This is a genomic window from Paenibacillus sp. PAMC21692, assembly GCF_014303795.1.
Taxonomy (GTDB): Bacteria; Bacillota; Bacilli; order Paenibacillales; family Paenibacillaceae; genus Pristimantibacillus; species Pristimantibacillus agaridevorans.
The window spans coordinates 5,348,904-5,406,574 of the sequence record NZ_CP060293.1; the positions used below are offsets into that span (position 1 = coordinate 5,348,904).

General features: G+C 52.2%; 56 protein-coding genes and 1 pseudogene (2 of these 57 cut by a window edge). 6 read left to right on the plus strand and 51 right to left on the minus strand.

Features of this window, described 5'->3' with window-relative positions:
* The 5 genes from H7F31_RS21560 to H7F31_RS21580 all read right to left on the minus strand — a co-directional run.
* Window positions 1–323: the beginning of a phosphotransferase gene (locus tag H7F31_RS21560; protein WP_187100483.1), read on the minus strand. Its footprint begins 667 nt before the window's first position; 323 of the gene's 990 nt are visible here — the first part of the coding sequence; its start codon is at window positions 321–323; its stop codon lies off the left edge, out of view.
* 25 nt (window positions 324–348) lie between these two features.
* A complete protein-coding gene (locus H7F31_RS21565) occupies window positions 349–1,020 on the minus strand; it encodes an MOSC domain-containing protein (RefSeq protein ID WP_187100484.1) in 672 nt (223 codons plus the stop codon).
* 328 nt (window positions 1,021–1,348) lie between these two features.
* Window positions 1,349–2,980: an amino acid permease gene (locus H7F31_RS21570; RefSeq protein ID WP_187100485.1), complete on the minus strand. Its 1,632-nt coding sequence runs from the start codon at window positions 2,978–2,980 to the stop codon at window positions 1,349–1,351.
* Between the two features lie 156 nt (window positions 2,981–3,136).
* Window positions 3,137–3,745 carry a DUF3298 and DUF4163 domain-containing protein gene (locus H7F31_RS21575; RefSeq protein WP_187100486.1) on the minus strand — a complete coding sequence of 203 codons (609 nt, stop codon included), beginning with the start codon at window positions 3,743–3,745 and terminating at the stop codon, window positions 3,137–3,139.
* 100 nt (window positions 3,746–3,845) lie between these two features.
* Window positions 3,846–4,574: a phosphonate ABC transporter ATP-binding protein gene (locus H7F31_RS21580; RefSeq protein ID WP_187100487.1), complete on the minus strand. Its 729-nt coding sequence runs from the start codon at window positions 4,572–4,574 to the stop codon at window positions 3,846–3,848.
* 151 nt (window positions 4,575–4,725) lie between these two features.
* Between H7F31_RS21580 and H7F31_RS21585 the strand changes: the two genes are divergently transcribed.
* Complete coding sequence (locus H7F31_RS21585; protein WP_108992887.1) at window positions 4,726–4,950, plus strand: hypothetical protein; 225 nt, start codon at window positions 4,726–4,728, stop codon at window positions 4,948–4,950.
* Between the two features lie 129 nt (window positions 4,951–5,079).
* Here the strand turns inward: H7F31_RS21585 and H7F31_RS21590 are convergent, their stop codons facing one another.
* Window positions 5,080–5,217: a hypothetical protein gene (locus H7F31_RS21590; RefSeq protein WP_187100488.1), complete on the minus strand. Its 138-nt coding sequence runs from the start codon at window positions 5,215–5,217 to the stop codon at window positions 5,080–5,082.
* A 129-nt stretch (window positions 5,218–5,346) separates the two neighbouring features.
* Between H7F31_RS21590 and H7F31_RS21595 the strand changes: the two genes are divergently transcribed.
* Window positions 5,347–6,081, plus strand: coding sequence for an HAD family hydrolase (locus H7F31_RS21595; protein WP_187100489.1), 735 nt, complete (start codon window positions 5,347–5,349; stop codon window positions 6,079–6,081).
* A gap of 18 nt (window positions 6,082–6,099) precedes the next feature.
* Here H7F31_RS21595 and H7F31_RS21600 read toward each other — a convergent pair whose 3' ends face one another.
* From H7F31_RS21600 to pdhA, 11 genes are all read right to left on the minus strand, one after another.
* A complete protein-coding gene (locus H7F31_RS21600) occupies window positions 6,100–8,421 on the minus strand; it encodes a type IA DNA topoisomerase (protein ID WP_187105466.1) in 2,322 nt (773 codons plus the stop codon).
* A gap of 39 nt (window positions 8,422–8,460) precedes the next feature.
* Window positions 8,461–9,498, minus strand: coding sequence for a glucosaminidase domain-containing protein (locus H7F31_RS21605; RefSeq protein ID WP_187100490.1), 1,038 nt, complete (start codon window positions 9,496–9,498; stop codon window positions 8,461–8,463).
* A gap of 54 nt (window positions 9,499–9,552) precedes the next feature.
* Window positions 9,553–9,870, minus strand: a complete 318-nt coding sequence (locus tag H7F31_RS21610) for a hypothetical protein (RefSeq protein WP_187100491.1) — start codon at window positions 9,868–9,870, stop codon at window positions 9,553–9,555.
* Window positions 9,871–9,985: 115 nt separating this feature from the next.
* Window positions 9,986–11,473: a glutamate synthase subunit beta gene (locus H7F31_RS21615; RefSeq protein WP_087569265.1), complete on the minus strand. Its 1,488-nt coding sequence runs from the start codon at window positions 11,471–11,473 to the stop codon at window positions 9,986–9,988.
* Window positions 11,474–11,711: 238 nt separating this feature from the next.
* Window positions 11,712–12,203, minus strand: a complete 492-nt coding sequence (locus tag H7F31_RS21620; protein WP_187100492.1) for a dihydrofolate reductase — start codon at window positions 12,201–12,203, stop codon at window positions 11,712–11,714.
* A 23-nt stretch (window positions 12,204–12,226) separates the two neighbouring features.
* Entirely contained in the window at window positions 12,227–13,180 is a 954-nt protein-coding gene (locus H7F31_RS21625) for a thymidylate synthase (RefSeq protein WP_187100493.1), read from the minus strand.
* Window positions 13,181–13,218: 38 nt separating this feature from the next.
* Window positions 13,219–13,731 (minus strand): acyl-CoA thioesterase, encoded by a 513-nt coding sequence (locus H7F31_RS21630; protein ID WP_187100494.1) that lies wholly within the window; start codon window positions 13,729–13,731, stop codon window positions 13,219–13,221.
* A 118-nt stretch (window positions 13,732–13,849) separates the two neighbouring features.
* A complete protein-coding gene (gene lpdA / locus H7F31_RS21635; protein ID WP_187100495.1) occupies window positions 13,850–15,265 on the minus strand; it encodes a dihydrolipoyl dehydrogenase in 1,416 nt (471 codons plus the stop codon).
* A 3-nt stretch (window positions 15,266–15,268) separates the two neighbouring features.
* Window positions 15,269–16,564, minus strand: a complete 1,296-nt coding sequence (locus tag H7F31_RS21640; protein WP_187100496.1) for a dihydrolipoamide acetyltransferase family protein — start codon at window positions 16,562–16,564, stop codon at window positions 15,269–15,271.
* 246 nt (window positions 16,565–16,810) lie between these two features.
* The gene (locus H7F31_RS21645; RefSeq protein WP_187100497.1) at window positions 16,811–17,788 is read right to left on the minus strand and encodes an alpha-ketoacid dehydrogenase subunit beta; all 978 of its coding nucleotides are present in this window, start codon (window positions 17,786–17,788) and stop codon (window positions 16,811–16,813) included.
* Between the two features lie 20 nt (window positions 17,789–17,808).
* Window positions 17,809–18,876, minus strand: a complete 1,068-nt coding sequence (gene pdhA / locus H7F31_RS21650; RefSeq protein WP_187100498.1) for a pyruvate dehydrogenase (acetyl-transferring) E1 component subunit alpha — start codon at window positions 18,874–18,876, stop codon at window positions 17,809–17,811.
* A 283-nt stretch (window positions 18,877–19,159) separates the two neighbouring features.
* Here pdhA and H7F31_RS21655 point away from each other — a divergent pair, with 283 nt between their 5' ends.
* On the plus strand, window positions 19,160–19,900 hold the full coding sequence (locus H7F31_RS21655) for an alpha/beta hydrolase (protein ID WP_187100499.1): 741 nt from the start codon (window positions 19,160–19,162) through the stop codon (window positions 19,898–19,900).
* A gap of 127 nt (window positions 19,901–20,027) precedes the next feature.
* Here the strand turns inward: H7F31_RS21655 and H7F31_RS21660 are convergent, their stop codons facing one another.
* The gene (locus tag H7F31_RS21660; RefSeq protein WP_187100500.1) at window positions 20,028–20,528 is read right to left on the minus strand and encodes a low molecular weight protein-tyrosine-phosphatase; all 501 of its coding nucleotides are present in this window, start codon (window positions 20,526–20,528) and stop codon (window positions 20,028–20,030) included.
* The gene (locus H7F31_RS21665; RefSeq protein WP_187105467.1) at window positions 20,525–21,199 is read right to left on the minus strand and encodes a trimeric intracellular cation channel family protein; all 675 of its coding nucleotides are present in this window, start codon (window positions 21,197–21,199) and stop codon (window positions 20,525–20,527) included. Before H7F31_RS21665 ends, H7F31_RS21660 begins: the two co-directional genes overlap by 4 nt.
* A 172-nt stretch (window positions 21,200–21,371) precedes the next feature.
* Here H7F31_RS21665 and H7F31_RS21670 point away from each other — a divergent pair, with 172 nt between their 5' ends.
* Window positions 21,372–22,016, plus strand: a complete 645-nt coding sequence (locus tag H7F31_RS21670) for a thiamine diphosphokinase (protein WP_187100501.1) — start codon at window positions 21,372–21,374, stop codon at window positions 22,014–22,016.
* Here H7F31_RS21670 and H7F31_RS21675 read toward each other — a convergent pair.
* The 16 genes from H7F31_RS21675 to metH all read right to left on the minus strand — a co-directional run bounded on the left by H7F31_RS21675 (window position 22,013) and on the right by metH (window position 42,692).
* Window positions 22,013–23,977 carry an endonuclease MutS2 gene (locus H7F31_RS21675; RefSeq protein ID WP_187100502.1) on the minus strand — a complete coding sequence of 655 codons (1,965 nt, stop codon included), beginning with the start codon at window positions 23,975–23,977 and terminating at the stop codon, window positions 22,013–22,015. The two genes, H7F31_RS21670 and H7F31_RS21675, sit on opposite strands and share 4 nt — an antisense overlap.
* 459 nt (window positions 23,978–24,436) lie before the next feature.
* Complete coding sequence (locus tag H7F31_RS21680; protein WP_315970510.1) at window positions 24,437–25,180, minus strand: MBL fold metallo-hydrolase; 744 nt, start codon at window positions 25,178–25,180, stop codon at window positions 24,437–24,439.
* A 38-nt stretch (window positions 25,181–25,218) separates the two neighbouring features.
* Window positions 25,219–25,890 carry a GNAT family N-acetyltransferase gene (locus H7F31_RS21685; RefSeq protein WP_187105468.1) on the minus strand — a complete coding sequence of 224 codons (672 nt, stop codon included), beginning with the start codon at window positions 25,888–25,890 and terminating at the stop codon, window positions 25,219–25,221.
* A gap of 40 nt (window positions 25,891–25,930) precedes the next feature.
* Window positions 25,931–26,593: a GNAT family N-acetyltransferase gene (locus H7F31_RS21690; RefSeq protein WP_187100504.1), complete on the minus strand. Its 663-nt coding sequence runs from the start codon at window positions 26,591–26,593 to the stop codon at window positions 25,931–25,933.
* Window positions 26,590–27,456, minus strand: coding sequence for a carbon-nitrogen hydrolase family protein (locus H7F31_RS21695; protein WP_187100505.1), 867 nt, complete (start codon window positions 27,454–27,456; stop codon window positions 26,590–26,592). The genes H7F31_RS21690 and H7F31_RS21695 overlap by 4 nt, the downstream gene beginning before the upstream one ends.
* A 36-nt stretch (window positions 27,457–27,492) precedes the next feature.
* Window positions 27,493–28,851: a HAMP domain-containing sensor histidine kinase gene (locus H7F31_RS21700; protein ID WP_187100506.1), complete on the minus strand. Its 1,359-nt coding sequence runs from the start codon at window positions 28,849–28,851 to the stop codon at window positions 27,493–27,495.
* Window positions 28,848–29,546, minus strand: coding sequence for a response regulator transcription factor (locus H7F31_RS21705; protein WP_087569280.1), 699 nt, complete (start codon window positions 29,544–29,546; stop codon window positions 28,848–28,850). Before H7F31_RS21705 ends, H7F31_RS21700 begins: the two co-directional genes overlap by 4 nt.
* A gap of 103 nt (window positions 29,547–29,649) precedes the next feature.
* Complete coding sequence (locus H7F31_RS21710; protein WP_187100507.1) at window positions 29,650–31,281, minus strand: serine/threonine-protein kinase; 1,632 nt, start codon at window positions 31,279–31,281, stop codon at window positions 29,650–29,652.
* 184 nt (window positions 31,282–31,465) lie between these two features.
* Entirely contained in the window at window positions 31,466–32,482 is a 1,017-nt protein-coding gene (locus tag H7F31_RS21715) for an SAM-dependent methyltransferase (protein ID WP_187100508.1), read from the minus strand.
* 31 nt (window positions 32,483–32,513) lie between these two features.
* Window positions 32,514–32,855: a cyclic-phosphate processing receiver domain-containing protein gene (locus H7F31_RS21720; protein WP_187100509.1), complete on the minus strand. Its 342-nt coding sequence runs from the start codon at window positions 32,853–32,855 to the stop codon at window positions 32,514–32,516.
* Window positions 32,856–32,883: 28 nt separating this feature from the next.
* Window positions 32,884–33,690: an Fpg/Nei family DNA glycosylase gene (locus H7F31_RS21725; RefSeq protein WP_187100510.1), complete on the minus strand. Its 807-nt coding sequence runs from the start codon at window positions 33,688–33,690 to the stop codon at window positions 32,884–32,886.
* Window positions 33,691–33,697: 7 nt separating this feature from the next.
* Window positions 33,698–34,540, minus strand: a complete 843-nt coding sequence (locus H7F31_RS21730; protein WP_187100511.1) for a TIGR01457 family HAD-type hydrolase — start codon at window positions 34,538–34,540, stop codon at window positions 33,698–33,700.
* Window positions 34,537–35,841, minus strand: coding sequence for a ribonuclease H-like domain-containing protein (locus H7F31_RS21735; protein WP_187100512.1), 1,305 nt, complete (start codon window positions 35,839–35,841; stop codon window positions 34,537–34,539). Before H7F31_RS21735 ends, H7F31_RS21730 begins: the two co-directional genes overlap by 4 nt.
* Entirely contained in the window at window positions 35,838–38,126 is a 2,289-nt protein-coding gene (locus H7F31_RS21740) for a DEAD/DEAH box helicase (RefSeq protein ID WP_087569287.1), read from the minus strand. The genes H7F31_RS21735 and H7F31_RS21740 overlap by 4 nt, the downstream gene beginning before the upstream one ends.
* A gap of 101 nt (window positions 38,127–38,227) precedes the next feature.
* The gene (gene rnz / locus H7F31_RS21745; protein WP_187100513.1) at window positions 38,228–39,193 is read right to left on the minus strand and encodes a ribonuclease Z; all 966 of its coding nucleotides are present in this window, start codon (window positions 39,191–39,193) and stop codon (window positions 38,228–38,230) included.
* Window positions 39,194–39,311: 118 nt separating this feature from the next.
* Window positions 39,312–42,692, minus strand: coding sequence for a methionine synthase (gene metH, locus H7F31_RS21750; RefSeq protein WP_397374731.1), 3,381 nt, complete (start codon window positions 42,690–42,692; stop codon window positions 39,312–39,314).
* A gap of 169 nt (window positions 42,693–42,861) precedes the next feature.
* Between metH and H7F31_RS34315 the strand changes: the two are divergent.
* Window positions 42,862–42,996, plus strand: a pseudogene (locus H7F31_RS34315) (acireductone dioxygenase); the annotation flags it as partial.
* 92 nt (window positions 42,997–43,088) lie between these two features.
* Here H7F31_RS34315 and H7F31_RS21755 read toward each other — a convergent pair.
* The 4 genes from H7F31_RS21755 to H7F31_RS21770 form a co-directional block, all read right to left on the minus strand.
* Window positions 43,089–43,880, minus strand: coding sequence for an HAD family hydrolase (locus H7F31_RS21755; protein WP_187100515.1), 792 nt, complete (start codon window positions 43,878–43,880; stop codon window positions 43,089–43,091).
* 20 nt (window positions 43,881–43,900) lie between these two features.
* Entirely contained in the window at window positions 43,901–44,440 is a 540-nt protein-coding gene (locus H7F31_RS21760) for a hypothetical protein (protein ID WP_261800096.1), read from the minus strand.
* An 11-nt stretch (window positions 44,441–44,451) separates the two neighbouring features.
* On the minus strand, window positions 44,452–44,658 hold the full coding sequence (locus H7F31_RS21765; RefSeq protein ID WP_187105470.1) for a DUF896 domain-containing protein: 207 nt from the start codon (window positions 44,656–44,658) through the stop codon (window positions 44,452–44,454).
* A 180-nt stretch (window positions 44,659–44,838) separates the two neighbouring features.
* A complete protein-coding gene (locus tag H7F31_RS21770; protein ID WP_187100516.1) occupies window positions 44,839–45,213 on the minus strand; it encodes a LysM peptidoglycan-binding domain-containing protein in 375 nt (124 codons plus the stop codon).
* Window positions 45,214–45,371: 158 nt separating this feature from the next.
* Here H7F31_RS21770 and lexA point away from each other — a divergent pair, with 158 nt between their 5' ends.
* Window positions 45,372–45,995, plus strand: a complete 624-nt coding sequence (lexA, locus tag H7F31_RS21775; protein WP_087569368.1) for a transcriptional repressor LexA — start codon at window positions 45,372–45,374, stop codon at window positions 45,993–45,995.
* Between the two features lie 150 nt (window positions 45,996–46,145).
* Here the strand turns inward: lexA and glnA are convergent, their stop codons facing one another.
* From glnA to mutL, 12 genes are all read right to left on the minus strand, one after another.
* Window positions 46,146–47,474: a type I glutamate--ammonia ligase gene (gene glnA / locus H7F31_RS21780; protein ID WP_187100517.1), complete on the minus strand. Its 1,329-nt coding sequence runs from the start codon at window positions 47,472–47,474 to the stop codon at window positions 46,146–46,148.
* A 30-nt stretch (window positions 47,475–47,504) separates the two neighbouring features.
* Complete coding sequence (locus H7F31_RS21785; protein ID WP_087569304.1) at window positions 47,505–47,915, minus strand: MerR family transcriptional regulator; 411 nt, start codon at window positions 47,913–47,915, stop codon at window positions 47,505–47,507.
* A 60-nt stretch (window positions 47,916–47,975) separates the two neighbouring features.
* Window positions 47,976–49,268, minus strand: a complete 1,293-nt coding sequence (locus tag H7F31_RS21790) for a methionine gamma-lyase family protein (RefSeq protein ID WP_187100518.1) — start codon at window positions 49,266–49,268, stop codon at window positions 47,976–47,978.
* A 41-nt stretch (window positions 49,269–49,309) separates the two neighbouring features.
* Window positions 49,310–50,281 (minus strand): AAA family ATPase, encoded by a 972-nt coding sequence (locus tag H7F31_RS21795; protein WP_187105471.1) that lies wholly within the window; start codon window positions 50,279–50,281, stop codon window positions 49,310–49,312.
* Window positions 50,282–50,390: 109 nt separating this feature from the next.
* Window positions 50,391–51,062, minus strand: coding sequence for a YdcF family protein (locus tag H7F31_RS21800; protein ID WP_187100519.1), 672 nt, complete (start codon window positions 51,060–51,062; stop codon window positions 50,391–50,393).
* Window positions 51,059–51,616: a ribonuclease FAU-1 family protein gene (locus tag H7F31_RS21805; protein WP_087569307.1), complete on the minus strand. Its 558-nt coding sequence runs from the start codon at window positions 51,614–51,616 to the stop codon at window positions 51,059–51,061. The genes H7F31_RS21800 and H7F31_RS21805 overlap by 4 nt, the downstream gene beginning before the upstream one ends.
* Before the next feature lie 198 nt (window positions 51,617–51,814).
* Window positions 51,815–52,456: a peptidylprolyl isomerase gene (locus tag H7F31_RS21810; protein ID WP_261800097.1), complete on the minus strand. Its 642-nt coding sequence runs from the start codon at window positions 52,454–52,456 to the stop codon at window positions 51,815–51,817.
* 36 nt (window positions 52,457–52,492) lie between these two features.
* Window positions 52,493–54,964: a transglycosylase domain-containing protein gene (locus H7F31_RS21815; RefSeq protein ID WP_187100520.1), complete on the minus strand. Its 2,472-nt coding sequence runs from the start codon at window positions 54,962–54,964 to the stop codon at window positions 52,493–52,495.
* Between the two features lie 168 nt (window positions 54,965–55,132).
* Complete coding sequence (gene hfq, locus H7F31_RS21820; RefSeq protein ID WP_087569310.1) at window positions 55,133–55,378, minus strand: RNA chaperone Hfq; 246 nt, start codon at window positions 55,376–55,378, stop codon at window positions 55,133–55,135.
* A gap of 16 nt (window positions 55,379–55,394) precedes the next feature.
* Entirely contained in the window at window positions 55,395–56,390 is a 996-nt protein-coding gene (miaA, locus tag H7F31_RS21825) for a tRNA (adenosine(37)-N6)-dimethylallyltransferase MiaA (RefSeq protein WP_187100521.1), read from the minus strand.
* Window positions 56,383–57,162 carry a class I SAM-dependent methyltransferase gene (locus tag H7F31_RS21830; RefSeq protein WP_187100522.1) on the minus strand — a complete coding sequence of 260 codons (780 nt, stop codon included), beginning with the start codon at window positions 57,160–57,162 and terminating at the stop codon, window positions 56,383–56,385. Before H7F31_RS21830 ends, miaA begins: the two co-directional genes overlap by 8 nt.
* Window positions 57,159–57,671, minus strand: the 3' end of a protein-coding gene (gene mutL, locus H7F31_RS21835) for a DNA mismatch repair endonuclease MutL (protein ID WP_187100523.1). The gene runs 1,893 nt beyond the window's last position; only the last 513 of its 2,406 coding nucleotides appear in the window; its start codon lies beyond the right edge, outside the window; its stop codon occupies window positions 57,159–57,161. Before mutL ends, H7F31_RS21830 begins: the two co-directional genes overlap by 4 nt.

Consider the following 57,671-nt stretch of genomic DNA (forward strand, 5'->3'; position numbering starts at 1 on the left):
CCTTCTATGTAGGTGAACAGGCAAGCAAGCTTGCCGTCCGGTAGTTCCGTTATTGTACTTCCATCCAGATTGTAGACAGGACTCGGGATCCGGAACGTTAAATGCTTGTTCGAAAGCGCCTTCAACATGTCATGCTCCAGACGAACGGTATCCGCGTCGCCATGGTTGTTATAGAGCCTTAGCACGTATTTGTCTTTGCCGCAGCTGATGATTCGTGTCGTATTGTTCATGCCGCTGACTGCGGCAGGTTCCGTGCGATACGGACCTTGCCAGCCATATCGCGACGCTGCGTCTGCCGCTTGTTGTTCAATGTCGGACACCATGCTTCTCCTCTCCGCTCCGTTAACGTTATGCTCCGCCGCGAAGCTTGTCCAGCCGCTTGCCCAGCTGCTCTTGCCAGCTGGCAGCCAGCTCTTTCACGCTCAGCAGCTTCAGGATAGCGGACTCGTTTTCCTTTTGATGATACATGATGACATTCGCCTCCATGACGGTAATTCCGGCAGGATGGCGCTCTACGATCTTAAGCTTCTCTCCGGCAGCCAAATATCCTTCCTTCAGCACTCGGAAATAAAAGCCGGAGTACCCCGTCTGTTGTACTCGTACAGGCAGCTCCTGGAGCTCATTGCGAAGTCCCAGCTTGTAACAAGGCTGCCTCGGCTGGCTAACCTGCAGCAGAACTTCGCCTGCCGCTACGATATCGCCAATGCAGAGCTCCTGTTCCGTCCAGGGTCCGATCGTCAGATTTTCTCCGAAGGCTCCTGACAGAAATGGCCGTCCGAATTCGGACTCCCAGTAAGGATATCGGGCCGCGCTATATACGCATATCGCTTTGTCCGGTCCTCCATGGTTGATCAAGTCGCCTTGACCATCCCCCTCCAGGCCATTTGCACCTGCAAACACCGCATCCGTTGTTGATGCCTTGAAAATGCCGCTGAGCACCTCCTTGGCGCCATGGGCAATAAGGACGGGTTTCCCGACCTGCAGCGATAAGATGGCAGGCGTGACCGCCGTATGTACCATGCAACTGCTCCTCCTCGTAACTGTTCTATCCTTCTTATTATACGCCCAGGAGGGAGATCATGGCAAAAACTCGTTTATTTCCCGACCAATCCTGCCACCTTTCATAACTTCTCCCTTTTCGACACATTCTCCTCCCATTATTGAACGGCGCTGTCGAAACAATCTTCATTCTGTAAAAACTTGCGCTTCCCCGGGAAATGATTATTATAAACAGACCTTCATTTCCCAACCTTCCCCTTCCATTTCCCTTTACTCTCTTCCCTGTCATAATTGTCTGAACATTCTCAAGATTCTTATGTCGACGTGATCATAATCCCGGCTAACCGTCTCAATGGCTTGACGGCTGCTTAACCGCGATTAGGCCGGCTCCCGCAGTCCCGGCAAGCATAACGATTGCAGCAACGATACCTCCGAACGAATGAACGATACCCGCTGTCATAATAGCGCTGAATACAAGCCAGACCAACGCCACTAGGCGGATGGCTTGCCCCCAATTCCCCAAATGCCATGGAGGCGGCGGATCGCCAGCCCCATGTCGTGATTTAAATGCCTCTTTCGTCATCCGGCGCTTGGTCGCCCCAGCCTTTCGATCCGCTTGCCATCTGAGGCCGATCGGGATTGCGGCTGCTAGATGCAATAAGACAATCGAAGCCGAGACAAGGGCAATAAAGCTCTCGTTCGCTTGCAATACAACTGTACTGACAAGCAGCAAGATGGCCGCCGTTGCGGTAAACCAAATCGCGTACAAGGGAGCGTTTCGTCGATAGGAGTACATCGACAGCCTGCTGCTGAACGGGATCGCTCCATCCCTCGCCAAGCTAAATGCGACTCTGGAGCTAGACGTCATTGTTTGCAGACCGCTCTGCCACAAAGAGAGGAGAATTAGCGCCGGGAGCAGGTAAGAGCCTCCCCAGGCAGCGGCGGCATATTCCGTAAAACTCGTAAGTCCCGCCGTTTGAAGAACACCGTAAGCTTCCCCAAGCACCCCGCTTCCAGGCAGGGTGATAAGCGTCATAAGCAGCAAAACGATCAACAAGCCTATATAGGTGTACGAGCTGGACAAAAAAATCCCCCACGGTACGCGTATACGCGGCTCCACGATCTCCTCTGCTCCATGCCCGGCCCCATCCATGCCCGTAAACAAGGCAGACAGCAACAACAAACCGATGACGAACGGCAGCAGCCCGACAGGATCCGTTAAGCCGCTATCCAGTCCTTGATACAAAACAACGGGAGAATAATCCCCCGGCCAGAACAACCATGTGAGCCCGGCAAGCGCCAACAACATTATGGTTAATTGAAGCCATGTGCCCCCTGCTTCTATTTTCTCCGAGATTCCGGATGTATATTGCCCTATTAACGCTTGAGTCAAAACAGCTGTTGCGGCAACGATAAACAACGAAATCGCCGAGCTTTCATACCCCAATCGCGAGGCCAGCAGACCATCAGCCAGATATGCAAAGCCTCCTATAAACAGTGCAAGCTTGACCATATTTCCCGCAAGCTGAAGCCAACCCGCCCTCATCCCCCACTTGCGTCCTCCGAGCTGATAAGCGGCATGGTAGACGCCTCCCGCAGTCGGAACTCCGGAAGCCAGCTCGGCGATTGCCGCGCTAACGCAGAGTGATAACAGCGCGACCAGCGGCAAGCCGAACCCAATGACAGACGGGCCGCCGGATGCGAGAGCCGGACCAAATAATAAGGCGGCGCCGCCGACCATGCCTATAGCATTAAACGACTTCGCGGCGGCGGACAGGCCTCCCCCCTTACGGGGCAGAACCTGCGGCAGACCGAACCGCTGGAGCTCGCTTTTATCCTGTGCGGCTTGCATGTCCTTGCCATATGGAATCAAACTTTGGTATGTGCCGGCACGCAAGCCTTGCTGAGCCTTCCGGGCGACCAGTACACTGAACAAGCACGGAATGCCGGCAAGCAGCACGCCTAATATTGCAACGACCATCGTATCGCCTCCTACGATAATGTATGATCGCGCTTCATGCAGCATGACCCTTATTGCCGGCAAATACCGCCAAGCGCGCCAAGAAGCGCCCCGCCAACAGGCAGGACGCTTCAATTATTACGATATTTTATTTATGGAATCTACTATAAATCGTTTCTAACCTTCCAGCATTGGAGCTAGCGGTCCATCCTCCGCAATGATAGCTTGCAACTCGTAAACCGGGATAGGGAAATAAATTAAGCCGTATACGTAAGCAGCCAATTCATACAATTGGAAGTAGATCACAAGCGAACGGTCGGCAACGTAGAACGATTGCTCCGGCGAGATTGCCGTGAAAGGCTCTAGCGTTTCGATTCCCCTTGCCTTGATTCCAGCCGCCACAATCTTGCTGATTACTCCAACATAATCGCTTCCGGGCTTAAAGAGCTGTTCAAGCTCATAAGTATGGCCCGTCGAAGATCGGAACGTCAGGGAGACCTGAAGCGTCATGCCATGAGCTCCTCCCGTGTAGGCATAGTTGATCAACGACAAGCTGAAAACGTCCTTTTCGTTCGTCTTGAGCTCAAAGTAGCCGATCATCTCCGCTTTTGGATCTTCCAAGCTTCCCTGCTCGTGAACAAGCTGGCGGACATGGGCCATAATCGTTTCGTTAATAAGCAAGTCGGCGCCTGGATGAGAGCTCCCCGATACTTGCGGTATTTTAATGCTGGCCTTCGGAAATGTAGATACTACCGTCCGCACTACGAGCGGATTGGGAGTAGGCATAGAAGAACACACCTTCCTGTCTTGAAAGATGCTCTATTCTATGCTCCGTTCTGCCTATTCCATTCGAGATCCATCCAAAAATGCAATTTTCCCGAATAAGCTAATCCAACTGTCGTTTCTCACGTTCGGTCAACCTGCGGCCGTACACATCCAGCACCAGCTGCCCTCCGTTAAGGCCGAGAATCCGGTCCGCGTACCTTTCCGCCCAGTCGCCTTGATGCAGGACGGCTATGACGATAATGCCTTCATCCTTGCATAGCGCTTTCAACTCGCCAAGCACGGCATCCGCCGCATGCGGATCAAGTCCGGATACCGGCTCGTCCGCCACGATTACTTTAGCACCGTGCACAAGCGCCCTGGCAATCGCCATCCGCTGACGTTCGCCGCCGCTGAGATGCTTCGCTTTCATATGGGCCTTGTCGATCAAACCGCGCTTCTCGATCATGTCCATGGCGCCCATGTAATCGTCATTGCGCATCATGCCTGTCCATCGTCTCCACGCTGGCGTCTGACTGACGGAACCGATAATGACGTTTTTAAGACCTGTTTTGTCCGGATTCAAATAAGGCTTCTCTTCCAGGTAAGCTACCTGGCGTTTGACCTTCATCTTGGCAGACCAGCCGCCCCCGAGCACGTCCTTGCCGTCGAACTGATAACTTCCGCTCGACCATGCTTCCTGCAAGGCAAGACATTTCAGCAGCATCGACTTGCCGCTGCCGCTGCTTCCTTTCACCGCGATAAAATCCCCTTCGTAAGCATCGAAGCTGATGTCGCTGAGTAATTTCGGTCCTCCGGGAATACGTTTCGTCAATCCTTTTATCCGTAGCATCTTCCGCTCCCTTTCTGTCGTTGCAAAAGCTTCTATAAATCTAGTTTACGTGAAATAAAAAACACTTTCCACCCGAACAAATGTTTGGTATAATAAAAATAGGAACAAACGTTCTAAAACTTCATAAACCCTATAAGGAGGCTAGATCACCATGAAGACCAACTGTGAGAATTTCCGCTATGTCGAGAAAGCACGTCCACACCGAGATTTGACTTTCAAGTTTTACAATGACGGGAAACTTGTTATCATCGATAACAACACGGAGGAGGTGATACGCCCCAAGGATTTAAGGGGAGATAGCCGTGACTTCTACGTTCGCAAGCGCATCGCATTCATTAAAAATGTCGTGGCTGCTTCGCAATTGAAATACGCTTAATTCCGACTTGATTTGTTATATAGGAATAAGGGGCTGTTCAAGTCAATGCGACTTTGACAGCCCCTTTGTTGTAGTGCTAAAGCAACATGGCGATCAAGCGATTCCCGTTATGGGAACGGCTTCCCTTGGCTAACTCTGCTGCTTGTTAATGCCATTTAAGCTTGGCGGGCGTTTAGCCCCCTTCTCTGCTTTGACCGTCACTTCCGGTTCGTTGATGCTGGATTCGTTGTAAAGGTTGTTCTTTTTGTTGCTTTTGTTATGCGGCATGTTCTCACCTCCACTACCATTATGCGAAGGTGAGGAACAATCTATGTAGCTCCTTTGGATTGACTCTGCAATGGCTTTACGGTAGATTGATCATACACAGCTATACCCTTGCCAAAGGAGACTGCACATATGAAACAACAGATCCTGTTCGATCTCGACGACACGCTTATCTATTGCAACAAATACTTTTTCTTCGTAGTGGACCAATTCGTTGACTCCATGACCACCTGGTTCCAAGGGTACGAGGTCGTAACGGCCGACTCCGTAAGGGAGATGCAGCACGAAATCGATGTTGCTCTTATTGGGAACAGCGGCTTCAAGAGCGAACATTTCCCACAATCCTTTATTGATACCTACGTGCATTACAGCGATCTGACCGGACGCAAGCGCTCAGCCGTGGAAGTCGATTTCCTGTGGAAGCTGGGTCTTGGCGTCTACGAACATCAGACAGAGCCTTATCCCCATATGGAGCAGACGCTTGACGCGCTGGCCGAGGCGGGACATGAGCTTCATCTCTATACAGGCGGAGAGCTGCTTATCCAACGCCGCAAGATCGAGCAGATGAATCTGGAGCGTTACTTCGGCTCGCGCATCTACATTCGCCAACTAAAAAACAACGATGCCTTGGAGCAAATACTGAAGAACAGCGATTTCGATCGGAAACACACCTGGATGATCGGCAACTCCATTCGTACGGACGTCGTACCGGCGTTAACAGCCGGCATACACGCCATTCATATGCGGACATTGGAGGAATGGCAGTACAACGTCATCGGCATTAACGTGCAGCCTAAGGGCGCGTTCCTGACGCTGGATCATCTGCAAGATGTTCCTCCGGCGATTCACCGCTTTATTGGCAAATAATAAATAAAGGTACACAAACTAATTCTCAACATCCAGCTCGCCGTTTGCGGCGTTTCGAACGACAATGCGGCCTTCGATGCTGCTGCCGTCATCCAGGACCAGCTTCAGCTTGGCTGTCTTGCCTTTCTCCGCAAGCGCCTTGACCTGCGCCTCCGTCAAGTTTCGGCCAAAGCTTTCCTTCCAGATGACGAACTTGCAGCCGCTGCGATAATTGGAGCAGCCATAGCCTTTGCGTCCCATAAAGAGGCGACCGCCGCAGCCCGGTCTCGGACACGCCGCTATAGTCCGGGGCTCTCCGTCCTGGACCTGCTCCGAAGATTTACTCGTTGTTTTTGACGCTGTTTTTACAGCTGTTCGACTCGCCGCTTTTACAGCTCCACTGGCGGCTACGCCGGTCTCGCTTCTCCTTGCGGCTCCAGCTTTCCCTCTTGTAGATGAGCGTGGTCCACGAGCCGCCCCTTTTCCTCTGCCGCGCTCCGCCGACTGCTCAGAGCCAAATGCCGCTACATCCGCACGCGACTGCAGTCTGACCTTCTCCACAATCATAGTGGCAAACTTCTTCACGTTGTCCATGAACTGCAGATTGGATGCCCCTCCGCGCGCAATTTCGGTCAGTCGTTTCTCCCACATCCCCGTCATTTCGGGCGAAGTAAGCAGCTCTACGCCAGCCGCACGGATGAGCTCGATGGCCGTCCTTCCCTTCTGCGTGACCAAAATCCTTTTGCCTTGCATCTCGATGTAACCAACATTTTTAAGCCGTTCGATCGTAGCCGCGCGCGTCGCAGGCGTTCCGAGCCCGGAATCCTTCATGGCATCTCGAACTTCCTCATCCTCGATCTGCTTGCCTGCGCTTTCCATCGCTTTTAGCAGCGTTCCTTCTGTATAAGCTTTGGGAGGCTGAGTGTCCTTCTCCTTCATCGCCGCATTCCGGCACAACACGGGACGATCGCGGTCAAGATGAAAGGGCTCGTTCACTTCGTCTTCTTGCTCGGCTTCCTCTTCTTTGCCCTTCTTCGTGTTTTTCTCATTGCCTTTGCTCTGGTCCGCATAAATCGCCTTCCAGCCCAAACTGAGCAATTCCTTTACGTTCGTTTTGAAGTTTTCTCCCTCTACCTCCGTCACAACGGTATGCGTTTTATATTTCGCTGCCGGATAGAAGTGGGACAAGAATCTTCGGACGATCAGATCGTACAACTTCTGCTCGTCGGGGGACAATCCTCCGGCTTTGCGATTGGTAGGCAAAATCGCATGATGATCCTCGACCTTGGCGGGATTGCATACGAACTTATTCCCCTTATGAACCAGGGAACGGTTCGCGCCTTCGGCCCATTCGTTATAGGTCGTCCCTTTCAACGACTGCAAGGTTTTATGCATCTCAGGGATGTTCTGTTCCGTCACGTAGTTAGAGTTGGTTCTCGGATAAGAAATGACCTTGTGTTTCTCGTACAAGGATTGGGCGGTGTCTAACGTCTTTTTGGCCGAGAAGCCGTACTTCCCGTTCGCTTCCCTCTGCAGCAAGGTCAGATCATACAGCTTGAACGGGTATTCCTTGACATCCTTGATCTCGTAGGTGGCAATCCTCCCCGATTTGCCCTTTACCTTGGCCGCAATCGCCTCCGCTTTTTCCTTCTCCGTCATCCGTTCGCCTTGCCACATCCCCCGATACGTCGTATCGTCCTGGATGAAGGTCGCCTCCACTTCAAAATATTTCAGGGACGTAAACGCCTCGATCGTTTTCTGCCGATCGTAAATTAGGGCCAGCACGGGAGTCTGCACGCGTCCTACGGAAAGCAGGACGTTATGCTTCGTCGTAAACGCGCGCGAGCCGTTCATGCCGATCAGCCAGTCCGCTTCGCTGCGCGCGGTGGCGGCCTTGGTCAGATTGTCATACTCGCTGCCTTCCTTCAGCTCCGCGAATCCTTTGCGAATCGTCTCCGGCGTCAAATCGGAGATCCAGAGCCGCTTAACGGGCTGCTTCAGCTTCAAGTGACGTTGAATAAGCGAGAAGATGTATTGCCCTTCCCGCCCTGCATCGCAGCCATTTACAAGCGAGCCGCATCGCTTGGCCAGCTCGCCGATTACTTTAAGCTGGTCGATCGTTTTGCGATTGGGCACAAGCTTGAACTGATCAGGAATAATGGGCAAATGCTGAATATTCCACTTCTTGTATTTCTCATCATAAGCGTCGGGCTCAGCGAGTCCGATTAAATGACCGATCGCCCATGTAATGATATACTGTTCGCCTTCGATATAAGTTCGATGATTTTTCGCCTTCGGTTCAATAGCGGAAGCGATGTTGCGTCCCATATCCGGCTTTTCTGCAATGACCAGCGTCTTTATCATGAGCTCCGCTCCCTCTCCTTGCTTCATTCTAGACTGCTAGAATCCATCCAATGACATTACAATGTCACGCATGATCAAGCTAACGCCTTTCGACCAGTTTGGATCCTCCGCGTATTCTCTGTTAATCCAGACAATAGGATCCACATCCGACGGCCTGTCCTTGCTGAGACGATTAATCGTCCGAGCGGCTATAGCCGATGATTGTTCGATATTCGTATTAAACTCTTCCCAGCTGTGGAAGACGTTAAATGGATTATTCGCAATTTGTTTGGCCTTCTTGTGAGTGACAGGCACGAACCCCTGCTCTTGCCCCGTAATCGCGAACAGCAATGCAGGATGAATGTCGAATTGCTCCGCGGTGTTTAGAATCGCATCCAAATAATGCTTTTCCGCCAATAACGAATTCCGTTCACTTAAATAAGCCATTAACCGTTCCCGATCGACTTCAGCATACCGCAATCCGGCAGGCAATTCGTTAAGAGCGGCCGGTGGAGCCTCGACAAGCTGCTGCTCGGGCACCGGTACAACGACGGAAGGACGCCCTCCTTGCAGGATGGGGGTTGCTGACTGCCACGTATATAAGGTAATAGATGCAACGATTAGCAGACATAGAAGGCCATACGTTAGCACTCGCCGACGCATGCGCTTGCTATGACTGTCTGGCATTGCAGCCGCTTTAATCGGAGACTCGCTCGACCAATCCCTTATTCCGATCTCCGCAGTACGTAATTCTGCAGTTGATTGCAGCTTGCGCTCCTGCTCCCTGACCCAATGATCAAGAGGCCGGCGTATCGCTTCATCATTGTGATCAAGCTCCATACATAGTTGGAAAATATCATCACTGCAGACAGATCGATTCTCCTCTAATACGATCGTACGGATCAGTTGGCTTGTTAATGCATGTTTAACAGCCCCGTCGAAATCGGGAAGCTGTCTGTAAATGATTCGCGATACCGCATCGGCAACGATCTCGGCGCGCTTGCGGCTTGGCATCCCGGCGTATTTGTTCAATACGTAATTTCGTATCTGGCGTACGTCCCGAGGTGTAAGCACATAAGCTTGATCGGCTGTCATCCGCAGTTCCCCTCCTACGAATCTCTTACATCGATTCTACCATAACTTCCCTGCTTACGGCGTAGTTAGATTGGCGATTTCGCTTCGAATCGCTTCGCTGGCAATAAAAGCAGCAATTTGCTCCTTCTCCCCCACTGTGAAGCCGTATTCGCAATCGCAATCTTCATCTTGCGGCAGCATATGTACGATTGTTCCGTCATGCGTGCAGATGACCCATATCGTAAAGGCGATCATATCGCTTGGGACCGGTGTCTCTTCCACAAGCCCAGGCTGCAAGTATATATCGACCCATTGTTCATCCCTGCGCTCGATACGGAATTCGAAGGAACTGAATTTGAGCTCGGCAACCGTATCCAATCCATATTTGATCATCGTTCATTCCTCGCTTTCTATACGATAATACCATAAAAGCAAGAAAAAGCGCCCGAGGGCGCTTTTACCTTCTCTTGACTCTTCCATGTCCTATGGAAGACGTTCCTCGGCTGCGTTAAGGCAGCATTGAGGAACCCATCAAATATTTATCAACTTCGCGAGCTACCTCGCGACCTTCGTTAATCGCCCATACGACAAGGCTTTGTCCGCGGCGCATATCGCCTGCAGCGAATACTTTATCAACGTTGGTGCTGTATTCGCCGTATTTCGCTTTGACGTTGGAACGGCGATCTTGCTCTAGACCGAGCTGGTCGATCAGCGTCGACTCCGGTCCTTCGAAGCCTACCGCGATGAAAACCAGATCTGCCGGCCATACTTTTTCCGTACCCGGGATGTCCTTGTAGATTCTGCGCCCCGTCTCATCGACCGTACGTTCGATTTGAACCGTGTGCAGTTCCTTTAGATTGCCATTTTCGTCGCCTACGAACTTCTTCGTAAGGACCGAGAAAGCACGGGGATCATCGCCGTACAACGCTTTGGCTTCTTCCTGTGCGTAATCCAGCGTATACACATTCGGGAATTGCGGCCAAGGATTTTTGATCGGATCGCGCGTAAGCGGCGCCTTGCCGACCGTGCCAAATTGCGTAATCGACTTGCATCCATGGCGCAATGCCGTTGCCACGCAGTCTGTTCCTGTATCGCCGCCTCCGATTACGATCACGTTTTTGTCCTTGGCGGAGAGGTATTTGCCATCCTCCAGATTGGAATCCAGATAGCTTTTGATAGTACCGTTCAAGTAATCCATCGCCATATGAACTCCGTTTAAGTCGCGGCCTTCGATCTCTACGTCGCGCGCCTTCGTAGCGCCTCCGCATAGTACGACCGCGTCGAACTGCGCAAGAAGCTCGCTTGCTGCAATATCCTTGCCGATCTCGGTATTCGTCACGAACTCGATGCCTTCTTCGATCATCAGATCAACACGTCTTTGTACAACATGTTTTTCCAGCTTCATAGTCGGGATGCCGTAAGTGAGCAAGCCGCCGATACGGTCAGCGCGCTCGTACACCGTTACTGTATGCCCGGCTTTGTTGAGCTGCGCCGCCGCAGCCATCCCGGCAGGGCCGGATCCCACGACGGCAACTCGTTTGCCTGTACGCATTTTAGGCGGTTGCGGAACAACCCAACCTTCTTCGAAACCACGATCGATGATCGCTTGCTCGATCGTCTTGATTGTAACGGCATCGCCGATCAGGCCTACCGTGCAAGAACCTTCGCATGGAGCAGGACAAACCCGGCCGGTAAATTCCGGGAAATTATTTGTTTTGTGCAGGCGTTCCAGCGCTTCGCGCCATAACCCTCTATAGATCAAGTTATTCCATTCTGGTATGAGATTGTTGACCGGACAGCCGGAGACGGATCCAGCCAGCTCTATGCCCGTATGGCAGTAAGGAGTGCCGCAGTCCATGCAGCGCGCGCCTTGCGTGCGAAGCTGCTCGTCTGACAGATGCTTGTGGAACTCGTTCCAATCTTTAATGCGCTCAATCGGGTCGCGATCGGCTGGCAGTTCGCGCTGATATTCCATAAATCCCGTTGGTGTAGACATGATCGCTATTCCTCCATCCGTATTCCCGTTTGCTGCATCTCCTGCTCTCTCTAAAAATATATCGGGAATCCATTCATTTTTCAACCGTTTCAACCCGTTGTAAATTTCGGTAACTATAATATAATATCCTAGCATTCCGGTGACGGGGTGGTTAATGGATTATCCGTACAATCATTTGCACTTATTGACGAATCGTTCGTCAAATCATGTCTACACCGCAGAAAGCAGTCAAATTCATCTATAGTCGCTCATGGGTTACGAAAGTGAAGGCGTAGGCATTGCGTTCATCCGGCTCCTTGCGATCGCCGACGATACGCCGCCAATCCTTTGGATCGAATTCGGGGAAAGTAGCGTCTCCACCTATGATCTCTGTCTCAACTTCCGTCAGCAATATTTTGTTTGCGTAAGGAAGGAACTGCGCGTAAATGTCGGAGCCTCCGATAATCATCAGCTCTTCGACCTCCGGGATCAATCGAAGCGCTTCTTCAACGGAATGAACAATCTCGCTGCCTGGAAGCTCGAGGTTTGTCTGACGGGTCAGCACAATATTGCGTCGATTGGGAAGCGGCTTGCCGCCTAGCGATTCGAAGGTCTTGCGCCCCATCAAAACGGTCTTCCCCAAAGTGTTCGCTTTGAAAAAGGCCATTTCTGCCGGAAGCCTCCATGGCATGGCATTGCCCTTGCCGATTGTACGATTGCGGTCCATCGCCGCGATTAATGTTATGGTCATGTTCTAACCTCTCTTCCGGTGCATCAGACTGCTACCGGCGCTTTGATCGCCGGATGCGGATCATAACCTTCCAGCAACAAGTCCGACAGCTCGAACTGGAATACAGAACGCTTGTCAGGATTTATGTGCAAGATCGGCAACGCTTTTGGCTCGCGGCTCAACTGAGCTTCGATTTGCTCCAAATGATTGCTATAGATATGTGCGTCTCCCAGCGTATGGACAAAGTCGCCCACATCCAAGCCGCATTCATGCGCCACTAGATGAGTCAGGAGCGCGTAGCTTGCTATGTTAAACGGGATGCCCAAAAAGATGTCGCCGCTGCGCTGATACAGCTGACAGGACAGCTTGCCTTCCGCCACGTAGAATTGGAACATCGTATGGCACGGCGGCAAAGCCATGGTCGGCACATCCTCCGGATTCCAGGCCGATACGATTAATCTGCGCGAATCCGGATTGCTCTTGATCGTGCGGATGACATCGCCAAGCTGATCGATCGTCTCCCCCCGCGCGGTCTTCCATGCCCGCCATTGTTTGCCGTAGACATCACCTAGCTCGCCATAACGCTCAGCAAACGACTCGTCTTCCAGAATTCTGGACTTAAAGGCAGCCATCTCCAGCTTGTACGCCTCCGCGAACGTTTCATCCCGTTGGGAGCGCAGGCCGAAGTCGGTCATATCTGGACCCGAATATTCGCTGCTTTCCACCCAACGCTTAAACGCCCATTCATTCCATATATTGTTGTTGTTTTGCAACAAATATCGGATGTTTGTATCGCCTCGCATGAACCAGAACAGCTCGCTCGCAATCATTTTAAAGGATACGCGTTTTGTTGTTAATAATGGAAAACCTTCCGACAGCGGGAATCTCATCTGATAGCCGAACGTCGAAATCGTGCCCGTACCCGTTCGGTCTTCCTTGCGGACGCCACTTTTGAGCACGTCTCGCAGCAACTGCAAATATTGGTTTTCGCTGCTCATAACCCTATCGCTCCTTGCTTTTTTATCCCAGTATTATATCACGCCTTTGACGTTCTGTCGCTCTTGCGAGCCTTCCGAAGCTCATGTCTCGCCGGAGCGCTAGCATGAAGCTGACGTTCCAATTCCGACTCCGGGAACACTTTGGATATCTCGGCAGGCTTGCCGTTCTCATCCAGTGCCACGAAGGTAAAAAAAGCAGTAACTGTCGTTTTACGTGAGCCAGTGTACAAATTTTCAGAGTTCACGGACACATAAATTTCCATGGAGCTGCGTCTGGTCCACGTCACAAATGCTTCCACTTCAATAACCTCGCCTACACGGATAGGAGCGAGAAAATCAAGGCTGTCTGTCGACGCAGTCACAACCCGCATGCGAGCGTGCCTCATGGCGGATATGGCTGCAACTTTGTCCATGTATTCCATAAGCTTGCCGCCGAACATTGTATCATGATGATTAGTATCCAGGGGGAAGATGAGCTGTGTCATCAACGTTCTGGAGTCTTTGGACGGTTTGGCTGGAGGCTGAACCTTTTCGTTGATTTCAGACATCATATTATCCATCTCCTTACGATCATTAACGTCGTTAACGAAAAGATTGACAATGAGCAAAAGAGGCCGCGCCGCATCTAATGCGGCGAGACCTCTTGTCGAAATATAGGATAATACTCAATTATTTGATGAAAGTGTGGATCGGATGTCCGAGTGCAACTTCGGCAGCGTCCAGCACGATCTCTCCCAGTGTAGGGTGAGCGTGAATCGTCAGAGCGATATCTTCAAGCGTAGCGCCCATCTCGATAGCGAGAGCAAGCTCGGCGATCATGTTGGATGCTTCCAGACCGATGATTTGCGCGCCAAGCACAAGACCGGAGTCAGCATCGGATACCAGCTTCACGAAACCTTCGTTGGCGTTAAGCGACATGGCGCGGCCGTTGATAGCGAACGGGAATTTGCCCACTTTTACATTGTGGCCTTGCTCCTTCGCTTCCTTCTCGCTCAGGCCGACGCTTGCGCATTCGGGATCGGAGAAGCAAACGGCAGGCACGCATTTATAGTCGACAACGCTTGGCTGACCAGCAATCGCTTCTGCGGCAATGCGTCCTTCGTACATCGCTTTGTGCGCAAGAGCAGGACCTGCAATAATGTCGCCGATGGCGAAGATATGCGGGATGCTCGTGCGGCATTGCTGGTCGACTTCGACCAGACCGCGGTCCGTCATTTTGACGCCGATCAGGTCCAGACCAAGCTCGCCGTCCGTATTAGGACGACGGCCGACCGTTACGAGCAAGTAATCAGCCGTTACTTTCTCTTCTTTGTCGCCTACAGTGTAAGTAACCGTAACGTCTTTGTCCGTTTGCTCCGCGCTTTTCGCTTGCGCGCCGGTAACGATATCGACATTCGTGCCTTTCAGCTTCTTCGCGACGATCGAGGACATGTCTTTGTCGAAGCCAGGCAAGATGGAATCAGAACCTTCGATTACCGTTACTTTTGTGCCGAACTTAGAGTACATTTGGCCAAGCTCGATGCCGATGTAGCCGCCGCCGATAACGACAAGGCTCTTCGGAACTTCAGGCAGGCTCAGCGCGCCTGTCGAAGATACGATGCGGCCGCCGTAAGGGAATGCTTTCAGCTCGATCGGACGGGAACCCGTAGCGATAATGCAGTTCTTGAAACGGTAGCGCGGCGCTTCTTGATCGTTGAAGACGCGTGCTTCGTTCTCGTTGATGAACATGACTTCGCCATGGAAATATTGGATTTTGTTCGCCTTCAGCAGGGAAGCAACGCCGCCCGTAAGCTTCTTGACGATGCCGTTTTTAAACTCTTGCACTTTGTCAAAATTAACCTTCGCTTCGCCCACTTCAATGCCGAATGCGGAAGCGTGGCTGATGGACTCGTATTGATGAGCTGCGCTGATCAGAGCTTTGGAAGGGATACAGCCAACGTTAAGACATACGCCGCCGACATGTTCCTTCTCTACGACCAATACGTTTTGGCCAAGTTGAGCCGCGCGGATGGCGGCTACGTAACCGCCGGGACCTGCGCCGATGACTAGAGTGTCAATATCCAGGGAAGCATCTCCAACTACCATATGTTAAACCTCCATAATGAACAGTTCAGGCTGCGCCAGAAGCTGTTTAATGTAGTTCATAAAGTTCTGAGCCGTTGCGCCGTCGATGAGACGATGGTCGAAGCTCAGGGACAGGGCCATAACCGGAGCGGCGACGATTTCACCATTGCGAACAACCGGCTTTTCCGAAATCCGACCGGTACCTAGAATCGCGACTTCAGGGAAGTTGATGACCGGCGTAAAGAACATGCCGCCAGCGGAACCGATATTCGAGATCGAGATCGTGCTGCCTCTCAGTTCATTCGCCGTCAGTTTGCCGTCGCGGCCGCGAGCTGCAAGGTCGCGGATGGAATCGGCAACCATAAACAGGTTTTTGCGATCTGCGTCTTCGATAACCGGAACGATCAAGCCGTTGTCCGTATCCGTTGCGATACCGATATTGTAATACTTGCGATAGACAATCTCTTGATTTGCTTCGTCCAGCGTCGAGTTCATGATCGGGAACTGGCGGCAAGCGGCCACGAGCGCCTTAACGATGAACGGCAAGTAAGTCAGCTTGGAACCTTTTTTCTCTGCGTATGGCTTATATTTTGCACGAAGGGCAACCAGCTCGGTAACGTCCACTTCGTCCATAATGGTCACATGCGGAGCCGTGTATACCGATTTGACCATCGCGTTTGCGATTGCTTTGCGGATACCCTTAAACGGTACGCGCTCTTCTGGACGGTATGCTGTTCCGGAAGCTGCCGGAGCCGCGGATTTCGTTTCGCTTGCAGCTGGAGCCTCTTGTGCCGCGCTGGCTGCAGGAGCTTCAGTCGAAGCTGCAGGAGCGCCGCCAAAGCCGTTTACGTCTTCGCGAGTTATGCGGCCGTTTTTGCCCGTGCCGGACACTTGCGCTAAATCTACGCCCTTTTCGCGAGCGAACTTGCGCACGCTTGGCGTTGCAAGCACTTGCGAGTTTGCTTGTTTCGCTTCGGATTGAGCCGGAGCGGATGGTGCTGCAGCTGCCTCAGGAGCAGGAGCCGCTTCTTCCTTTTTCTCTTCGGTTGGAGCTGGCTGCGCGCTCTCCGGAATGTCGCCTTCCGCGTCGATTACCGCGACAAGCTCTCCGACATGGCAAACCTGGCCGTCTTTTACCAATACTTCTAGCACCGTGCCATTAACAGGACAAGGGACTTCTACGATTGCCTTGTCATTTTGTACTTCCATAATAATATCATCGTCCGTTACTTTAGCGCCCGGCTTGATGAGCACTTTGACGATTTCGCCTTCATGCAGGCCTTCGCCCAGCTCGGGGAATCGATATTCGAATTTAGCCACCAATGACAACCTCCTTTAAGTGGTTGTTCAAAAAGTCCGATTCCCATTACGAAGTATGCCAAGTAGCATAGTCGACATCGAATATTGAATGCAGGCGAAACTTCCGATGCTCACATAGCTCTGCTATGCTCCGCTCCTCATTTTCTACCTGCCTTCAATCTTCTCGGTACTGATAACCGAACTTTTTGAACTCGATCTTTAAAAACTTCTTAATAACCGTATTCCTACCGGAATGAAACATTAAATTTAGAAATTAATGACTTTCTGAGCAGCGGCGACGATACGAGCCGGAGTAGGCAGCCAAGTGTCTTCGATCTGAGCGAACGGATATACCGTGTCAGGACCGGCTACGCGAAGCACCGGAGCCTCCAGATGCAGAATCGCTTTTTCGTTAATTTGGGCAATAACCTCAGCCGCTACGCCGGAAGTTTTCTGAGCTTCTTGCACGACGATCACACGGTTCGTCTTTTGGATAGAAGCGACAAGGGTGTCGATATCGAGCGGCACCAGGGAACGAAGGTCGATGACTTCGGCTTTGATGCCTTGTTTCTCAAGCTCGTCTGCTGCTTTAACCGCAGTATGCACCATCATGCCATATGCAATGATCGTCACGTCGCTGCCTTCGCGAACAACGTTCGCTTTACCGATCTCGATCGTGTACTCGCCTTCCGGAACGTCAGCTTTAAACGCGCGGTACAAATTCAGATGCTCCATAAAGAAAACCGGATCGTTATCGCGGATCGCGGAGATCATGAGACCTTTTGCATCGTATGGATTGGACGGAATAACAACCTTGATGCCCGGCGTTTGAACAGCCAGACCTTCCAGGGAATCCGTATGCAGCTCGGCTGCCTTAACGCCGCCGCCAAAAGGCGTGCGGAATACGATCGGCGAGTTATAGCGGCCGCCGGAGCGGTAACGCATGCGGGCAGCTTGAATGAACATTTGATCAAGTGCTTCGTAGATGAAACCAACGAATTGGATCTCGGCGATGGGACGGAAGCCTTGAAGCCCCATGCCAACAGCCATACCCGCAATCGCGGATTCCGCAAGCGGAGTATCGAACACGCGGTCTTCCCCGAATTCTTCCTGCAAACCTTCCGTTACGCGGAATACACCGCCGACCTTACCTGCGTCCTCGCCGAAGATCAGCACGTTCTCATCCCGTTTCAATTCTACGCGCATCGCATCGCGAATCGCTTCAAGCATATTCATTTGTGCCATGTTGGTTTACTCCTCCCCTATTATTGGAAATCCGCTTTTTGTTCTTCCAGGTACTTAGGCGTTGTTTCGAACATCGTATCGATCAGGCCGGCGACTGTCATTTTTTCCACGGCTTCGGCTTTTTTGATGTTTTCGTTTACGGTCGCTTTCGCTTCTTCTTTAACACGGTTCGTATCTTCCTCGGACCACAGTCCTTTTTTCTCGAGATACTTGCCGAATCGGATCAACGGATCCTTTAACGACCATTCTGCTTCTTCGTCCTTCGTCCGGTACTTCGTTGTATCGTCAGCCATGGAGTGCGGACGGAAACGATACGTCAAAAGTTCGATCAGCGTAGCGCCTTCGCCATTGCGGCCGCGCTCTGCCGCGTCACGCACGGCTTTGATGACGGCCAGAACGTCCATGCCGTCCACTTGCACGCCTTTGATGCCGGCGGCAACCGCTTTGTGAGCGACGGACAATGCAGCTGTTTGCTTCGAATACGGAGTCGTGATGGCGTAACCGTTATTCTGAACCACGTAGATCGCGGGCAGCTTGTATACGCCGGCGAAGTTAAGACCTTCGTAGAAATCGCCTTCGGAGGATCCGCCGTCACCTGTGTACGTAATGGCAACGCGCTTTTCGCCCTTTTTCTTAAATGCCATGGCAACGCCGGTCGCGTGCAGGACTTGCGCGCCGATGATGATTTGCGGCATCAGAACGTGTACGTCCTCCGGAATTTGGCCTCCGGCTTGATGGCCGCGCGAATATAGGAATGCCTGGTACATTGGAAGACCGTGCCACACGAGCTGTGGCATGTCGCGGTAGCCCGGGCAAATAAAATCGTCTTTGTTAAGGGCGTATTCGCTGCCGATCATGGATGCTTCCTGGCCGGAAACAGGCGCGTAGAAGCCTAAACGTCCTTGACGGCCGAGGTTAACGGCACGCTCGTCCCATGTGCGGGTAAATACCATGCGGTACATAATTTCTTTTAGTTGCTCATCAGTCAATTCCGGCAGAAGATCCGGATTTTCGACTTCTCCATCGAGCGACAATACGGACATTGGTGTAACCGGTTCCGTCTGAACTTCGTATGGCAGTTTGCTCATTTTGAACGCTCACCTCAATCAAAATATTTGAAAAACGGGTATCTCTGTTATAGAATTATTATAAACCTGTTTAACAAAAATGGTCAAAGCAAAAAACAAAAAAACCGTTGTTTTTTCGCTGATTCAGGCTGTTCTGTTAAGAAATTGTATATGCTACAGAATCCAATTCCCACTATAACAGCATAATACAACTGATTCTCTTCGGACGTATGTTGCACTTTACCTTACTATTGTTTGCCCACATCTGCCGTATTCCATTCCATATATAAAGGAGTTTTCTCGCATGACGGACGATCGTTATTTAAAGAGAACCATATTGAAGGAAACCGTACCCAGCCGTTATCTTGCGGAAGGAGAACGCCAATTGCGCATATTCCTTCCTCCGGGATATAACGAGCTTTTAAGTTATCCTGTCGTATATTGTCAGGATGGCGAAGATTTTTTTAATTTCGGCAGAGTTGCTACATCCGCAACAAAGCTCATCCTCGATGAAGGTCTGGAACCTTTCATCATCGTCGGCGTCGATGTCGACAAGAAACACCGCACCGAGGAATACGCCGCCGATGGCAGCCGTCATGGAGCATATCTTCGGTTCTTTGCAGAGGAGCTGCTGCCGTTTGTAGAGGAACGATATCCCGTTCGCAAAGAGCCGGAGGATCGACTGCTCGCAGGAGATTCATTAGGCGGTACGGTTTCGCTTCACTTGGCGCTTGAATACCCTCAGCTGTTTACGAGAGTCATATCCATGTCCGGCGCCTTCTTTGCCAGCTCGCATGCGGTCATCGATCGAAACTACGATCTGGAATGGCTTGACATCTATATGATCGTCGGGCTTCAGGAAACGGAATACGAAACGACGGACCGCGGAGTACACGATTTTCTCGCACTCAACCGTAATGCCAAAGCTCTGCTGGAGCACAAAGGCGCTCGCATCTTCTACGAAGAGAAGGACGGGAAACATCAATGGGGCTTCTGGCAGAAGGAGATCCCGGCTGCTCTCGCTTATTTCATCGAGGTGGAATAATACCTCGCCAGGCGAACAAAAAGACTGCATGCAGTACAAGCCGGACATGCAGTCTTTTTTGTTGTTTAGGGGATTAAGAATGAAGGCGTCTTCCTTCTTGAAATCTAAAGAATGGATTTTTGCTCCCTCACAGGTCCTTCTCCGCCCGGATCCGTCCCAGCAACGCCTTGCATCCCGCTTCCACCAGCTCATAAACTTCTTCGAAATTGCCAGTATAATAAGGGTCTGGCACATCCGCGATGCCGTGATCAGGCAGCAATTCCATGAAAGTAAAGACGGCTGGATCCCCTTTCGCTCCATTTCGGTCGGAAGCGGCTTGGAAGACAGCCTTGGCGTCTTTCAAGTTTTTGGCGTCCATGCAGACGATAAAGTCGAACCCATTAAAATCGCCGCTATTTACTTGTCTTGCAGTCATGCCTTCATACGTAATACCGTGATGATCCAGCAGCTTGCGCGTGCCTTCATGCGGCGGATGACCGAGATGCCAGTCGCCCGTTCCCGCAGAATCGACCTTGATAGCCTCCTCCAACCCCTCCTGCTTCACCAGATGACGCATAACGGCCTCCGCCATCGGCGAACGGCAAATATTGCCGAGACATACGAACAGTACATTGCTAGTTGCGCTCATGACTTATCCAACTCTTTCTTTTTCATTTTATTATTCCGTTCCGCCGCAACCGCAGACGCAGCGAATGCGCCCCTTAGCGATCGGCGAGGCAGCCGCCACTTGTAATAGACGGACATCATGCGGAACATAATGATGATACCGAACAACACAAGCAGTTCAATCGACGATTTGGCCCATCCAAGTCCAATGCATAGTCCGCCAAGCATCGCCCACACCGCGTAGATTTCGTCCTTGAGCACGAGCGGCTTGCGTCCCGCAAGCACGTCGCGGATAATTCCCCCGCCAATTCCCGTCAACATGGCTGCCACAAGCACTGCGCTTATAGGATGCCCCATTTGGGTGGCATATAAGGCGCCTTGAATGGCGAACGCCGATAAACCGATGGCATCAAAGAAGGCCTCGCTCCTTCTCCATCGTAAGATCCAACGCACGGGCAGAACAAAGGCAATGGTCATGGCGATAAGCGCCACCTTGAACAGATAGCCCTGACTCCACAGCATCGTGACTGGCATGCCGATAAGCAGGTTTCGAATAACACCCCCGCCGAATGCCGTAACGAGCCCAAGCACGTATACGCCCAAAATGTCGTATTCTTCCTCCATCGCGACTACCGCTCCGCTGACCGCGAACGCAATCGTGCCGATCAAGCTGAAGACGTTAAAAATATCCATACCCACCGCCCCGATCAATGTAGCGAATGATCGCCTTACGTCCTTTCCCATTTTAGCGCCGCCCCGCAACTTCCGCAACGACAATTTTCGTCCAGATTTGCATTGCCCTATATACGCTGCGGGCGCTATACTGTACACAACTTTAACCTGCATTGAAAGGATGTTGAATGACATGCTCGACAGCTATACAATCGTCATTACCTCGGGAGGATCTTTAGGAGACTGGGCAATCCCCTATGTGCGAGAGGGCAAGGTGCTCATCGGTGCGGACAGCGGAGCACTATTCCTGATCGAACAAGGTTATCGTCCTGATATCGCGATCGGCGACTTTGATTCTGTGACGGCTGAAGAGCTGGAACGGATTAAGGACAACAGCGGCAAGACGATTCAGTGCGATCCCATCGACAAAAACTTTACCGACACCGAGATGGCCTTCCGTCTTGCGCTGGACATGAAGCCAACAAATATTGTGCTGTTGGGCGCGCTCGGCACACGTTTCGATCACTCTCTGGCGAATGTTCACCTGCTTGCGCTCGCGGACGAGAATGGCGTCGCCGCCTCGATCGCGGATGCGACGAATCGGATCAGCTTGATCTCGCAAGATGCATATGTGGACCGACTGGAGCATCCGCAAGTGTCTCTGCTTCCATTGTCGCATGACGTGACCGGCATTACGCTGGAGGGGTTCCAGTATCCGCTTGGCGACGCCACGCTTACAATCGGACAATCATTGGGAATTAGCAACGTCCTCCTTCAAGAAAGAGGCATGATCCGCCTCAAGCAAGGGCGTCTTCTCGTTATCCAAAGCCGGGACTAGGATCGTTCGTCCGGTTTGATGATGATTTCGACGCCTTCCGCATGCTTGCGGTTCATCAGATGGCGGGCCTTGCGGTTCTCCTTCGACTCGAATACGATATCGAGGTCATACGATTCGCCAGGGTACAGCTTCTCCTTGGCGATATACGGCTTCACTCGCTTGTGATTGAATTTCAGCTTCTGCCCCTGTACTTGAACGATTAAATTGCCGCGTTCATCCGTCTCCTTAAATACGACTCCGGCGCGCTTTAGCGGGTAGATCCATACGACGTCGCCTTTGGCGTAAACTCGCGTTTTGCCCCCTGGAGAATCAGCAGGTAAATCAGCCTTGCCGGCCGTTTCGCGACTTTCCTGCTTGGCGCCATCATTGCCCGTAATCTGGCTGTTGATATCGCCGTTGTTCGCCGCAGGAATTTCCAAGTACGTTTCGCTCCCTCCTTTAAAACTCAGCAATTCCTCTGCCCTGGCCATAACGGTCTCGGGAATTCCAAATCTTCTCGCTATCGCGAAAGCATGACTGTCGCCCGCTTCCCCTATCTCCAAACGATAGAGCGGTCTGAGCGTATCGGGATCGAACGCCATTCTCCCGTTCTGACAGCCTTCCGTGCGAGATGCGAACGTCTTGATTTCGTTAAAATGGGTCGTTGCGGCCAGCTTGGCGCCTTGGCGCTTCAACTGCTCCAGAACGGCGATCGACAACGCGATCCCTTCGGAGGGGTCCGTTCCGGCTGCAAGTTCATCAAGCAAAAGCAGGGACTTGCCTGCAGCCAAGCGGAGCATATCTTTTAAGACGGATATATGGGACGAGAATGTGCTGAGCGACTGCTCCAGACTTTGCCCGTCGCCGACATCCGCTTCGACGTGCGCAAACATGCCCAGCACGCTTTCCGGCGCCGCTGGCACAAGCAATCCGCATTGGTTCATGATGACCAGCAGTCCCATCGTCTTTAACGTGACCGTCTTGCCGCCGGTATTGGGTCCCGTGATCATAAGCTGATTCCACTTCAGTCCCAGCTCGACGCTTAGAGGCACGCAGCTTTCTCCAAGGAGAGGATGCCTTGCTTCAACAAGCGACACGATCGGTTTGTCGGACAAACCGACGCGAACGCCGCCGCAGCTTCTTGCGTACTTGCCTCTCGCAATGATGAAGTCGAAGATCGCCATCGCCTGCACGTTCGTTTTCAACTCGGAGGAATATTTTTCAGCTTCGTCTGACAAACGCGACAACACGATCGTTCGTTCCCTCTCTTCGGCCGCTTTCCATTGATGCAGCTCCAGCTGCATCTCCGCCACTTCCACAGGTTCGATAAACAAAGTCTGACCGCTGGCCGATTCGTCCAGTACAGTACCGGGCACATTTTTGCGGAGCTCCCGCTTGACCGACAACACGAATCTTCCGCTTCTTTTGCTAATGACTGCTTCTTGCAGACTGCTCTTGTATTTCCCCATCGCTCCAGCCATACGTTTCCCGATTTGATCCTCCACGATATGTGTCTGACGCCGAATATAGCTTAAATCAGGACTTGCCTCATCTGTCAGCATCCCGAATCGAATACATGTGTTCAACTGCTCGCGCAGATCAGGGCAGTCGTTCATGGAGTCCGCATATCCGGCTATTGTTGGGGCTTGCTGTCGCTTAGCGTTCATATACCTTTTCATTTGGTACACTGACGTTAACCACACGCCAAGCTGCTCCAGCTCCTGCTCGTTATATATTCTGCCCTTGCCTAAAAGAGAAAGGAAAGGATCAATGCCTTCCATGGCTGACAACGGGATGCTGGCACCTCCTGCAAGCAGATTTGCAGCCTCCTCCGTCTCGCGGAGCCATGCGGCTACACGAGTGTAGTCTCCGCTTGGCCGCATGGCTTCCGCCAATTGGAGTCCCGCCGGGGAAAGAGTATAATGTGCCACTTGTTCTTTCACTTTATGAAATTCCAGTTTTCTTAACGTTTGTTCGTTCACTTATCAACAGCTCCTTTTTTGAGAAAAAAATAGACAGGAACAGAACGCGGGCGCGTTCCGTTCCTGTCCAGTTAAGGGCATGGCAGTCCAAATTTCTGCATTCTTACGTTCCGTTCTCCCTCGAGGCCGACGAAAAGGGTAACGGAAAATAGACGCAAAAAAACCGTGCTGCAAAGAGCACGGTGATCAGACTGTCAGCCCGAAGGTAAACAGACGGAAATCCACATGTTCTCAACTCTAGGATTCGAATTACAAAATAAACCCTGCGCAAGCCGTTCTGCGAACAGACCTATAGCGGGAGAACTTCATAATTCCAATATGATCCTTTTTTAAGAGTTAAGAACACCGGCAGTCATTAAAATTTCCCCTTCCGAATACCAAAAACTATCCCCATCATACAAAATGAAGTCGCCTTCGTCAAGCGTTAATGGTTCCGTTAAACTTCGCAGCCCTTTTCAGTCAGGAACGGGTTACCTCGATTTGCATGCCTGTATGCGCAAAATCCATTCCTGCCGGAAGTTCATCCCCTCTGGCGATATCGATGTCGTGAGACATATGTGTCAGAATGATCCTTCCAGGCTGCCAATTCCGCGACAGTCCGATCGCCTCCTCGACATCATAAACAGATCGCGTCTCCATCGGATATGGTTCTCGGAAGAAGCTTGTTCCCAGAATAATCAGATCCGCCCTTGCCATCGGCTTCTGCTGTTCCTCTGTCAGTTCAATCGCATCCGGACAATAAATCCAGCGATATCCCGTATGAGCGTGTTGGAACGAAAAAGCATAAGCATATCCGTTCTTTCCATGATTGACCTTCCAACTGCTAGCCTTCCATGCCCCAATCATCATCGGAGCGTCGAACGGCTTGAACTCGATTCGGCTGGCGATCCACGGGAATCTCTGAAGGATTTCCTCAATAACCTCGGTCGGGGCGTAAACCGCCCCTGTCTTCCCCGTCCAGCGGCAAACATCATACCACTCGGGTAGACCGCCAATATGATCGTAATGGGCATGCGTAATAAGCATACGGTCTATATCCCGCAGATGGGCCGCTTCCATTTGCCGGCCGAAGTCCGGGCCGCAATCGATCCAGGTTGTTCCTGCATCGGCATCCTGCCATTGCAAGGATGGCCGCAAGCGCAGATTTTCGCCTGTCCCTCTCGCTTCCACGCACACATCGCATTCGCAATAGATGCGAGGCACTCCCTGAGAATCTCCCGTCCCCCGAAAGATCAATGTACTCATAGAGCTAGCAGGCGTACTTCTTCCCGGGATCTCAGCTGCTGGATCATGTCCAGCCATGCTTGAGGCTTATTCGGCAGCGCGGAATAATAGGTCGTCAGGAACTCTACGACAAGCGAGGCAGGAATGGCATCAAGCTCCTCGCTGCTGGGTAGAAAACAGAGATCCAGCTCGGACACCGCTTCTCCCGTATGCTCCCAGGAAGGATGAACGTAAGTCAGGTCCAGACGCCGGTATCCGATATGCGACAACACCTCTCGACGCACAATGGGATTCATTGGGGATACGCCGCCGAATTCATGCGAGACCGCCCGATAGGGATCGTATACCTCCGCAAACATGCCGATAGGCTCCGTACCTGATTGCTCCGCAAGCCGCTTCAAATCCTTCTCCCTGTTCGTCAGCAGGAATCGGCCGATTCCGAGTGCAGGCTTGCCAATGATGGTGAAGTCCGTCATCGCTACGCGCATGTCCGGATAATAGCGATATTCGGTCGCGCCGACCACAGCTTCCTCCTTGAGCGCAACATAAACATGGATGCCGGGATCTTGCAGCGGCTCTGCCCAAAGGTCATAGGCCAACACTTCCTCAGGCGGGAATATCGTGCCAAGCAGCTCATGAAGGGAGCGGAAATGCGGATCTTGAATAGATTGGATACGATGATAAGTCAACATGGATATTCCTCCTGCGTGTCATATGTAATTAAGTAGGTTAACTTTTGAACGGATTACGCCATTCCATCAGAACGGCATAGTTGAGCGACTGCTCATCCTCTAGATAGCCGTTCGCGATGCCCACCGGCATGCGGCCGCAGCGCAGCAGGAACGAAATGACGGGATCGTTCCACTCGCCGGACAACACTTTGGCTACGTATTGTTCGGGAGTCGCCATGCCGGCTCGTTCTCCGTACCCCGGCATGCGGCCTCCTCCAAGCAGTCTGTCCAGTCCAAGATGGACGACCGTCTCGTATAAGGTTTGCATCATCCACTTGCCCAGACCCGATTGACGGTAAGCAGGAACGACTCCGATATCTACCACGTACAGCGTTTGGCCTCGCGGGTTATGATTCCGGATATAACCGTCATCGGTAACCGCCGACCAGCTGTGATCATGGCCGTAATCCGCCATATCGACGATGAGTCCGGTCATTGAGCCGACAATTACGCCATCGATCTCGGCGCATATTGCGCCCTCGGGAAATGTCTCTACATGGCAAGCAAGCTGCTCCTCGTTCCATAGCAGCTCTTCCGGGAAAGGCGGCGGGAAACAAGCCTTCTGAACAGCGATCAGACCAGCGAAGTCGTCTCTGCCGTAATTACGCATGACAGCTTTGACCAGCCGGCCCTCCGACCGAACATACAGCTCCTTCCTCATCGCGGGCTCCAGTCCGTATACAGATCGACTCTACGGTCTCTCCAGGTCATGACCGATCCATCCTTCCTAACCTGCTCCAGCAAGGTCAGATCCAGGTCGCCAACGACGAGCATATCATCGTTCACGACTCCTTCCGCGATAATGCCGCCTGGCGGGAACGGAATATCGTTCGGCGCAATAATGGCGGCCTGTCCGAAGTTGGCGCGCATAAAGTCCACGGTACGGAGCGAGCCGACCGTTCCTGTCGTCACGACGTAGACCTGATTCTCGATCGTTCTGGCATGACAGCAGTATCTTACCCGGTAGAACCCATGCCTGTCGTCCGTGCAGGAAGGACAGAAGATGACATCCGCGCCCTTGGCTCTAGCCATTCGAACAATTTCAGGAAACTCGATATCGTAGCAGGTTAACATCGCGATCGTGCCGAATTCCGTCTGGAACACCTCGACGCCTTCCCCCTTCGACATATCCCACTCCGTCACTTCAGTTGGCGTAAGGTGGATTTTGTCCTGGGTATCGATCTTCCCGTCCGGATGGAACAGGAAGGCTCGATTACGGCGTTTGCCGTCCTGGGTAGCGACTACATGCGTTCCGCCTATGATATACATGCCGTATTCGGCAGCAAGCGACCGGAACAACTCCACATAAGCATCCGTAAAGGTTGGCAGGAGCTCGATCGGAAGTGCCTGGCCCCGCTCGTCTCCGATCGACAGCAATTGAGTTGTCATAAACTCCGGGAATAACAAGAACTGAACGCCGTACTCCGACGCATTGCGTACGTAATGAGTTACTTGAGCTCGGAATTGTTCGAAGCCGGTAATATCCGTTAGCCGATATTGCACGGCAGCCGTACGAAATTTCATGATGCACCTCCGGTATTAGTTCGTGTTCAACCTATATTAGGATTTCCGCTGTTTGAATTGCAGGGTAATCGTCGTGCCGAGATTCGGCAGGCTAAATACGTCGATCTTGCCTTCGTGCATATCGACGATCCGTTTCGCGATGGACAATCCTAATCCTACGCCTCCCGTCGTGCGGCTCCTTGCGCTGTCCACACGGTAGAATCGCTCAAAGAGATGCGGGATTTCGTTTTCCGGAATGCCCATGCCTTTATCTTTCACTTCAATTTTGACGATGTTTTTGGATTGGGAAACAGAGATGTCGATCGGCTCCTTGGAGTATTTGATCGCATTGTCCAATAGGGTAACGAGCAGCTGACGAATTTTATCTTTGTCGCCAGACATTCGAATGACCCGGGAGAACGTCTTGACCCGGATCTGCCGCTGGAACGTCGTTTGCAGCATCGTGGACAGCTCGTCTACGACCTGCACCACGTCGAACATCTCCAGCGTGAGCCAATCCTCCTGCTCCGCTTCTGCCAGCATCAGCATCGACTTGGTCAAATTCTGCAGCCTCGTCGCTTCCTTCGCGATCGCATCGATCGCTTCGTCCCGCACGCTTTCGTCATCGCGGCCCCAACGCTTGAGCAGACCAGCGTAGCTGCTGATGACCGTTAGCGGCGTCTTGAGCTCATGCGAAGCGTCGGCGACGAATTGCTTCTGCCGCTCGAAGGTCCTATCCAGCCGTTCGATCATCTGATTAAATGCCCGCACAAGCTGTTGCAGCTCCGCGGAGTCTTCGCGGCCCGTGACATCGATCTGTCGCAGCTTGCCGCTGCGATCGATTTCCCGCATCGTATTGACCATCTGCTGGATGGGGGCGGTTAACCTCGAAGTGAACCAATAGGTTCCGAATATCGCAAACAGGATCGCTCCGGCGCTCGTGACGCTTAACGCTCCAACAAGCACTTGCAGATAATTGTCGAGCTCATCCAAAATCCGGTTGATCTCCAACATCCCGATAACCTGACCATCAGAATATAGCGGGACGCGCATGTAGATAATACGTTCCCCGCTCTTGGTCAGCATGCCGGTATGATGATAAGGTTCGAACGTAGCGGGCAGCTCCAGCAAACTGGCGTTAGTACCCGTAATATTCAGCACCCTGTTATTCGGACCGATGATCCTGATCATCTCGTTCGCGTTATGATATTCCTTGAGCAGATCCGGAGAGGAGAGTCCGCGCCCGCTCTGAATGCGAGGGTTCTCCAGCATCAGATTCATCTTGGTCGTAATGACCTCTTCTTCGCTCTCCGTCGTAATTTTGATTACGTAAAAATAGACGAAAATATTAAAAAAGATGAGGATAAGAATTAACCAGAAAATCGTAAAGAGCGTAAACCGTTTGCGAAGCGTCATGCATCCGGCTCCTTAATCATATAGCCGACTCCTCGCACGGTATGAATCAGCTTATGCCGATACCCCTTGTCCAGCTTTTGCCGCAGATAACGGATATACACGTCGACCAGATTCGTTTCCCCGATAAAGTCGTAGCCCCATACTTCCGACAAAATATCCTCACGAGACTTCTCCTCGTTGCGATTCTCAACCAGGTAAACAAGCAATTCGAATTCTCGAGGCGTCAGCTCGATGAGAATATCCTTGCGGTACACCTTGCGTGAGCGCAGCTCGATGGACAGATCGCCCAGCTTGATAATATCGGAGCCTTCCGCTTCTTTAGGGTACTGCTGGAAGATACGGAGAATGTTGCGGACACGCGCCAGCAGCTCCTCCATAGCGAACGGCTTCGTTATATAATCATTGGCGCCGTGCTCGAAGCCGCTTACCTTGTCAGGCACCGTATCCCGAGCTGTCAATAATATAATGGGAACAGGGTTGCCCGCCTGACGAATCAAGCGCAACACCTCGATGCCGCTCATCTCCGGCAGCATGACATCCAGCAATATCAGCTGCCACTCGCCCGTGGAAGCCATCTCATAGCCCGACCGTCCATCCGGAGCAACGCCTACGGTGTATCCCTCATGCTCCAATTCCAATTGCAAGATTCGAGCGATTCCTGCTTCATCTTCTACGACCAAGACGCGTTCATTCATAACGTGAAGCACCTTCCCTCTAGCAAAAATAATATATTCATCATAATTGAAGGCGCCAGAGGATTGCAAGCCGCATCATTTTCGCCGGGATCCTGGGATCGTCTCACTCCATCAACTTATCGAGTAATGGCTGCAAAGCGTTTGACAGCATTTGATCGAGCTGATTGTGATCGGTGAGCCACTTCCCGCTCCAAATCAAGCTCCATAATTTTTCTTGCGACAGCAGCGGTACGATTGCAGAAGGGGCGTCAGTCAGCATCGAAAGCCAATATCTAGCATATCCAAAGTTTGTATGTTTGTTTGCAACATAATGGAAGCCGCGACCTTGCTGAAGCGATTCCCCGCGGAGCCGCTTCAGCCTCTCCAGCCGTGCCGGCTGCCACTTGTATACATCGGGATCGGCAATAACGATTATGTGATCGGCTTTGCGAATGAGCGGGACGGATTCCGGAGCGTCCCAATCGCCGGATAAATCCACTAATTCAAATTCGCCTCTGTTCAGGCGAAGCTCTAACTCGAAACGCGACCATTTGTCATCCGCTTCATTGTTTGCATATAACTCATGATCGGTTAGCAGCCACCTTACAGGCGCAGCCGCGCTCTTGGACTTGACCCGTCCTCTGTTATTAAGCTCCTTCGCTCCTCCCCCCTTCTTCCAGTAAAGCTCTGATTCCCCCTTCATCGCAGCAGGCAGCAACTCGCACCACACCGGAGGCAATCCGGCATATTCGGCAGCCGTCACCGTCCTTCCACGTCTAGCAAGCAGAACGGCCAGCGTAATGGTTAACAGGGTTGCTCCGGCACCTCCCGATAAACTTAATAAAACAACTCGCACAGGACTATCGTTTGTTGCTTCATTCTCGATTCGTTCCATTCGTGTTTGCTCTCTCTGAACTTTGTCCTCTCCAAGCAAAGTTCTCATCGACGTTTCAACCTCGCGCATCGATTGGAAACGCGACTCCGGATTCCAATGCAGCAATCGTTCTAACAATGCTGCAAAGGAGCCGCGAACAGCTGCCGGCAGCCTGAGTTTCCCTCTCCCGTTGTCCCCATAACGAACGCCTCTTTCATCCGAAGTAGGCGTGCCAGTCAGCAAACTCAGCATCACTGCTCCAAGGCTGTAAATATCGCTCCGAGCGTCGCTCTGCAATCCTCGCAGCATTTCTGGAGCGGCGTAACCTGATGTTCCGAGCAACATCGTATCGCCTTGCTTTCCTTCCTTGTATATTCTCGATATCCCGAAGTCAATGAGCTTGACCGTCCCCGAACTGTCGATCATGATATTGGAAGGCTTCAAATCCCGATGAATGATCGGTCTCGGCTGCTCATGCAGATATAATAACGCAGAACAGAGCTGCAAACCGATCCGGAGCACATTGAGGTTCGTCATCGGTTTGCGCGTTTCTACCAGCCACTCGGCCAAGGTACTGCCTTCGATGTATTCCATGACGAGCGCTTCTATACGATGCGGCATGTCCAGAGGGTAATAGTCCGTTATACGCGGAAGGTTCGGATGATCCAATCTCATCAACGTAGCTGCTTCGGACGAATCGGACGAGTCCCCGCCCTTGGATCTCGTTACCTTAAGGGCGACTCTCCGTCCTGCCAGCTTCGTGTCTCGGGCTGCATAAACAGTCCCCATCCCACCTTGTCCCGCAACTTTCTCAATGAGGTATCTTCCAGCAAATACATCGCCAATCTGAGGCATGCCACGAGTTTCCGTCTCCTCTGCCATTGCGTCCCCATCCCTTCCGGTCATATATACTCCTAATTTGGCAAAAAAAAAGCATCCCGGCAGCATCTGAAAAAATCAGATGCTGCCGGGATGCTTTCCCGATAATGCCATATTGGCTACATTATATCATACTGACGCATGTTCTCAAGCCATAAGAAGGACTTTTTGAACCCGCATTTAAAGGCTACTTCTTCTTCAGGAACAAGGTGATTTCCTCGCGGTTATGAAACAATTGTTTGGCTCCAAGTACTGCAAAGCCTGTCTCCAATCGTTCCTTCACCTCTCTGATCGTCTGCAGCGGTTTCTTGTGCATCAGCTTGATCGTAATGATGGCCTTTGCGTCCCGCTTCAGGGCATCATTGAGGTCCAACACGAGACGGGACATCAACATCGGACTCCAGCTCATATCACAGACGAGCAGGTCGAAGGAAGCCGCCGCGAGCTTGATTTCGGATGCATTTTGCTTGAGGTGAAGCAACGCCGGATGCCCTTTAAGCGACGCATGCATATCCGCCGGATCCACGGCAGTGACCCGAAGTCCGCGCTCCAGCAGCAGCGAGGTCCAGCCGCCCGGTGCGGCTCCGATATCAAGCGCATGGCCGAATTCCTCATACCGTATGCCGAATGCCCGCTCCGCCTCCAACAGTTTGAACTTCGCGCGCGAGATCTGTCCTTCTTCGCGTTGGAAGCGTACGGCTCCGCCAGGCCAATCCGACAGCATCTCCCGAGGCGTGCCGAAGCCAATGTATAAAACGTTGTCGGCGCCATAAACGGAGATAATTACATCCGGCTGTTGAACGGCAGGCTCGCTGCCTATCTCCGCAAGTACTGCATCCAAGACGGATTTCGAATCCGCAGGCGTGTAATGAAAGATCGAGCCGGAATTCCGCCTGATATGCACGGCAGTACGACGATTGCCGAATATCGACCTGTCGTTGCGGATCAGATCGGCTAACCCGTCCAGATCGCTTGCATCTCCCTTGACGACCAGTTCCCTGTCAATCGGCTGCAAATGACGCAAAAAAATCGGCGGATTTGCCCCGACCAGCCCGAGCACTTCTTCCTTGCCCATAGGACAAACCATACGGAATACTTCTCCAGGCGCAAGCTGCGTGAAGCTGGCTCCAGGCAGAAGGCGCCGCAGTTCTTCCATCGCGTACGACGCATATTGTTGATTGGCGGTTCCGATCCATTCGCTCACTATGTATTAGCCTCTTTCATTCATAATCTAATTAACCCCGGTGATTTCTTGCGATCTCGTCCAGCAGCGCATGAGGCATTGGCCCTCCGAATAGTTGCGTACGATCCGGCAATGAAGCAGAGAGCGTATGATACATGCTGTTTCTTCCCGATACGCTGGATGTATGCAAGTAGATCCGGCTCGGAAAGCGCCCCGTGCTGACGATATGCCGCACGACTTCGTCCCCGGTAGGCTGCCCCCACCCGAGATCAAAGTCGAGCGACAGAACGTCTATCTCTTCGTACTGGATCAATTGCTTGCATTCTTCCGCATTACGCGCCAATACGAATCCATCCGGGCATCGGCGGTAATCGTCCAAGTAGACATGGATCATGAGGCTCCCCTCCTCGCGGTATCGATAATTACTTCTGGCAATCCGGACAGCTGTAACACTTGCGGCCGGCCACGGAAGATTTTTTGATCGTCCCTCCGCATCGCTTGCAGGCTTGGCCTTCCAGCTCGTGTACGGCCAGCCTCTCGCGATACAGACCCGAGATGCCGTCCCCGGCGAATAGAGGCAATTCCCTCACGCCTCCATGCGAGATGGAATCGCGGACGATATGATTTAATGCGGAGTACAGAGATTCCCATTCTTCATGGCTTAATTCCGCCGTCTTTCTGTCAGGTCGCAGCCCGGCCTCGAACAAAATTTCATCCGAATAGACGGGACCGATGCCGGCAAGCAGACTTTGATCAACAAGAGCGGTTTTGATCGAGCTTCTTTTTTTAGCGTAACGCTCCATGAACTTCGCCAGTGACAGTCGCTTGTCAAGGGGATCGATCCCCCTGCTCTTCATGATGGATTCCAGTTCCTTGACCGACGTCAGTTCGATGTCTGCCGCCGTTACCCCGTGCAAAGCCAAAAAACGGTCATCGAATCGAATATAGATGGACGCTCCCCTTTCCAGCGTTTCATTCGATGAACCCACGTAGATAGAAGCTTCGTCAGAGAGACGGAAAATCAAACGTTTGCCGTTATCCAGATGGAATACGATCAGCTCAGCCCTTCTCTCCACGAACCAGACGCTTTTGCCAAAGACATCATGTTGCAGTTCCGTTGCAATCTCGTTAATGAGATCCTCGTGAAATTCCAATGCCGTGATTGCGGCTCCGGAGAATCTCTCCGCCAATAATGCTCTGTATAGTTCTAATTCCGGAAGCTCTTGCATCTTGCCTTTAAACCTCCCAGCTATTGTCCGATAATGAAAGCTTCTGCAATGACGGCAGGTCGGCAGTAAGCTCATCCAGCGTATCATAGATGATGTCTGGCGTGCAGCCCGCCTGATTTTTGTAGTCGTCGTAATTCTCCCTCGTCGTGAGGCCCGTAAGGACAAGCGCGGTACCGCAGCCAGAAGCAATGCCTGCGGCGATATCCGTAGCCAGATTATCCCCTACGACCCATGTCTCGCGGTGAGTCAGTCCAATGTTGTCTAGCGCATAATTCATAAGAATGGAGGAAGGTTTGCCGATAATGATCGGTTCCTGGCCGCTGGCCGCTTGGATCATGGCTCCTATGGAGCCTGCTCCCGGCAATAATCCGTGAGTAGATGGTACGAGACGGTCGGGATTCGTAAGGATAAAGGGAACCCCGCTCCGAATATGCTGAACCGCTTGAGCGATACGGTCATAAGTGAACTCTCTGTCTATCCCTTGTACAACGAAATCCGGATGTTCGTCCGATAACCGAAGTCCCGCTTCCGTCAAAGCTTCGCGCAGCCCCTTCTGTCCTATGACAAATACGGAGGAGTGAGGTGCAAGCTTGGCGATATAAACGGCTGCAGCCTGTGCGGAAGTGCATACATCCTCGGGACGCGCGGGAATTCCCATTGAGCTAAGCCGGCTTGCTACTTCAACTGGTGTAGCCGAAGAATTGTTCGTGACGAAACGATAAGCAACGCCCTCTCGCTGCAAGTGGCGAATCAACCGGTCCGCGCCGTCTACAGGACGCGAGCCCTGATACATCGTGCCATCAAGATCGATCAACAATCCTTTCATGGCCCCATGCTGATATTGTTTCATTTGGATAATGCTCCCAATTCTAGTTTATGAATTTTAGACTGTATTCTTTGAATTCGTTTGCGAACGTCCTGCAGCGCTATCGTCTCCTTATCGCTCAAGCGGCGGCCGCCCGATACGCTCTGCATTCGCGCAAGCGCCTCGGCGCAATAATGGAGCGACTGATGCAGTTCCTTGCTCCTATGCTCAAAATACATGGATAATTCAATACAGGCATCATGCCCGGATGCAGACAAAGAGTTGCCGGATGCATGAACAACCTTCTGCCACAATACCACAGCACGTTGCCAATTACCAGCCTTCTTATCTCTCGCCGCAAGCTTGTTTAGCGCGGATGGAGAAGGTTCCTCATGCAGCAACGCCCGCCCAAATAATTCCTCTGCCAGCTCCGACTTTCCCATATGCTCCAGCCATAATCCCGTTCTCACCAGTTCCTCTGTTTCTTCCGGATACGGAATGCGCCGGAATATATCCTCCCGCAGCAGATGTCCAAAACGGATCGACAAGCAAGCAAGCGCCAGAAGGTCAAGCTCGTTATGAAGAAACACGCCTTCCAAAGGAGCGGGGTCTCCATCCGCCAGAAACTGAAAATATAGCTGGGGAGCAAGAGAGCCGGGAACATCCTCCGTTCGAAAAATGCCCAATCTCTCTTCTTCGATATGGCTGAGCTTGCAGGATGCCAGAGTGTTGCGCCAGATGGATCGCGAAGGATGCAAAAAATCCAGGTGAAGCGGCTGCTTGAGTTCTCTCCCCATTGCGTTCATGATCATCCGATTCTGCACAAGCGGCCAATCGAATGTCTTGCCATTATATGTGACCAAATAACGATAATTGCTTAAGCGCTGCTCCAAATCGTACAGCATGGCATATTCCTCGGCAGGATGGCGAATCAGCGACTGCTCTATGATAAACTTGTTCCCTTGAACAAAGGCAAAGCCGGTCATAAAAGGCACATTGCCCGTCCCAACGCCCAATCCGGTCGTCTCCAGATCCAGATACAAAATGGATTCGGGCTCTACTGGCTGCTGGGCGGCATGGAACTCGGATAATCCTGTTGCCGCTTCAATTAATTCTCCTAATTGATGAGTGCCGTGTTGATAGTCAAGACTAAATTCCGTTCGACGCACCAAATAATCCCCCTTCACGCTTCTTCGGAGCGTAACGCCGAAGGATGCCCATCCCGGATGCAGCTCCTCCTGCGGCTCGCATTCTGATTCTGACGACGGCACAACCGTTTCGGTCGCCGTGCTAGCTTCGCTTGCAGCGCTGGCTCGAAGCCTGTTCATACGTTCCCGCATGCTCATGCGCCTGCACCTGCTTCCTTCAGCAGCGCCAGCGCCTGCTCTTTACCGAGCAGCCCGACCTCTTCGATTGGCCCGACGCAAGCCGGACATCCGCTCATGCAGCTGCAAGAAGTAATGAGCGTCCTTGCCCGCTTAATCAGCTCGTCGTGTACGTCGTACAACCTTTCGCTAAGCCCGATGCCTCCGGGATAACGATCATAGAAGTAGATCGTCGGTTTTTGCGAATGAATGGCTTTTACTTGAGGCACGACCCGAATGTCGAAGGGATCGCACATGAGATAGAGCGGAGCGATATGAACGAGCACGTTCGCAATGCCCAGCAGCGCGAACTGCATTTCGTTTTTGGAACGCGTGGCCGCTGCCTCGTCGCTGAAGGAAAACCAGTAGCTGCTCGTATGCAGCTCCTCTTCGGGCAGATGAATCGGCCCTGAGCCGATGTTCTCATGAGTGCCCAGACGTATTTTTTTGAAAATGGTCGCCTTCGCATTTACGGTTACTTCGCCATATTGCCTGAGGAGCTCCCCCGACGTGGTCTCCTTGTCTACATGCAGCACCTTCAGTTCAACCGCCAGGTTGGCATCCGTATAATACTCGACATCGACCTCGCGCACATAAGCCTTCTTCTCCGGGTAGTCCAGTTTCTCCACCTGGAATTGCACGCCTTCATGGATATAGATAGCCTCTTCGTGGATCAAGGTCGGAGCGCTAAACCGATCAACCTCGCCAAGGACCCTATGGTCGCTGGTCGTCATATCGATGATAACGAAGTTCTCCTGCGCAGCGGACCTCAACGAGATGTTATGCGCAGGGAAAGACTGTTCCATCCAGAACCAACGGTCATTGGCGTAATGGAGCACTCTCTCTTCGACTAAAAACTCCATCATATCCTCCAGCTTCTCGCCTCCGAACGTATCCCCTCGCTTGAACGGCAGCTCGTAGGCCGCACACTTTACATGATCGATCAAGATCAGCAGATTATCGGGATGGATCAGCGCCCGCTCGGGAGGACGATTGAAAAAGAAGTCCGGGTTCTGAATCATGTATTGATCCAGCGGATTGCTGCTCGCCACCATAAACGTTACGGAGCTCTCCTGTCGTCTGCCTGCTCTGCCTGATTGCTGCCACGTGCTTGCGATCGTGCCGGGGTACCCGTTAAGCACGCAAGCCTGCAACTGACCGATATCGATGCCAAGCTCCAGCGCGTTCGTACTGACAACGCCTCGTATCTCGCCGCTGCGAAGCCCGCGTTCGATCTCTCGCCGCAACTTTGGCAGATAGCCGCCTCTGTATCCCCGTATGCTCTTGTCGCCAAGCTTGTCCTTGACCAACTCCTGCAAATAAGTCAGCAGCAGTTCCACGCGTACGCGGCTGCGGGCGAATACAATGGTCTGCACGCCTTGCTTCAGAAGCAAGGCCGCGAGTCTGCGAGTCTCCAGCACGCTGCTTCTCCGTATGCCGAGCTGTCGGTTCACAACAGGCGGATTATAGAAAATGATATGTTTTTCGCCCATCGGCGCGCCGTTGTTGTCGATCAGCGTCACCCGCTCGCCAATCAGCCTCTCCGCGTGTTCGCGCGGGTTGTCGATAGTAGCCGAGGCGCAAATAAATTGAGGTTCGGAGCCGTAAAAGCGACAGATTCGTTTAAGTCTTCGGATCACGTTTGCCACATGGCTTCCGAATACGCCGCGATAGGCATGGACCTCGTCAATCACGATGTATTTGATATTCTCGAACAGCTTGACCCACTTCGTATGATGCGGAAGTATGGCCGAATGCAGCATATCGGGATTCGTCACGACGATATGTCCCGCGTTGCGAATCGCCGTGCGAACGGTGGGCGGCGTATCGCCATCGTAGGTATGCGTCTTGATATCGACGCCCATGAGGTCGGCGACCGCCTGCAGCTCCGCCACCTGATCCTGCGCAAGCGCCTTGGTCGGAAAGAGATACAACGCTCTCCCTTCGTCGTTCTCCAGCAGGCTTTGCATGACGGGCAAGTTATAGCATAACGTCTTGCCCGAAGCCGTCGGAGTCACGGCGACGACATGATCGCCCCGCCTCGCCGCCCGGAATGCATCGGCCTGATGCGCATACAGCTCCGTCACTCCGCGAAGCCGCAGCCCCTCTTTCCAGATGGGATGCAAGTCCTCCGGCAAGGGGACGGAGACGGCCGGCCTGGACGGGATGGTACGCCAATGCGTTACATTCGCCATAAGCTCCTCGTCCGTCTTTATGTATCCGAGCCAATCCTCCAGACTGGCCGCCCTGCCCGTCCAGGTGTTCATCATTGCCACTCTCCGTTCCCCGCGCTTCCCCGCGCCTAGTCATTCGTTGTTGTCATTTTAACATACTATCATGAATTAGAATATACGTTCGATCTTTTGCGTCATCCCGAACAGCCGCGGGCTTCGCCGCCGACCTTCCGCAATATCTCATAACAGCCCAGATCAATTGCTGCCGCGCTGTTGGGGAACACCGCCCGGGCTTCCCCCTCCAAATTCACCAGCTCTTCGTTGCTGTATCTCCCGCTGAAATGAGTCATCAGCAGCCGCTTCGCTCCTGCTTCTCGAGCAGCAAGAGCGGCTTCGCTTGTGGTGCTGTGCCCGAATTCATGAGCTTTCGCTTCCATTCCGGCTGCAAACGTCGCTTCATGGATGAGCAGATCCGCTCCCCTTGCAAGCAACAAGGCGTTAGCGCAAGGACTGGTGTCGCCAAGCACCGTCACAACCCGGCCAGGCACGATCCCATCCGTAACGGAAGCCGGGGTCACTATGCGTCCATCCGGCAGAGTCACGGTTTCGCCGCGTTTTAATCGGCCATATAACGGACCCGCCTCGATACCGAGTTGTTGCAGCTTATCCGTCAGCAGCCGGCCCGGCGCATCGCTTTCGGAAATTCGATAGCCGAAGCAAGATACTCGATGCAAAAGCGGTTTCGCCTCCACCTTGAAGCCAGAGCCATTATAGACGACTTCATCGCTGGCGTTTTCAGCCAATTCATGGATAACCAACTCGTAATCAAGCGTTGTTCCAGTCAATTGAAAGATTGTCTCGATGTACTTCTTCAGACCAATCGGACCATATAGGTCCAACCGGCTGACGCCTCCGTCAAAGGAACGTGTGCTGAGCAGCCCTGGCAAGCCATAGAGATGATCGCCATGCAGATGCGTAATAAATATTTTTTCCAGCTTGCTCAGCTTCAGGGGCAGCTTCATTAGTTGATGCTGAGTTGCCTCGCCCGCATCGAACAACCACCAAGCGCAATGTGGCTCAGGCAGTTGCAGCGCTGCGCCTGTCACATTCCGATGTTTATTCGGTCTGCCTGCGCCGGTACCCGTAAACCATACCTTCATCGTTTTCCTCCAACGATATTTGACGTATCTGCCAATAACAGCTTTGACCAAAGGAGCCCTCCTCATTACGGCTCATAAGGGCCGAAACGGGGAAGGCTCGCTTTCTATCGTTTCTTGATTACACTTTCTCCACGTTAAAATATTGCGCCTCCGGATGAGCGAACACCATTGCGGAAACGGAAGCTTCCGGCTCCATCATGAATCCTTCTGTCAGCTCAACGCCGATATCCTCGGGCTTCATGAGCTCGAAGAGAGGTCCTTGATCCTCCAGATTCGGACATGCCGGATAACCGAACGATACCCGGATTCCTTGATATCGGGCGCCATGCCGCTGCTTCATCGTCATCTCGGCAGGATCCGGATAACCGCAAATATCGCGCATCATATGATGAACTCGTTCCGCCAACCCCTCCGCTACTTCCAATGCAACGGACTGCAGCACGTGGGAACGCAGATAGTCTCCTTCGTCCTTCCACCGATTGGCCAAATCCCTAATGCCTTCTCCGGCGGTTACAACCAGGAACCCGACGTAGTCCATTACGCCGCTCTCCGCCGACTTAAGGAAGTCGGAAAGGCAGAGGAATGGCTCAACCTGCTGACGCGGGAAGGTAAAACGTTTGATTTCCTTCGTATGATCGGCAGGGTCGTAAATGATAACGTCGTTGCCCGAAGATTGGGCCGGGAAGAAGCGGTACATCCCCTGCGCCTTCAAGAAGCCTTCCTTGCTACCCTCATGAATGATTTCGTCAACGGTTGCCTTCAAATGGATCGCCTTCTCGTTCCCCTCGGCCAGCAGCTTTTCTACCGTTCCCTTAAGTCCCAAGTGATGGCCAAGCAGCATCTGCATGTTGACGTAAGGCACGATCTGCGGGATCGGGACATCGCGCAGGACGTGACGATCCGTATCCGGCGGCGCGAATACCGGGGCATCCGGCGATATCTTCGAACGGACGGCGCGCGATAACTGGGGCAGCTGCTTCTCCGTTTCCTCCGATGCGGCTCCAGACGCCTTGTAAGCTGCAAGCTCCTCTTCCAGCCGCTGCCGGTGCTCGGGATCCATTAGCTTGTTGGCTATATCAAGGCCGTCCATCGCATCCTTTGCATAAAGCACGAGACCATCATACTCCGGACCAATCCTCGTCTTCGTGAACTTGCGGGTCAGTGCTGCACCGCCAACCAGGATCGGCGCATCGATGCCTGCGTTCCGCATGTCCTGTGCGGTGATGACCATCTGCTGCGCGGATTTCACGAGCAGACCGGACAGGCCGATCGCGTCCGCTTTCTCTTTGCGGTAAGCTTCGATAAGCTGTTCAGGCGGCACCTTAATCCCCAGATTAATGATTTTATAGCCGTTATTGGACAAAATAATTTCAACCAGGTTTTTGCCAATGTCGTGGACATCGCCTTTTACCGTAGCCAGAATAATTTTACCTTTGACGGCCGTTTCGTTTTTCTCCATAAAGTTTTCCAAATGCGTGACGGACGCCTTCATGACTTCGGCGCTTTGAAGCACCTCGGCAACGATCAACTCGTTGCCGTTGAAGAGCCGGCCAACCTCTTCCATCCCCTTCATCAGCGGGCCGTTAATAATATCAAGAGGCGCGTATTTTTTTAGCGCTTCGTCCAGGTCGGGTATCAATCCTTCTTTAGTACCTTCCACAATATACGAGCCGAGCCGCTCTTCCAAAGAAAGGTTGGAGATTTTTTCTTTTTTCTCGACTTTTTTATTACGGAATGCCGCCACGAACGCTGCCAGCGTATCATCGTTCGTATTGTAGATCAGAGCCTCTGCCAGTTGACGTTCTTCCTCCGGAATGGAAGCATATCGCTCCAGCTTCTCCGTATTTACGATGGCATAATCGAGACCTGCCTTGGTCGCATGATACAAATAAACGGAGTTCAGCACTTCGCGCCCCGCGTCCGGCAAGCCGAAGGAGATGTTGCTGAGTCCGAGTATCGTCTTGGCCCGAGGGTATTTCTCCTTGATCATCCTTATCCCTTCAAGCGTCTCCACGGCGGAACCAATGTATTGCGGATCCCCGGAGCCGATCGGGAACATGTTAGGGTCGAATATGATGTCCTGCGGGTTCACGCCATACTTCTCCACCAACAGATGATAAGAACGGTCTGCGACCTCCATTTTCGCCTCGCGAGACACCGCTTGGCCGCGCTCGTCGATCAGAATCATGACAACTGCCGCGCCGTAGCGATGAATCAGGGGTACGATTTTCTCGAACTTCGACTCCCCGTCTTCCAGGTTAATGGAATTGATGATCGCTTTGCCTTGCGAATATTTGAGACCCAGCTCGATAATATGATCATAAGTAGAGTCCAGCATCAGCGGCGCTTTAATCTTCTTGACGACCTGAGGCAGAAATTGGTGCACGGCGAATGCTTCGTCGATATCGGTATCCTGCAGGTTGATATCGATGACATGCGCGCCGCCCTTAACTTGCGAACGGGCTATCTCCGATGCTTCGTCGAACTTCTCTTCCTTAATGAGACGTTTAAATTTACGGGATCCCGAAATATTTGTCCGTTCGCCAATCATATAGGGACGGTTGTCCGACTCGATATAGACGGTGTCAATTCCGGATACCGCGTCGGCATGGGCACCTTCACTAGAACGCGGCGAATAGTTCGCCAACGTCTCGGTAAGCGCCTTGATATGGGCAGGCGTCGTTCCGCAGCAGCCGCCGGCGATATTAAGCCAGCCTTGATCGGCGAATGCGGCGATTTTTTTGGCCAATGATTCCGGCGATTCATGATAATGCCCGTTCTCGTCCGGCAAGCCGGCGTTAGGATAACAACTGACCGCCGCGCTCGAGATTTCGCTTAATGTTCGAATATGATCGCGCATAAACTCAGGACCCGTCGCGCAGTTAAGACCGATGGAGATGGGATTCAAATGCTCCAGCGAGATGTAAAACGATTCGATGGATTGACCTGCAAGCGTCGTTCCCATCGGCTCGATCGTTCCGGAGATCATAATCGGAAGCGTTATGCCCGTCGTCTCAAATGCATTGCGAACGCCGATGCTACCTGCCTTAACGTTGAGTGTATCCTGAGATGTCTCCAGAAGGATTGCGTCCACGCCGCCTTCAATGAGAGCCACCGTTTGCTCGTAATAACTTTCAATCAACTCGTCGAATGTAACGCCGCCGGTCACCGACAACGTCTTGGTTGTCGGCCCAAGAGCACCTGCAACATAACGCGGTTTGTCCGGCGTGCTGTATTTATCCACAGCATCCCGCGCCAGCTTCGCCGCGGCCAGATTGATCTCCCTGGCTTTCTCGGGGATGTCGTAATCCTCGAGAACGACACTCGTAGCGCCGAATGTATTCGTCTCCAGAATATCTGCTCCGGCCTCCAGATATTGCTCATGAATCGATTGAATAACATCGGGACGCGTCAGAACGAGCATCTCATTACAGCCGTCCAGCTCCGCGCCGCCGAAATCGTCCTCCGTCAAGTTGGCTTGCTGAATCATCGTTCCCATAGCGCCGTCCAGAATCAAAATCCGTTCCTCAAGCGCTTGTTGTAAAGTCTTTCTCAACAATTCCTTACACCCTTCCTACACGTCATATGCATCCTTCATGCACCCGTTTAGTTTAACAAATAGTTTAACAGAATAGCCATTAGCTGAAAAGGTTCGTTCATCGACATTTTCGGTAACGGAGCACAAACCTCGCTTCTTCACCCTAATGGACAACCGCCAGATTGTAGCCGTTCGCCGCTTCATCGAGACAGAAGGCTGGCAAGCGTATCCTTTCACAGATAAACAATTCCAATCGGGCAAGTGAGGATTACGCTAGATAAACGGCAAGCCCCTCCGGCCTTCAAATGCTGCAGAGGGGCTTTTTTGGTTATAAATATGAGTCCATAACAGCAGCTGTTATTGCTCCAATAAGGTAATTAGCTCTTCCAGATGGGTAATCTCGTAAGACGGTACGATCTCATCCGTGCGAGTCGCGCCATGACGATTAATCCATACCGATGTCATTCCGATCGTATTGGCGCCAAGTATATCCGTCGTCAACTTGTCGCCGACCATGATGCCATGCTCCGGTTCGATGCCGAGACGTTCCAACGCATGCTTAAAGATAGGCGCAGCCGGTTTCCCTTGTCCGAATTCACCCGAAATAATAATATGATCAAAGTAAGGAATAAGTTCGGGCACTCCGTCAAGCTTCTCCTTTTGGAGATCGGGTGAGCCGTTGGTAAGCAGAAGCAGCTTGTATTTTCCTTTGAGCGCATCCAATACGCGGAATGTCTCATCGTAAACAAGCGGCCGCGAGCGTCGTTCTGCCGGGAACAGCTCCGCAAGCGTTGCTCCAAGCTCTTCGTTATCGACGCCCAGCGCCTTTAGACCTTGTGTCCATGCAGCCTTCCTGTATCCCGGAGCCAGTTGTTGCAGCTTGCGGAACTCAACTTGCTCGCCTGCCGAGAAATTCGCCCAAAGGCCTTCAAAAGGATTAATGCCGATCATCTTCGTAAACGGGTAGGTTTCGTATGATTCGTACAAGGCTCTTGCTTCCTTGCGTACCGCCTCCTCCAACTCGTCCGGATTTAAGCCCGTAGCCGCCGCGCCTGCTTCGCAGGTAGCACGGAAAGCCTCTCTGACGCTGCGGTCATCCCACAATAATGTATCGTCCAGGTCAAATAATACCGCTTGCTTTGCTGCCATGTCCTCTATCTCTCCCCTTTTTATTTCTCCTCGAATGTAATGCCGTGTACTTGAGCAAACGACTTCATTTTGTCGGTCATCGCCGCCGTATTGAATCGATTAAGCAGACGCGAGAACGTCCAGCCGCCGCCCTTTTTAGGCAAAATCGTCACATAACCGTCTTGTACGCGAATGGAACCGATATCCGCCGCATTAAGACGCTTGTCGCCCGTCATCCGGCGAGACTGCACATAATCCTTGCCGATCTTAAGATAGGGCTTGCGGAAAAAAAATAGGGCAGCGAGCAAAAAATACATACCGATCGTTACCCAGCTCATCGTCGTCATAACGAATTTGGGATCTGCCGACATAATCGCGATGTACGCGCCGATAAACAAAATCAATAAAATCGGCAGCAAAAAATTGCGGCCGGTAAATCGATCCGCCTTCTCTGCATTCATCACTAACTGACCTTCACCGTGCTTCTTGCGTTGCTTATTAATAGTAGACATGTTTTTGCGCACTTTGCGCTCCCAGGACCGTGACAGATGGATTCCTCCTTCATATAATAGCAAGCTCATGAAAGGAGCTCTTAATGTTTGATGTCGCCGTTGCCTTCGTTTTCTTCATCTTCGACAAACTTGATTGTATCAAGCTGTTGCTTGAAGTTAGCTTTGAAGTTGTTCAGATATTTCTGGCGAAGCACATCTCGTTCCTTCAGCTCTTCATCCGTTAAGCCGACGGTTTTGTTTTTGCGGGAAAGCTCGTTGATTCTGGCAATCAGACTATCAAAATCCAATTTCATTACCCCTCTCTCATGTTGCGAACACATTACTCCTACTTTGACATTTTCAATAAGGCATTGTCAAGGCGAAGCCCACAAACACAACTAGTTTCTATAATACACAAAAAGAGATCTCCCTAAAGAATGGGAAATCTCTAAGCACTCATTATAAGATATATCGCCATTACAACTCCATCAAATATCGGGAATAATTAACTTCTGACCTGGATGTATCGTCACGTTGTCCAAATTATTGCGATTCTTGATCGAGAAAACAAGATAACCTATATCACTGCCGTTCTTAAACGAACTGGCAATGGACCACAACGTGTCTCCGCTGCCTACCGTGACGACTTGCTCCGATTCGCCTGGCCCCTCAACGACCGTGCTGGAAGCATTTGTACCGATTATAAGAAAGCTGCTGAAAACAAGCGTAAACACGATCAAACTAATAATCAGCTTTGCCATATGCCTGACCAGCCAATGAGGCTGAACAAGCTCCTTGGTTTCGCCGATATTACCACGGTATATGGAACGGTATGAGCTTGTACTTGGATTCATCATCATCATTGTCAGCACCCCAAACGTTTGTTCTGTTTTTAATTTAACACGAACAAACGTTTCCGTCAACGAAAAAATGCGAACGTTTGAGCTTAAGAACTTATGTTTGTACGAACGGCGGTTCTATGCTATAATTTGACACAATAAGATGAATGGAGATGATGAACGTGTCGAAGATTTCCAAACGGCAAAATTCGATCCTTGACTTTATAAAGCAAGAAGTTAAAGAAAAAGGTTATCCCCCTTCCGTACGCGAAATTGCTGAGGCGGTCGGCCTGCTGTCCAGCTCGACGGTACATGGACATCTGGACCGCTTGGAAAAAAAGGGATTTATCAGACGCGACCCTACGAAACCTCGGGCGATCGAGATTTTGAGCCAGGACGATAATGACAACGTCATCCAGATGCCTGTCACACAAGTTCCTATCGTAGGTAAGGTTACTGCCGGCGTACCGATCACTGCTACGGAGAACATAGAAGACTACTTCCCTCTTCCTGCCCACTATGTTGGCGACAATAACAATGTGTTCATTCTTAACGTTATTGGCGAGAGTATGATTGAAGCCGGCATACATAATGGCGACTACGTCATCGTACGCCAACAGCAGACGGCCAATAACGGAGAGATCGTCGTCGCCATGACAGAAGACGACGAAGCGACCGTCAAAACGTTCTACAAAGAGAAAAATCATATCCGTCTCCAGCCGGAAAACGAGACGATGGAACCGATTCTTTTGCAGAACGTCACTATTCTCGGCAAGGTCATCGGACTATTCAGAGATATCCATTAAGCAGCAACGCGGCAACGCCGGTATGGACAATTCCATATCGGCTTTTTTATTGTATTGGAAATGATGCAACTCTAAAACTATTGAACAAAAGGTTTGGATAATGGTCAAAAACAAACCCGCTAACCATAACGGTCAGCGGGTTTCCTTGTCTTAGTACAACGTCAGATATTGATCGCGTTCCCATTGATGCACTTGGGTGCGATACATATCCCATTCGATTTCCTTTAACTCGTAGAAGTGAGCGAGAGCGTGATCGCCGAGCGCTTCGGTGATGACTCCGCTTCTAAGCATTTCTTCGAGCGCTTCCTTAAGATTCGATGGAAGGCTTGGAATTCCGGAATCAATGCGCTCTTCTTCTGTCATGATATAGATATTGCGGTCCGTCGGAGCCGGCAACGGCAATTGGTTTTGAATACCGTCGAGACCAGCCTTAAGCATAACGGCAAGTGCCAAATACGGGTTAGCGGCAGGATCCGGATTACGAACCTCTACGCGAGTAGACAGTCCGCGGGAAGCCGGAATTCGGATCATCGGCGAGCGGTTGCTGGCCGACCATGCAACGTAGCAAGGAGCTTCATAACCAGGCACCAGACGTTTGTACGAGTTGACAGTTGGATTCGTAATGGCAGCCATCGCGCGAGCGTGCTTTAGTATCCCCGCCATGTAATAACGTGCCGTTTCGCTGAGACCAAGTTTGTCCTTCTCATTATAGAACATGTTCGTATTGCCCTGGAACAGGGACATGTGACAGTGCATGCCGGAGCCGTTAACGCCGAACAACGGCTTCGGCATAAAGGATGCATGCAATCCATGTACCCTTGCAATTGTCTTGACGACAAGCTTGAACGTTTGAATCTGATCCGCTGCCTTGATGGCATCCGCGTATTTGAAGTCGATTTCATGTTGTCCCGGAGCGACTTCGTGATGGGAAGCCTCGATCTCGAAGCCCATCTCCTCCAACGTAAGTACGATCTCGCGGCGGCAGTTCTCGCCGAGATCCATAGGGGCCAAGTCGAAATAACCGCCGTGGTCGTTAAGCTCCGTCGTCGGTTCGCCGCGCTCATCCGTCTTGAACAGGAAGAACTCCGGCTCCGGACCAACATTCATAGCCGTATAACCAAGCACTTCTGCTTCCTTGAGCGCGCGTTTGAGGATGCCGCGCGGGTCGCCTGCGAACGGCGTGCCGTCCGGCATATAGACATCGCAGATCAGACGCGCTACGCGATCCTGCGTTACCCAAGGGAATACGACCCATGTATCGAGATCAGGATATAAGTACATGTCGGATTCTTCTATCCGGACGTAACCTTCAATGGAAGAACCGTCAAACATCATTTTGTTATCAAGCGCCTTGTCCAGCTGACTGACCGGAATTTCGACGTTTTTAATCGTGCCTAGCAGGTCGGTAAATTGCAAACGAATAAAACGAACGTTTTGCTCCTGGGCAATACGTTTGATGTCCTCTTTTGTAAAACTCACAGAATCATCTCCTTTGTGTCGTTCTCCAAATTACCGTTTATTAAGGAAACGGGATAATTGCCCTTCGATCATGGACGTTCTGCCCGGTCTCTTCTCCAACAGCTGCTGCTTGAGCAGGCGGTGCAATTGCTGATCGGACAGCTCCCGTCGCTTCACTTCGGATTGTTCGCTTACCAATGTAGCATCGTCCGACTCCTTGGATACTGGATTCATGACCTGTTTGATGCCAGCGATGTTTACGCCTTTCTCTATCAAAGATTTGATCTCTAGCAGTCGTTCGACGTCATTAAACGAGAACAACCGTTGATTGCCAGCGGTCCTGGCAGGCACGATCAATTCGTGCTGTTCGTAATAACGGATTTGTCGCGCCGTCAAATCGGTCAGCTTCATGACGATGCCGATCGGAAATAGGGCCATGTTTCTGCGTAATTCATCTGCCAATTCGCATCAACCTTCCAGTCCTCATTTATAGCTTCATTGTATCGTCGAGCCACAAATGTGTCAAGTTATGTAAGGTTTGATCACAATCAATCCGCTTTTAACCAGCTTCTCCAGCGCGATCAGAACGCCGTATTTGGCATGTCCATAAGTCAGCCCGCCTTGCATATAGGCAATATAAGGCTCTCGAATAGGCGCATCCGCCGACAGTTCCAGACTGCCCCCTTGCATAAAGGTGCCTGCAGCCATAATGACGGGATTGTCATAACCAGGCATGTCCCAAGGCTCCGGAACAACATGAGCGTCTACTGCCGCCGCTTGTTGAATGCCCTGGACGAAAGCGATAAGCGGCTCGGCGCTTCCGAACCGGACAGCCTGAATGAGATCCGTTCTAACTTCGTTCCAGGCCGGCTTCGTCTCGAACCCCAGCTTTTCGAACAAAGCAGCGGCCAGGATACTGCCTTGAACGGCTTGTCCCACCATATGAGGGGAGAGAAACAGTCCTTGGAACAAGGAGCGCAGCGTCCCTAACATGGCTCCTACGTCTCCCCCGATTCCTGGAGCGGTCAGCCGGTATGAGGCTGCTTCCACGAGTTCTCGTTTGCCGGCAATATATCCTCCTGTTTCCGCAATGCCGCCTCCCGGATTTTTGATCAGGGAACCTGCAATGAGATCGGCGCCTGCCTCCGTTGGTTCTTGCAATTCCGTGAATTCGCCGTAGCAATTATCCACGAAGACAATAAGATCCTCTCTTATGGCCTTTACCCTCGTCACGATTTCTCCAATCTCCGCAACTGTAAAGGAGGCACGCCATGCGTAACCTCTGGATCGCTGCACGCCAATGACCTTCGTCCGCTCTGTAATCGACGCTTCGATGCCATCCCAGTCCAGTCTGCCATCCTCCAGCAGCGCAACCTCTCCGTAACCGATACCGAAATCTGCAAGCGAGCCCGTACCGTCGCCGGCCTTGCCGATTACTTTGTGAAGCGTATCGTAGGGCTTTCCCGTTACATACAGAAGCCCGTCGCCGGGACGAAGTACACCGAACAATGCACAGCTGATCGTATGGGTGCCGGATGCGAAGTGGGGACGGACAAGCGCAGCTTCGGCCCCCATAACATCGGCATAGACGAGATCAAGCACCTCTCGCCCACGGTCGTTGTAACCATAGCCAGTCGAACCTGCAAAGTGGAAATCGCTGACTCCTTGACGCTTGAACGCTTCAATAACCTTCCACTGATTGCGCTCCGCTATCCGTGCCGTACGACGGAATGCTTCTGTCGCTTCGTCCTCTGCACGATCAGCGAGCGCAATCAGTTGTTCCCAAATCCGTTCTCTCTCTAGTTGCTCGTTCATCACTCTGTTTGTCTCCCTTTCGTCGTGCAGTATAGCTTAAATCATAGCTTTAGATCCTCTGGACGAATGGTCATTAATTCGCCCTTCGCCGGGATGGAATTGGAGTATTGTCCGATCAGGCGGACAGCCTGATGCCGGATCGCCTTCTCGATGGTATTGCGCACGAACCGGGCATTGCTGAAGGAGAATAGATCGTTTTGCTTCTCTTGCATCAAATGCTGTCGGAGCTTGAATACGGTTTGAGGCAGCATGACGTAATCGCGTTCCTTTACCATCAGCTCGCCAATCTGCAGCAACTGATCCACAGAATAGTCCGGGAATTCGATCTGGATCGGGAACCTGGAAGGCAGACCCGGATTCGTCATCAGGAATTGCTCCGTCTCTAGCGGATAGCCAGCCAGAATGAGAATGAACCCGCTTCGATGATCTTCCATCGCTTTTACAAGCGTATCGATCGCTTCTTTGCCGAAGTCCTTCTCCCCGCCTCGGGCGAGACTGTAAGCCTCGTCGATAAACAATACGCCGCCAAGCGCTTTGCGTACGAGATCCCTTGTTTTTTGCGCGGTGTGCCCGATATACTCGCCGACAAGATCGGCTCTCTCCACCTCGATGAGATGTCCTTTCGCAAGCACGCCCATCTTCTGGAACAGCTTGGCGATAATCCGGGCAATCGTTGTTTTGCCCGTCCCGGGATTGCCTTTAAAGATCATATGATATACTTGCGAACCGCCGAACAATCCCGCTTCCGTGCGCATCCGGCTAATGTATAACAACGCATAAATTTCGTATACCAGATTTTTGACGTTTTCCATGCCGATCATAGGATCAAGTTCCTTCTGAATCTCCGCGAAGTGATCGACTGCCGGCAACGGTTTGACGCTTGGAAGCGGTTCGGGTTCCAGCGCATGCGCAGAAGCCGCTCCCGCTGCCTCATGGCTTCTGAGCACCACGTTGATTTGACGGGAAGGTCTGGAGGATCCGCTGCCTGGTCCCGATATGACGTGTCCGTTCATCTGACGCATCACCTGTCCTTTGTACAGAAGCTGTAGCGTAACAGTAACCTGCCGCATTACAATCTTATTCTCTCTCAGGACAGCATATTAGCAGATTCACGGCAACGAGTTATCGGGACAAGAAACCGATGCGCATCAGCACGGAATCCAGCTTCCATTTCGTATAGGCGAGCACCTCGCGGGAATCATTATAGAACTGGTTCAGAACGCGAGATTTGACGCCTGTTACAAGCGCCGGCTCGAAGCCGGCAAACTCTGCCATCTCCTTCGCTCTAGGCGCATGATAGTCATGCGTAATGACGACAAAATCGCTATAGCCCGCTTCCTCGCCGATTCGCTTGCCGAATACGAGATTCTCGTAGGTATTGCCAGCCTCCATCTCCAGGATCAGCTTGTCCTCCGCCATTCCCTTCGACGTCAAGTAGTTGCGCATGCCCTCCGCCTCTGACAGCTTTGAGGATACGCCGCCATAACCGCCTGACAGAATCAATACCTCTACAACTCCTTCTTCGTACAGCTGGTAGGCATAATCCAGCCGTTCTTTGAGCGCCGGACTGGGGACATCATTCCACAGGGCTGCGCCGAGCACGATGCCCGCATCAGCGCGCGTCCCCTCTTCTAGCTCGGGAATCGTATGATTAAGATACCATGCCGCGAATAAGCACCAGGCAATGCCCGCGAACAATACAACGACGAATAGACGAAAGAAAAGCAGCCACGGCCGCCTGGAGGACTTACGGCGGCGCGTGCTGCTCCTCCGATGCTTGACACTGCTCTTCATGACTCGCTGAGCTCCCCTGTTCGTTCCATGAGGCTCTTGCGATGCTTGAGACTAAGCGTGAAATAACGGAATCTGCCATTGCGAATGCTTGACAGCAGCCTTCCTGCCGTCTTGCGCGCAAGCGCGGCATCCTTGTTCGAGACGGCGCCTTGCCTGAGGGCGTCCTCCAGTTCGTCTTCGTCCATCAAATACACTTCGCCGCTTGGCAGCACGACAACATCCAGATACAGATCGTCGAACCACGGCACTTGCTGATCAGTCAAACCTTGAGTCTTGCACACGTCGATATACCATTGCACGACTCGGCCCTTGTCGTCAAACATTGTCGTTACGACAAAGTGCTCGCCCTTGGGAAAGTGCTGCATCCATAAATAACCACGGTCTGCCAGGCAGAGCCTTCGTCCGTCATATTCTTTCCAGAGAGGCTCCCTAAGCTCATGGATCCGGTAGAAGGTTACGAGCCCTCTAAACTCGTCTCCATCAAGCGCCAGGCAAGAATAACTTCTTCGCAATATGCGGCGCCAGTTCGCGCGATCGGAAAATTTTCTCTTCATACGGAACGTACCTTTCCGTTCATTTAGGAATGACGTCCGCCGCTCCAATGGGACGGCCCACGTGTTCACGAGGAACACTCCTATAAAAAAAGATTACCATAACTTAACGTCCATCTCCAGCGCATGGGGAAAATAAACCAAGCTCTGTTAGCAGAAAAGCAGCTTCAACGAAATAATTCCGTCGAAACTGCTTGTCCGTTAGCTCTCTTGTATGGTAATGCTTACGATCGTAACTTCTTCTACCGGTTGTCCGTTTTTCACGGGCGTTCTCGAGATGGCTTGTACTACATCCATCCCCGACGATACTTCTCCGAAGATCGTATAATTCGGCTGCCTGTTAAGATTCGAGGCGTCAGGTCCCGTGCAAATAAAGAACTGGCTGCTGCCGGAATTCGGATTGCCGGAATTAAACATGGCGACAACGCCTTCCTTATAAGTGGATTGAATATCCAGCTCATCCGGAATGAGATACCCAGCGGTACCGGTGCCGTTGCCAAGGGGATCGCCCGTCTGAATCATAAACGATTCGATAATGGAATGAAATTTTAAACCTTCATAGAACCCTTCGTTCGCAAGAAAAACGAAGTTGTTCACCGTTACGGGCGCTTTGTCCGCATACAGAAGAATTTCGAAGCTCCCCTTTGATGTCTCGATAAGCGCCTTGTAATCGTAGTCCAGATCAATCGACATCTCCGGCATCTTGCTCCAGCTCATAACTTTGGCATTTTCATCCTGTCCCTGCGCGGACAACTGCGAATCGTTGTTTGATCCGCATCCCGCTATCAGGAGCAATAGGCTTAGCCATAGCAACATAGCTTTGCCCAGACCCGTGAATTGCATGATTCATCTACCACCTATTCCGTGGCGGAGGGGAACTTACGCTCCCTCCGAAGTTGGCTGTCCTGCTGCCTCTCCGCCTTCATTGTTACCCGTCGTTACCGGAGTCGGAGTTGGTGTCGGTTCGCCTCCGTCTCCAGGCTGCTCCGTACCGATTGGAGCAGTCGGTTCCGTCGTGCTGCCCCCGTCATCGTTGCCGCCGGGATCCCCGCCGTCCGGCGGCGGAGTAGTTGCGCCGGGATCCGGCGTCGCGGTCGGTTCAGGATCCATCGGCACCTCTGGCAATCCGAGATCCACCTCGGGCACCTGGATCGTAATCCTCTGACTCGGACTACTGGACAGCTTGCTCTTCGTATCGTGGGCGACGACATAATAATCGTAAGTCATCCCCGGGAAAATGCTCATGTCGGTCACGCTTGTCGTCTCGCGGGAATCAAAAACCGAAAAATCGCTTTCGTTTAATTCCTTGCGGTAAATCTCATAGATAATATCCGGCTCCGCGCTGGCATCCCAGCTCAGATCGACACGGACCTCGTCCGGATTGTAGACGGCCTTGAAGTTGGCCACCTTCTCCGGCGCTTTGTCTTCCTGCGTTTCCTCGGGCTGCCGGAAACTTCCTTGCTTGACGCCCTGCATGGCCGGCTTCATGATCTTGGCGAACAACGCCGCGGATTGGGAGCCGCCCGTCTTCAGGTAATGTTGCAGGTCTGTTTTATCGTATCCCATCCATACCGCCGCTGTCCACTCCGGCGTGTAGCCGACGAACCAGGCGTCCTTGATGCCGTCGCCGGAGAAGCCTTTGATGCCGTGCTGCGTCGTGCCCGTCTTGCCCGCTACGGGCCTGTCGATCGCCGCTTTGCTGCCCGTGCCGCCTTTCTGCACGACGGAGAGCATCATATCGGTCAAATACCAGGCCGTTTCGGGCGACATCAGCTGCTTGGATTCTGGAGCTTTGTACGCAAAGCTGTAATTTTTCCCTTCGATGCTTGTTATCGTATGCGGATCGACAGATTTGCCGCCGTTCGCCATAACGCTGTAGGCCGTTGCCATCTGAAGGGGCGAAGCGCCTTTCGTCAGGCCGCCGAGCGCAAGCGCGAGGTTCATGTCGTCCGGCTCCAGCTCCAGCCCCAGCTTCTTGGCGAATTCCGCGCCGCGTTTCACGCCAATCTCATTAAGCATCCAAACGGCTGCAAGGTTCCGGGAATCCTTCACCGCCTGCTTCATCGACACCCTGGTCGCGCCCCAGCGGTCGGTCGGGCAATAATTGGAGAAACACTTCTTGTCGTTGGCAAGCTCCGTCCATGGGAAGTACTTCCCGGTCTCCAAGGCCGGTCCGTACGACACGATCGGCTTGATCGCAGAACCCGGCTGCCTGTACTTGGTCACCCGGTTCCAGCCTTTTTTAACATAGTCGCGTCCGCCGGACAATGCCTGGATTTCCCCGTTGCGATGGTCCATGATGATGACGGAAGCTTGAACGATCTGATCGTCGACGCTCTTCTCGAAGTTCTCATCATTCGCAATTTGCGTATCCAACGATTGTTGGGCTTGCTGATTCAACGTCGTATAAATTTTCAGGCCGCTGACTCGCAGCTCCTCCTCGGTCATCTTCGTCAGCTCAATCGCTTCTTCGATGACGAAATCGACGAAAGCATGATAGTTGCCGGACTTAAATTGCTCCTGGCTCGCAGGCGCCTCGTATTCGACTGCCTTGGCCGCATCCATCTCTTCCTTGGTGATATAATCCTGTTCGTACATCAATTGCAGCACGACTGCGCGGCGATTTTTGGAATCCTCAGGATTGTTGATAGGGTTGTAACGGTTAGGCGCCTTCGGCATAGCCGCGAGAGTAGCTGCCTGCCACAACTGCAGATCCTTCAGCTCCACATCGAAATAATAATCGGCCGCGGCCTTAATGCCGTGAATCCCTTTGCCGAAATAAATTCGGTTCAGGTACATGGTGAGAATTTCATCCTTCGTCATCTGCTGCTCCAGCGCAACAGCAATCGATGCTTCCGTTGCTTTTCGGAAAAACGTCTTGTCTGCCGACAGAAATACGTTTTTCGCGAGCTGCTGCGTAATCGTACTGCCTCCTTCGACCGCGCTTCTGGCTATTACGTCCTTGACGACCGCTCGGCCGATCGCCCAGAAGTCCAGTCCGGCGTGGTCATAGAACCGCTGGTCCTCCGTAGCGACGATTGCGTGAAGCATAGACTCCGGAATTTCCGCGAACTCCGCGACTTCCCGGTGGTCCATGACGTCGTACAATCTGGAAATTTCTTCGCCCTTGGCATCGTAGATGATCGACGCTTCGCCGAACTCCAGTTTGCTGCCGTGTTCCTCCAGCAGCCGTTCGCCATTTAGAATGATTAGCAGATAACCGATAACTCCGCAAACTATGCCGATGACAACCGTGAAGAACAGACCGTAGAACCAGGCCCGTCCCGAAATACCCTTGCGTTTTTTTCCATTAGACCCGCTTTTTCTTTTCGTTTTCCTAGGTTCAGCCATGATGTTTCCCTCCTGCACTCCCTATTTCTCTGAACTCGCACTTATAAAATGGACACGTTGCGGCCTATTTGAAACGCCAAGGGCAACCCATGCGAGCGGGTTGCCCTTGCTTGCCGCTATCTAGTTTAACGTGCGCTTCTATAAGAAAGTTTCATGCGATCCTGTGAACTAGACCTCGGACTGGGAGTTGTCCTGCTGCATGAGCGATACGTTACGTTGCGGAACGAACGTCGAAATGGCATGCTTGTACACCATTTGCTGCCTTCCCTCGCTGTCGATAATAATGGTAAAGTTATCAAATGCTTTGATCACGCCGCGAATTTGGAATCCATTCATCAGGAATACCGTAACCGGAATATTGTCTTTGCGCAACTGGTTCAGGAACGTATCTTGAATATTGATCGATTTGTTCATTGGACGTTACCCCCGTCTAAAAAGATTGATTAGTATGATATTCAAGATGATCTTGAAACTTTCCTGCTATTATAGCATGAATTGCACTCAAATTGTTGTGAAAATTTTCCCCTGCGTCAAACCAGTGAATATCCTTCATATGCCGGAACCAAGATAATTGCCGTTTCGCGAACCTTCGCGTATCGCGTTTCAGCCGTTCAACTGCCGCTTCATAGGAGCAATTGCCCTGCAAATAATCGGCGATTTCCTTGTAGCCAAGCGCTTGCATCGGCACCGCGTGGGGAGGCAGTTCTCTGCTGAGGATGTCCTTAACTTCATCCACGAGACCTTGCTCCAGCATCTCGTCGATCCGAGCTTCGATCCGCCGGTAGAGCGTCGCACGATCCATCGACAGCCCTATAATACAAAGTTCGTACGGGGACTCTTTTTTCTGTCCCGCTTGCTGCTCCGAGAACGTCTGTCCCGTCAAATGATGGACCTCCAGCGCCCGTATCACGCGCCGCAGGTCGTTCGGATGAAGTCGTTCCGCAGCTTCGGGATCGATCTCCTTAAGCTTGGCGTGCAGGGCTTCGGAACCATGTTCCGTCGCATAAGCTTCCTGCTCCACGCGGAACTCATCGTCGGAGCCGTTATCCGCGAATTGGTAATTGTAGCATAACGACTCTATATACAGTCCAGTTCCTCCGACGATAAAAGGCAGTTTTCCCCGTGACGAGATGTGTTCGATGGCAGCCCGAGCGCCAGCTTGAAAATCGGCTGCCGAATAAGGCTCCTCCGGATCGCAAATATCGATCAAATGATGCGCGATACCCCCACGCTCAGCCAGCGGAAGCTTGGCGGTCCCGATATCCATCCCTCTATAGACCTGCATGGAATCGCCTGATATAATTTCCGCGTTCCATTGCTGCGCCAGCGTTAGGCTAAGAGCCGTCTTGCCAACCGCCGTGGGACCGATCAGCACGAGCAGCGGCTGACGCTTGCGATCCGTCGCGTTCTCTTGCTTGTCAGTCAACGTGAATCACTCCATATGCGATTTTCGATGTATTGATATGCCTCTTCTCGAATCCGAGACGCTCGTATTCGCCGCTGCCTTGATGCTCCTTCATAATAACCGTGCGCCGGGCTACGCGTTTCGCTTGCTCGACAACTTCGGTCGTCAGCGCGTCCATGTTGGCGATTGAACGGAAAGCCCCGATCGCGGACGATTCCAGGATAGGCTGCCTGAACATGGGATCGAAGTAGACGATATCCGCGCTGTTGTCGGGCTGCTCCGCCAAATATTGGCCATGCTCCCGGCATATCATCTTGATTCGTCTCATGGCATCATTGACGTCTTCCAGTCCGGACTCGTACGCAGACAATCCTTCTCGCACCAATGCGCACAGAATCGGTTCGCTCTCCAGTGCGACGACAGTGCCGGCAGTCCCGACCGCGTAGGAGAATACCAGCGAATCGGCCGCCATGCCCGCGGTGCAGTCAATGACGGTGTCGCCGGGGCGACATCCGGATAGGTCGAGCAGCGGGTCGCTTTCTCCCTTGCGCAGTCGCTTCACCCTGATGAAGGCCATGCTGGGATGGAAAAACAGGGGCGGCGCCTCGTCGCCGTCGTAAAAACGGATCTCTCGATCCGTGACGACGATTGCGCGGCCATCTCCGCTGCGCTCCAGCAGTTTGCGCACGGAGGAGCTGCGCCGCTGCACATATGCGGCAGAGAGCTCGTCCGCGAGTCGTCTCGCCTGCGCCAACACCCGTTCGGACGGCATCGGCGCTGTCGTGACGATCATGACATCACCCTCTTGAACATTTTCTCAAGCTGATAGGTGGAGAGATGAACGATAATGGGCCTGCCATGGGGACAAGTATAGGGCTGCTCGCATCGCGACAGTCTCGCCAGCAGGGCGTCGCCTTCTTCGCGGGATAACCGATCGTTCGCTTTGATGGACGCCTTGCAAGAGCACATAATGGCCGCCTTCTCGCGCAGCTTCGTAATGTTGATCGACTTCCGTTCTTCGATCAGAAGATCCGCCATTTCTTCAAGCAGCGACTGCTCTTCGCCGGCAGGGAACCATTCCGGATACGCGCGGACAAGAAATGTCTGGGAGCCGAACGGCTCGATCTCCACGCCTGCGTCGGCGAACAAGCCGATACATTCCCTAAGTTGAGCCGCTTCGCCAGCAGTGAATTCCAGCGTTAGCGGCACGATGAGACCTTGGCTTGCAGCTACAGGATTCCCAAATTTATGAAGATAATATTCATAGTTTATACGTTCGTGGGCGGCATGCTGATCGATGAG

Coding starts and splice junctions, on each gene's coding strand:
- H7F31_RS21595 (WP_187100489.1), top strand. CDS start 5,347: ATGAAACAACAGATCCTGTTCGATCTCGACGACACGCTTATCTATTGC.
- H7F31_RS21620 (WP_187100492.1), bottom strand. CDS start 12,203: ATGACCATAACATTAATCGCGGCGATGGACCGCAATCGTACAATCGGC.
- H7F31_RS21585 (WP_108992887.1), top strand. CDS start 4,726: ATGAAGACCAACTGTGAGAATTTCCGCTATGTCGAGAAAGCACGTCCA.
- H7F31_RS21630 (WP_187100494.1), bottom strand. CDS start 13,731: ATGATGTCTGAAATCAACGAAAAGGTTCAGCCTCCAGCCAAACCGTCC.
- H7F31_RS21670 (WP_187100501.1), top strand. CDS start 21,372: ATGCTCGACAGCTATACAATCGTCATTACCTCGGGAGGATCTTTAGGA.
- H7F31_RS21575 (WP_187100486.1), bottom strand. CDS start 3,745: ATGCCTACTCCCAATCCGCTCGTAGTGCGGACGGTAGTATCTACATTT.
- H7F31_RS21720 (WP_187100509.1), bottom strand. CDS start 32,855: ATGATCCATGTCTACTTGGACGATTACCGCCGATGCCCGGATGGATTC.
- H7F31_RS21580 (WP_187100487.1), bottom strand. CDS start 4,574: ATGCTACGGATAAAAGGATTGACGAAACGTATTCCCGGAGGACCGAAA.
- H7F31_RS21570 (WP_187100485.1), bottom strand. CDS start 2,980: ATGGTCGTTGCAATATTAGGCGTGCTGCTTGCCGGCATTCCGTGCTTG.
- H7F31_RS21645 (WP_187100497.1), bottom strand. CDS start 17,788: ATGGCACAAATGAATATGCTTGAAGCGATTCGCGATGCGATGCGCGTA.
- H7F31_RS21660 (WP_187100500.1), bottom strand. CDS start 20,528: ATGAGCGCAACTAGCAATGTACTGTTCGTATGTCTCGGCAATATTTGC.
- H7F31_RS21695 (WP_187100505.1), bottom strand. CDS start 27,456: ATGAAATTTCGTACGGCTGCCGTGCAATATCGGCTAACGGATATTACC.
- H7F31_RS21795 (WP_187105471.1), bottom strand. CDS start 50,281: ATGAACGGACACGTCATATCGGGACCAGGCAGCGGATCCTCCAGACCT.
- H7F31_RS21735 (WP_187100512.1), bottom strand. CDS start 35,841: ATGAGCATGCGGGAACGTATGAACAGGCTTCGAGCCAGCGCTGCAAGC.
- metH (WP_397374731.1), bottom strand. CDS start 42,692: ATGGGAACGATGATTCAGCAAGCCAACTTGACGGAGGACGATTTCGGC.
- H7F31_RS21655 (WP_187100499.1), top strand. CDS start 19,160: ATGACGGACGATCGTTATTTAAAGAGAACCATATTGAAGGAAACCGTA.
- H7F31_RS21615 (WP_087569265.1), bottom strand. CDS start 11,473: ATGTCTACACCAACGGGATTTATGGAATATCAGCGCGAACTGCCAGCC.
- H7F31_RS21760 (WP_261800096.1), bottom strand. CDS start 44,440: ATGAGCTTGCTATTATATGAAGGAGGAATCCATCTGTCACGGTCCTGG.
- H7F31_RS21730 (WP_187100511.1), bottom strand. CDS start 34,540: ATGAAACAATATCAGCATGGGGCCATGAAAGGATTGTTGATCGATCTT.
- H7F31_RS21790 (WP_187100518.1), bottom strand. CDS start 49,268: ATGAACGAGCAACTAGAGAGAGAACGGATTTGGGAACAACTGATTGCG.
- H7F31_RS21705 (WP_087569280.1), bottom strand. CDS start 29,546: ATGAATGAACGCGTCTTGGTCGTAGAAGATGAAGCAGGAATCGCTCGA.
- H7F31_RS21755 (WP_187100515.1), bottom strand. CDS start 43,880: ATGGCAGCAAAGCAAGCGGTATTATTTGACCTGGACGATACATTATTG.
- H7F31_RS21625 (WP_187100493.1), bottom strand. CDS start 13,180: ATGAGCAGCGAAAACCAATATTTGCAGTTGCTGCGAGACGTGCTCAAA.
- pdhA (WP_187100498.1), bottom strand. CDS start 18,876: ATGAGCAAACTGCCATACGAAGTTCAGACGGAACCGGTTACACCAATG.
- H7F31_RS21810 (WP_261800097.1), bottom strand. CDS start 52,456: ATGCAATTCACGGGTCTGGGCAAAGCTATGTTGCTATGGCTAAGCCTA.
- H7F31_RS21815 (WP_187100520.1), bottom strand. CDS start 54,964: ATGGCTGAACCTAGGAAAACGAAAAGAAAAAGCGGGTCTAATGGAAAA.
- H7F31_RS21605 (WP_187100490.1), bottom strand. CDS start 9,498: ATGACAGCCGATCAAGCTTATGTGCTTACACCTCGGGACGTACGCCAG.
- H7F31_RS21590 (WP_187100488.1), bottom strand. CDS start 5,217: ATGCCGCATAACAAAAGCAACAAAAAGAACAACCTTTACAACGAATCC.
- H7F31_RS21740 (WP_087569287.1), bottom strand. CDS start 38,126: ATGAACACCTGGACGGGCAGGGCGGCCAGTCTGGAGGATTGGCTCGGA.
- H7F31_RS21770 (WP_187100516.1), bottom strand. CDS start 45,213: ATGATGATGATGAATCCAAGTACAAGCTCATACCGTTCCATATACCGT.
- rnz (WP_187100513.1), bottom strand. CDS start 39,193: ATGAAGGTATGGTTTACGGGTACCGGCGCAGGCAGACCGAATAAACAT.
- H7F31_RS21725 (WP_187100510.1), bottom strand. CDS start 33,690: ATGCAAGAGCTTCCGGAATTAGAACTATACAGAGCATTATTGGCGGAG.
- H7F31_RS21805 (WP_087569307.1), bottom strand. CDS start 51,616: ATGAAGAGAAAATTTTCCGATCGCGCGAACTGGCGCCGCATATTGCGA.
- hfq (WP_087569310.1), bottom strand. CDS start 55,378: ATGAACAAATCGATCAATATTCAAGATACGTTCCTGAACCAGTTGCGC.
- H7F31_RS21800 (WP_187100519.1), bottom strand. CDS start 51,062: ATGAAGAGCAGTGTCAAGCATCGGAGGAGCAGCACGCGCCGCCGTAAG.
- H7F31_RS21700 (WP_187100506.1), bottom strand. CDS start 28,851: ATGACGCTTCGCAAACGGTTTACGCTCTTTACGATTTTCTGGTTAATT.
- H7F31_RS21830 (WP_187100522.1), bottom strand. CDS start 57,162: ATGATCGTCACGACAGCGCCGATGCCGTCCGAACGGGTGTTGGCGCAG.
- H7F31_RS21690 (WP_187100504.1), bottom strand. CDS start 26,593: ATGAGGAAGGAGCTGTATGTTCGGTCGGAGGGCCGGCTGGTCAAAGCT.
- H7F31_RS21565 (WP_187100484.1), bottom strand. CDS start 1,020: ATGGTACATACGGCGGTCACGCCTGCCATCTTATCGCTGCAGGTCGGG.
- H7F31_RS21610 (WP_187100491.1), bottom strand. CDS start 9,870: ATGATCAAATATGGATTGGATACGGTTGCCGAGCTCAAATTCAGTTCC.
- H7F31_RS21665 (WP_187105467.1), bottom strand. CDS start 21,199: ATGGATATTTTTAACGTCTTCAGCTTGATCGGCACGATTGCGTTCGCG.
- H7F31_RS21710 (WP_187100507.1), bottom strand. CDS start 31,281: ATGGCAGAGGAGACGGAAACTCGTGGCATGCCTCAGATTGGCGATGTA.
- lpdA (WP_187100495.1), bottom strand. CDS start 15,265: ATGGTAGTTGGAGATGCTTCCCTGGATATTGACACTCTAGTCATCGGC.